Genomic DNA, 57,671 nt, shown 5'->3' with positions numbered 1-57,671 from the left:
ATCGAGGAGTCTTCGCTGGCTAGGATGAGGAGATGCTGTGCCTCCTCTAGATCGACCGCATTCCGCTGGTCAGAGAGCAGGACATAGGCTAGGGCTAAGTCCCTCTGTGCTGCCTCTCGAGGCGAGAGGGAAGAGGACTTCACCTTATCAAGCTGGGTGCGAGCCAGAGGCAGAAGGCCTTGGTCTACATACACCAGAGCTAGGAGGAGCTCCGCAGAGGGACGCTCGAGAGCTCGGGGATGCTCCTTGAGGAAGCGTGTGATGACTTCATCAGGAGCCGTCTGTCCTGCCATCAGCTCTACGATCGCCTTACGATAGGGGAGATGCTCCGCCAGCAAAGGCAGCACCCTCAGTCTCGGCAGATCGTGCTGGTAGCCGATATAGTTACCGCTAGCGAAGTCCTCCTGAAGCTGCGTGAGGAATACCCGACTTGGGCGAACCTCCATCGTCTGAGCGGAGAGCCCAGCGAGCGTAAGCGAAGCGCAGCCGAGGGTCAAGATGAGCCGCTTGATTGTCTTCTTTGTCGTCATGTAGTATGTTGGGATTGGGATCTCCTTGAGGGCAAGCCCCAGAGATACGTTCAGAGATCTATGATCATCCCTTCGTCAGAGGCTAAGGTCTCGGGGAAGACCTCCTGAGCCTCACGAAGGAGAGGAGTAGCATCAATGTAGCGTGCCGAATAGTGGCCGATCAAGAGACGACCTACACCAGCTTCTTGGGCGATGAGGGCCGCTTGCTCTGCTGTACTATGTGCCGTCACCTTAGCTCGCTCAGAGCGCTCACGGGAGAAGGTAGCTTCGTGATACAGCAGGTCTACGCCTTGGATCAGGGGTACGAGCGAGGGGGCATAGGCCGTATCCGAGCAGTAGGCATAGCTACGAGCCTTGCGTCCCAGCCGAGTGAGGCGGTGATTGGGGATCACCCGCCCGTCCTCAGTCGTGAAGTCTGCTCCCTCACGTAGCGCTACATAGTACGAACGAGGGACTTCGTAGAAATCACATGAAGGTCGGTCAATATGTCGCTCCGTCACCTTCTCACGGAAGAGATAGCCGACACAGGGTGCACGATGCTCCAGCGGTAGCGAGGTGATCTCGACCGACCGATCCTCGTAGACGAGACCACTCTTGCGATCGTCGATGACATGCACCTCGATCTCATAGCCGAGGTAGGAGCGACTCTCTTCGATGAAGGGAGCGAGGAAGGTATCTATCCCTCGAGGGCCGTAGATGGGCAGAGCCCTTCTCCTGCCAAGCATCCCCATCGTGGAGAGGAAGCCATAGAGGCCGTAGCAGTGATCACCATGCAGATGAGAGATGAAGACTCCGATGATGCGACCGAAGTCCAGTCGCTGCAGACGGAACTGCCGCTGAGCCCCTTCCCCACAGTCCACGAGGAAGAGCTTATCCCTAAGCTCTACGACCTGAGAGGTGGGGTAATGGACTGCTGTGGGCAGAGCTGAACCACAGCCTAAGATATGTACACGGAAGTCTCCCATGCCTTGGTGAAGGGGTCAGTTACCGCCCGAAGAAGGAGCGGTAGATATCGTTGCCGTTAGCGTAGAGCATCAAGAGGAGCAGCAGGACAAGACCCACGGTCTGGATCGTCGTCATAGCTCGGTCACTCAGTGGCTTGCGGCGGATCATCTCGAGGAGGATGAAGAGGATGTGCCCCCCATCAAGCGCAGGGATAGGCAGGATATTCATCACGGCTAAGATGATCGAGAGGAAGGCGGTGATCGCCCAGAAGCTCTGCCAGTCGAAGCTCGTAGGGAAGAGCTTGCCCATCGTGCCAAGCCCCCCCATCTGCTTAGCACCTTCCTTGGTGAAGATGTACTTCAGTCCACGCACATAGCCCGAGATCGTCTGGCCTGCTCGGTCGATACCAGCAGGCACGGCAGAGAGGAGACCATAGCTCACGTGCTCGATGGGATAGATCTCCTCTACTCCACGCAGGATGATACCGATATGACCAGCCGTATCGACGGGGAGCGTCTGGGAGAGGATCTCTCCCGATCGGTCGATGGAGAGCGTGACGCTTCCCCCCTTCTTCTCCTGAAGTGCGCTGATGACTTCATTGATGTCGGAGCAGGCTGTGCTATCGACAGCGACGACACGGTCACCCGAAGCCAGCAGGCCATGAGCGGGGCTCGTCGAGGAGACAGAGTCCACGACGAAAGGCAGACGGAGCGAGCCAAAGCCCTCCTCAGCCTTGAGGAGCTGATGCATCATATCCTGAGGCATGTGGATCGTCTTCTCCTCTTGCCCTCGACGGACGACGATCTCACGGGCATTGATGAGCGAAGAGATGAAGCGGGAGTCCAGCACATTGGGCGAGACCTTGTCATCGACCTTGAGGATCACGTCGCCATCTACGAAGCCCACAGACTGAGCCGTCTTGGAGAAGGTCATCCCCGAAGTAACTTGATCGCTGTGGAGCACCTTAGTGCCCCAGACCAGCGTGATGCCTGTATAGATGATGAAGGCCAGCAGGACATTGAAGATCACTCCCCCTGCCATGATCATCAGACGAGGGAAGGGCTTCTTGCTCCTGAACTCATCGGGCTTCGGTTCACTCTTGATCGCATCGGTATCGAGCGATTCGTCGATCATGCCAGCGATCTTGCAGTAGCCCCCGAGAGGAAGCCAGCCGACACCATAGGTCGTACCACTACGCTTGCTCGTCCACTTGAAGAGGGAGAACCAGGGGTTGAAGAAGAGGTAGAACTTCTCTACACGTGCTCCGAAGAAGCGAGCCATCGAGTAGTGCCCGAGCTCATGGATGAAGACGAGGATGGAGAGGGAGAAGAGAAGCTGAAATACACGAATTGCTATATCCACTTGTATATGATTGTCTAAGGAAGAATCTAGGATTATTTACGGGAGCCGATCCACTGACGGCACTGCTGCCGCACCTCTCGGTCAAGTTCGACGAGGAGGTCAAGATCATAGCTGGGGACGGGGCGATGTGCCTCTAGCGCCCGCTCGATCAGCGAGCTCATAGCTCGGAAGCCCAGCTGTCCACCGAGGAAGGCTTCGACAGCTACCTCATTGGCGGCATTGAGTACGCAGGGAGCGGTACCTCCCAGCTCAAGGGCTCGATAGGCTAAGGCTAGGTTGGGGAAAAGCTCGAGGTTGGGTCGCTCGAAGGTAAAGCTATAGTCCATGAAGTTGAGGCGGGGATAGTCATTGGCTATTCGCTCAGTGAGTCCTAGGGCATAGCTTATGGGCAGGCGCATATCGGGTAGGCCTAGCTGGGCCTTGACAGACCCGTCGGCGAACTCCACCATCGAGTGGATGATACTCTGAGGATGTACGATGACCTCGATCGACTCGGCAGGTGTATCGAAGAGCCAGCGTGCCTCGATCATCTCCAGCCCCTTATTCATCAGCGAGGCGGAGTCGATGGTGACCTTAGCACCCATCGACCAGTTGGGATGCGCTAGAGCTTGCTCTACCGTCACCCCTTCGAGTTCCTCGATCGTCCGATAGGTGCGGAAGGGACCTCCCGAGGCTGTGAGCAGGATGCGCTCCAGAGGGTTAGCCTCTTCGCCTACGAGGCACTGATAGATAGCCGAATGCTCCGAGTCCACGGGGAGGATGCGTGCTCCGTGCTGCTTAGCGAGCGACATGATCAGCTCACCAGCGACGACGAGCGTCTCCTTGTTCGACAGAGCGATGGTCTTGCCCGCCTCTATGGCGGAGAGCGTAGGAGCGAGGCCTGAGAAGCCCACCATCGCCGTCAGGACAATATCGACATCGGGGCGCTGGACAGCCTCTAGGATGGAGTCTGCGCCCGTCTGTACCTCGGTGGAGGTAGCGGAGAGTGCCGAACGCACCTCTTCGTAGCAGGTCTCATCAGTGATCACGACCAGCCGAGGCTCGAACTCGAGCGCTTGGCGGATCAGGAGCTCCGTGCTCCTGCGTGCTACGAGCACAGAGACCTCCAGCTCCTCTCGATGGTCACGTACGACCTCGAGGGCTTGTGTCCCGATGGAGCCCGTAGAGCCAAGGATGGCGATCCTCTTCTTTGGTGTCATCTATATCAATTAGCCTTCGGTGGGTGCTTCGGTGAGGAGATAGACGAGTGTCTCTACGGAGCGACACATCGTATCGAGCGAAGCATACTCATACTTACCGTGGAAGTTCGCTCCACCGGTGAAGAGGTTGGGACAAGGAAGCCCCATATAGGAGAGTCGGGCACCATCTGTACCGCCTCGTATGGGCGAGGTACGAGGGGTGACACCTGCACGTAGCATCGCAGCCCGAGCACGCTCGAGGTACTCCTCATGTGGAGCGACTTGGTCATACATATTGTAGTAGGTATCCTCGATGGTCACCTCGATGACAGGGCGCTTGTAAGCGACGTTGATTTCGGCTGCGACACGCTCCATGAGCTGCTTCTTCTCCTCGAAGAGGGCTCGGTCATGATCACGTATGATGTATTCGGCTTCGGCGTGCTCTACGCCCCCCGAGAAGTGCATCATGTGGTAGAAGCCCTCGTAGCCCTCGGTGAATTCTGGGCGGGCATAGTGAGGCAGGGCTGCATGGAGCAGGTAGATCGCCTCTAGGGCATTGATCATCTTCCCCTTGGCGGAGCCAGGGTGGATGCTTCGTCCGTGTGCTACGACTCGGGCGGAGGCAGCGTTGAAGTTCTCATACTCCAGTTCTCCCTCCCGACTGCCGTCTACAGTGAAGGCAAAGTCGGCACCAAAGGCTTTGACATCGAAGAAGTCCACGCCCTTCCCGATCTCTTCGTCGGGGGTGAATCCGATGCAGATCTTCCCGTGAGGGAGTTCGGGGTGTGCTAGGATATAGCGGACAGCCTCCATGATCTCGGCCACCCCTGCCTTGTCGTCCGCCCCGAGGAGCGTCGTGCCATCGGTGGTGATGAGGGTATGCCCGAGGACCTCCATGAGCTCGGGGAACTCCCGAGCGGTCAGTTCGGCTACCTCTCCAAGGGCGATAGGCGAGCCGTCGTAGTCCTCGATGACCTGCGGGCGGACACCCTGCCCTGTGAAGTCAGGGCTGGTATCGACGTGAGCGATCAGCCCTAGAGCTGGGCGATCTTCGTAGCCAGGAGTAGCGGGGATCTGTGCCATGACATAGCCCTTCTCCAGCAAGCGCACCTCGGGGACACCTAGCTCGGTGAGCTCATCATGAAGGAGGCGAAGCAGGTCCAGCTGCTTCTCTGTCGAGGGATAGGTCGTGCTCGTAGGGTCGCTCTCGGTATCGATCTGCACGTAGCGAAGGAAGCGAGCTAGGAGAGCCTCCCGCACGCTGGTGGCTATAGAGGGTGAGTTCATTACTTAGTGGAGTTTGGGGTGTATAGTGCTTCGTACTTCTTCTCTAGGCCCAGTCGGTAGTAGACATTGCCAAGCAGGTCACGCACCTGATCGGGAGCCATCTTGTAGGCAGCCTCCAGATGAGGGAGCGACTGACGGAAGTATTCTTTAGCCTTCTTCTCGTCGAGCTTGGTACTCAGTGGGTTAGCCAGTATCGAGACGGCATTGTTGTAGTAGACTTGACCGAGGTTGAAGAGAGCATCATAGTTGTCGGGGCTGAGGCGAAGGACCTGTCGGTAGATCTCGATAGCTCGATCCCAGTCCTGAGCGAAGAAGTAGACATTGCCTCGTAGGACGAGGAGGTTGGGATTATCGGGTGTGATCTTGAGGGCACGGTCGATGAGCTCTACCGCTTCCTTGTACTTCCCCTGTGCTTGGTAGATGGAGATCATTGATCCGAAGTAGAAGGAAGTCTCTGGATAGAGCCTTGCTCCCTCCTCGAGGAGAGGCATAGCGCCTACCGTATCTTGCTGTGCTAAGTGCGCTCGGGCGACGAACTGATAGACTTCATTCTTATTCGCTGCCACATCCTTGTATTCCTTGCCGAGGCGGATGACTTCGGGATAGAGCTCACCCGTATAGGCTGAGACAAGGGCATAGTAGGCGAGGTTGGAAATGGTAGAGTCTACGGGGAGCTTCGTCTGACCGACGGGCAGTAGGATCCGATGAGCATCTAGCGCACCAGTAAAGGCCTTCACCGCCTCTCCATACTTCTTGTGATCAAGCCAGAAGAGTCCTGCTTCATACATCTTCGGGGCATCCTCCTTCAGGTAATCCTGGATCTTCTTCTGATACCTCAGTACGATGCGGCCCGTAGCGGGCTCGGGGCGACGCTCTAGGGAGTCAGCCACACGCCATCCGATGAGTTCATCGACGACGCAGCGGAACATCCGAGCCGTATCCCCTGCGCTTCTCGGCGTGGTGATCTTACGGTATTCAGTACGGTAGAGGTTACGCTCCACCAGCCCCTTGACATAGTAGGTGTAGGAGTCATTCTTCGTCTCCTCGTGCTCTTCGGCGAGCTTGATGAGTCGACGGATCTCGGTGTAGTTAGGTTTATCGCTCTGTAGTAGGCGATCAGCAGCACGTACATTGGTGTGCTGTGCTACCCCACTCAGAGGCGTGAGGAGGCAGAGCGCAGCGATGTACCCTAGGTAACTTTTCATTATGATCGTCGTGTACGGTTTAGTAGCTTGTCGGTGAGTCTTTGTTTTCACTCATCCTTATAACCACCAAGGTCAAGGAATAGATATGCTCACCACACATCAGACAAAGATACGATTATTGGCACGGATAGGGACTACAGCCCCAGAGGCTCGCCCTTCGCTCCAAAGTCTACCCCCTCGGAGGCTGGATGGAGCGCCCCGTTGTATCCTCGCCGAGCTAGGCTCTTACCTCGGATGGATTTACTAGGGGATTTACCTATCAAATCCCTATATTTGCTCCATCAAGTCACGCTTAATGATCAGCATTATGAATATCCGTTGCATCCTCTTCGGGGGGCTTCTCGCCTCCCTCTCCTCGCTTAGCTGGCAAGCTCAGGCGCAAGAACCTCAGCGCGTCGAAGCTCACCCTGGTGTCAGCCTCTCCAGACCTCAGCAGACCCGAGGCCTCAAGTGGAAGGTCGCCGTCGGACGCTTCTCCAATGAGACCCAGTACGGCAAAGGCATCTTCTATGATCGGGACAACGATCCCATGGCTAAGCAAGCCCTTGATCTCCTCATGGCGAAGCTAGGCGCTTCGGAGAAGTTCATCCTCCTAGAGCGCAGCGATGCGGACAAGGTAGCCGCTGAAGTAAAGGCCGGCTCTAGCCAACGTATCCCTGCCGACTACCTCATCCTCGGCTCCATCACCGCCTTCGGACGCAAGACAACGGGCTCGGAAGGGGTCTTCACCTCGGAGAAGCGTCAGACTGTCGAGGCTGGTGTCAGCATACGTATCATAGAAGTCTCGACGGGGCAGGTCATCTTCTCTGACGAAGCTAAGGGGCAGGCAGAGACCACGAGCAAGAGCACCCTCGGCTTCGGCGGTAAGGCTGGCTATGATGCGACACTGAGTGACAAGGCTATCTCTGGTGCTATAGACCAGCTCATCGAAGGCATTATCAATAAGTGCAGCGACAAACCTTGGCGCACCTACCTCCTCAGTGCCGACGACGAGGGGATCATCATCGCAGGGGGAGCGAGCCAAGGGATACGCCCCGGGGATGTCTTCACCGTCTACAAGCAGGGCAAGCAGGTGACCAATCCACAGACGGGGGCTACCTTCCGTCTCGCAGGCAAGGCCGTAGCTCAGGTACGAGTAGAGCAGGTGGCAGGAGAGAGCATCGACTCCGAATATGCCATCGCCAGCCTCACCTCTGGCTCATTTGATACGAAGAAGCTCAGCGACTATTACCTCCAGCCCTAATCCCTTCCCTCCCCGCTTACTCATCTCTTAGTCCTACCTCATCATCATGAAGAAGTTCCTCTTCCTCCTCATCGTCCCCCTTCTGCTACTGGGAGTCAGCTCCTGTGGCACCACCGCCTCCGTCACTGGGGGGCTCAATGACGAATCCTATATAGTCATCGCCTCCTCGGGCAAGTATCTTGGGCAGAAGGTCGAAGTGCTCATCGACGAAGTCTCAGCCGTGTCGATCGTCCCCGTCAAGCCCGAGCACGTGACCCGAAGCGCTAAGCGCATCACCATCACACCAGGCAGACATCAGATCGTCGTGCGTGACCGTGCAGGCAATATCCTCTTCGCTAAAGAGATCTTCGTCTCCACACGCACGGCCAAGACCATCACCCTGCGCTAAGGGCTAGGTCTTCCCCTGACATCTCACCTCCCCTAACTTCTCTCTATGACACACCCCTACCTCTTTCGTGGAGTACTGGCCTCTGTGGTAGCAGTACTTCTGGCTAGCTGTGCCACGACTCCCAGCCTCTATGGCTGGGGCAACTATGAGGCTACGAGCTATGCTGTGGCCAAGACCCCGAGTAAGCAGAACCTTCAGCGCCTCATCGAGGTCTACGAAGAGCTCATCACCCATCCCAAGGGCACACGCCAGCTCCCTCCCCCAGGTATCTGTGCCGAGTATGGCTACCTACTCATCAAGCAGGGCAAGCCCGAAGAGGGACGCAAACTCCTCGAGCAGGAGATCGCCCTCTACCCAGAAAGCTCCATCTTCATCCAGACCCTCCTCAAGCGCTTATTCTGATGGCTCTATTACGACGACTACTTAGCCCCGTAGCCATCTCTGCGGCGCTATCTTTACTCCTCCTCTCCTCCTGCGGAGTCACCAAGGGCGATCTGACCCGTGAATCGGCCTATGCCAAAGTATATACCGAGTCCCCTCGCTCCATCCTCCTCATGCCCCCCATCAATGAGACCAATCAGGTGGAGCTGAAGGAGAACTTCTATGCCACCCTGCTTACCCCTCTGGCCGAGCGAGGCTACTATGTCTTCTCGCCCTTCTTGACGCAGGAGCTCTTCCAGCAGGAAGGGGTGAACAACGCAGAGGAACTACTGGAAGCCAACCTCGCCCCCTTCCAGCGGATCTTCGGCGCTGATGCCGCCCTCTTCACCGTGATACATCGCTGGGAGAAGCAGGCTCTGAATGCCCGCATCCTCTTCGATATCTCCTACCACCTGCGCTCGCTGAAGACGGGAGAGAGCCTCTTCGATCGCCGAGTCTCTGGCGAACTAGATACTTCCTCCTACAACTCGGGTGGAGGCCTCTGGGGTGGGCTTGCTCAGCTCGTGACTGACATGCTCGTGACAGCGCTGACGGACAAGGTCGTCGCTGCTCGCCTCGCTAATAGGGAGATCCTCGTAGACCTACCTGCTGGTCCGTATCGTCCCAACTACCACCAAGATCAGAAGACCCTCGTAGACTCCCCCACGAAGAGCGGGGTGCGCCTGAACAGACGCTAGAGTCTCCACGAGCGAACAAACGACTCATCCCCCCAAGCCCCCAGCGACAGCTTCCCGAGCCCATTCGCTGGGGGCTTTCTCTATCTCCAAGCTGGGGAAGGAGCTTCCTCGAAAAGCGCATCCTCGAGGCAAGCTCCTTCCGCCCCACGTCCAAGGGCTCTGGAGCAAGGGCATTGGACTTCTAGTAGAAACTCCGAAGAGGCGCTACTGGTGCTTCCTCGGAGGGAGCAGTAGCGCCTCCTCGGCAGCAAACCTCCCTTCGTAAACGAGGGAAGAGTTTGTATCTTTGCCCCAAGCAACAACGGCGAAGACCTTCGCCCTACGGAAAGAGAAATTGTACAGATACAGAAGCATCCTAGAGGAAGGCAACGAGCTCCTCGACAAACTCCTTCGCTACATCCAGACCTACGAGGCTGGCAGCGAGGCACTCCCCAGCGAGGTACATTGCACCGAGATCTACCGAGGGCGCAATGTCCTCTACCGCCTAGAGAGCCCCGAGGGGGACTATACCATCAAGCACTTCGGGCACCTAGCCCGAGCCCGCCAGATCTACTACGGCTGGACCAATAGTAGCAAGGCGAGACGCTCCTACCTCCACGCACTCCAGCTCCAGAGCCTCGATATCCTCACCCCCGAGCCCATAGGCTACATCGAGCGGTACGACCATCTAGGCGCACTCACCGATAGCTACTACATCACCCGCTACCTAGAGGTGACGGGGAACTCCCTGCACCCTCAGGCTCGTGAGGGATCTGTCAATGAGCACCTCACCCGAGATCTAGCTTTCTTCCTCGCTCAGCTCCACCTCTCTGGAGTTGTCCACGAAGATCTCTCTCCAGGCAACCTCCCCTACATCTACCATCCCAAGAGCGATAGCTACGCCTTCGCCCTTGTGGATCTCAATCGCATGCACTTCTCGGTAAGCGCCCTCGACGAAGCTACGAGCATCAAGAACATGGATCGCCTCTTCGCTCACCCTCGAGCCACCGAGGCCCTTGCCCAAGCCTATGCTGAAGCCCGAGGATGGGACCCCGAGCTCGTCAAGCAGCGACTCAGTCGTGTCTGCGATCGATTCTGGCTCAGTCGCCTGCCGAAGCTCGCCCTACGCTTTGCTGTGAATCATCGGGGTGTCTCCTCCGCCCACTTCCTTCATCTCTATGGGCAGTACCTTCGCTGGCGCCGTCTGCGTCACCTCTGCCCCATCACCTCCCTTCGCTCCCGTCTCCTAGAGCGAGAGCAACGCTTCTACAGCCACTACCTCGAGCCCGAGGATGTGCGTCGTGCCCTAGCCCGTCGTGAGGGCTATACCCACTCCCCTATTCTCTAAAGCCATGGATCTAAAGACCTCGCTCGTCTACCAACTCGCCAAGCTCCGCCTGCGTCGTATCGAGGAGTACTCTAGCCGTCTGGAGGATCTCCAGCAGGAGCAACTCCGCCATATCCTCACACGTGCTGCCCGCACGGACTTCGGTCGCCGACATGGGCTCAGCCGTAGCTCTTCCTACAGCTCCTACAAGGAGGCCGTACCCATCATCGACTACGAAGGCGCTAAGGCCGACATCGAGCGCATGGTGCAGGGCGAACGAGATGTGCTCATCCCTGGTGCTTGTCGCTGGTTCGCCAAATCCAGCGGGACGACGAGTGACCGCAGTAAGTACATCCCCGTACCTTACCTGCATCTACAGGACTGTCACTACCGAGGGGGGAGCGATGCACTATGGCTCTATCTGAGGAACTATCCCGACTCCCGCTTCTTCTCCACCAAGGGGCTTGTCCTCGGGGGAAGCCACAGCCCTATGCCCCTGAGTGGGGGGAAGGCTCAGACAGGCGACCTCAGTTCGATCCTCGTCGAGCACATGCCCCTGCTGGGCAATCTCCTACGTGTCCCCTCCCGAGAGACCCTCCTCATGAGCGAATGGACAGCGAAGATGAAGGCGATCGTCGAAGAGGTGAAGGGGGCTCGTGTGGGTAGTCTCTCTGGTGTCCCCTCATGGATGCTCGTCCTACTGAAGGAGGTCCTCTCCGCCACAGGTCGAGACAATATCTCCGAGGTCTGGCCCGACCTAGAAGTCTTCTTCCACGGCGGGATTAGCTTCTCTCCCTACCGTAGTACCTACGCCGAACTGATCCCCTCGGAGCGGATGCGCTACGAGGAGACGTACAACGCTAGCGAAGGCTTCTTCGCTATCCAGGACGACCCTGCGGAGTCGGGCATGCTCTTGATGCTTGACTACGGGGTCTTCTACGAGTTCATCCCCATGGACGAATTCCCCTCCTCCTCGAGCGACTACAGTAGCGTGCGGGCACGTAGGATACATGAGGTAGAGCTGGGGCGTGACTATGCTCTGGTCATCTCTACCCTCGGCGGTCTCTACCGCTATATCCTAGGCGATACGGTCCGCTTCACCTCGCTCTACCCCCATCGTATCGTGATCACGGGACGGACGAAGCACTTCATCAATGCCTTCGGCGAAGAGGTCATGGTCGCCAATGCCGACGGGGCGCTGGCCGAAGCTTGTAGGCGAGATGGGAAGGCACGAGTAAGCGAATACACAGCCGCTCCATGCTTCTTCCTCGACGAAGGCAAGGGTCGCCATGACTGGCTCATAGAGTTCGAGACCGAGCCCCGTGACCTCGCTACCTTCAGCCGAGATCTAGATGACGCTCTCCGCCAGCTGAACTCCGACTACGATGCCAAGCGCTACGAGGATATGACCCTTCTTCCTCTATCGGTAGAGGTCGCTCCATCGGGGCTCTTCCATCGCTGGCTCGAGGCTGAGGGCAAGCTGGGAGGCCAGCACAAGGTCCCCCGCCTAGCTAATAGCCGCCATTACCTCGATGCGCTCCTTCGCCTCAGAGATGGCGCACCCGATCCCCTCCTTCATCCCTAGCCCTATGAGACGGATATACACACGCATCCTCCTCCTGCTCCTCTACGTCGTCGTCCTCGGCTACGTGCTCTATCCTCGGGGAGCAAACTTCGGCGAAGGCGAAGGCCTTCGCTGGCTACTCGTCATGGGCGGTAGTCTTCTACTCGTCGTCCTACTCTTCCTCCTCCTTCGCTATCGAGAGAAGAAGCGGGAGAGCTACGACTATGGCTATTACCCCAAGGATGAAGAAAAGAAGGAGCCTTAGCTCCACAGCCTCCTACCTAGCAAAAAGGCTGAGCCCCCCGACGGGGACTCAGCCTTTATTCTTCTTAGACACTAGGGCTAACTGAGGAGCCTCCAGACTCCTGCCACGAGGATCGTCGTGAGGATCCCAAGCCCGAGGGGAAGGAGCACCGAGAGGAGCGTCCAGCGTAGGCTGTGCGTCTCCTTGTAGATGGTGTAGATAGTCGTGCTACACGGATGGTGCAGGAGACAGAAGAGCATCAGACAGACGGCAGTCATGAGCGTCCAGCCACCTTGCTGCAGGATGGCAAAGGTCTCCGCATCCCCGCCTTCCATGAGGACACCAGCTTCACCCCCTGCACCTCCGAGCACGAGGGTCGTCAGCATGAGCACCGTGGGCATGACGACCTCATTCGCTGGGATCGCTAGGACATAGGCCAGTAGGATCACCCCGTTGAGTCCCATGAGCCATCCTGGGTAGTCTAGTAGCTGGATCAGATGCTCTGCGATGCTTGCCCCAGCGATGTGGACATTGCACGTCAGCCAGATCAGCGCACCCGCAGGAGCGGCGAAGACGAGGGCTCGCCACAGGACGATCAGTGTTCGGTCGATGAGGGAAGTATAGAGCGTGCGCCAGAACTGCGGGGGGCGGTACGGAGGGAGCTCCAAGTGGAAGGTCGAGACTTCCCCTCTAAGCACCGTATGGGAGAGCACCCACGAAGAGCCAAACATCACCACCACCCCGAGCAAGACGATCCCAAGCACCGAGCCAATACTTGCCAAGCCTCGGTAGGCTGGCGGTACAGCAGCGCCGATAAAGAGCGAAGCTAGCAGGATCTGCGTAGGCCAGCGTCCATTGCAGAGGGAGAAGTTGTTCGTGATGATCGCTATGAGACGCTCTCGCTCGCTATCAATGATACGTGTAGAGACGACCCCAGCAGCGTTGCACCCGAAGCCCATGCTCATCGTCAGAGCCTGCTTGCCATGCGCACCACTGCGACGGAAGAGCTCATCGAGATTGAAAGCCACTCGTGGTAGATACCCAAAGTCCTCCAGCAGGGTGAAGAGCGGGAAGAAGATCGCCATCGGAGGGAGCATCACCGACACCACCCAAGCGGTAGAGAGATAGACCCCATCGACGAGGAAGCCCGTCACCCACCAGGGACTACCCAGTGCCGTGAGCGACTCCTTAAAGAGGGGATGGAGCTTCCCTACCAGTAGATCGCTGAGGAAGGCAGACGGGTAATTAGAGCCTATGATCGTAAGCCAAAAGACTCCCCCCAGCAGTAGAAGCATGATGGGGAAGCCCCACAAGCGACTGGTGAGGATGCGGTCAAGACGCACATCCAGTGGCAAGCGCCCTTCGGCATGAGCCTGCACGATGACTTCGGAGCAGATCCTATAGGCATCGGCATAGATCGCTTCGGTAAGCTGGTCGTGGAAGTTCTCGCCGATCTCGAGGTGGACACGACGGGCGAGCTCTAGGAGCTCTGCTTGGTCGAAGCGCTCGACGATCGAGGGGTCATCCTCGATCAAGCGGTAGGCGATCCATCCACTATTAGGTACATCGGGGTAGAGGGCTTCTACCTTGGCCTGCAGGGCAGCGACTTGCCTAGCGGTATGCTCGGGGAGACTGCTCTGTCGGTAGGGTGTGCAGGTGATCTTCCCTAGAGCTACCGAGTGCATGGCCTCGAGGAGTCTATCCATGCCTTCCCCCGAGCGAGCACTAGCCCCGACGACGGGGATGCCTAGGCGGCGCGAGAGGGCATTCAGGTTGATCTCGATCTTGTTGCGCCTTGCTTCGTCGAGGAGGTTGACGCAGAGCACGGCCTTATCAGTAATCTGAAGTACCTGCAGGAGCAAGTTCATGTTCCGCTCCAGACGTGTAGCATCCGCCACGACGACAGTGACATCGGGGCGGGAGAAGAGGATGAAGTCTCGGGCGATCTCTTCATCCTCTGAAGTCGAGGAGAGGGAGTAAGTCCCAGGGAGGTCTACTATAGTATAGATATCACCTGCGTAGGCGAAGGAGCCTTCGGCCTTTCCCACGGTCTTGCCGGGCCAATTCCCCGTATGCTGTTTGAGTCCCGTCAAGGCATTGAAGACGGTACTCTTCCCCGTATTTGGATTCCCAGCTAAAGCGACGGTGAAGCGGGCATCCTCGGTATGCTCTCCTCGGCGCTGGAGGCTAGCTGCTGGGCACGAAGCACGGGAGCCACAGGTGGGGTTATTCTTCTGATCGGTCATGGGTAGGTCGTTGGATGAGGATATAGCGGGCTTGGTCTTGGCGTAGGGCGATCACGGCACCTCGGACGATGTAGGCCGTAGGGTTACCTAGAGGGCTACGCATATCGATGCTGATGGAGCTTCCCCGCACGAAGCCTAGATCCATCAGGCGGCGGCGCATCGGGCCACGACACGAAGGGGAGAGGCCGACTACCTGAGCCACCTCACCATCCTCAAGGCGCACCAGCCGCTGGATCTGCTCGTGATGCCCCTCCTCCACTTCCTCAGCGAGGGCAGGACGAAGAGAGAGGGCGGTAAGGCTGAAGGTCGGGAGCTCGATCTTCTCTCCTTCGTAGAAGAGCTGGGAGCGAGCACTCTCCAGTCGGTCAAGGCAGAATACCGAGTCACGAGTAAGCCCCACCGCAACAAGGGGGAGGTAGCTCTCGGGCTCGTCATCCTCGATATGTAGGACACGGTACCACTGCCCTACGCTAAGTTCCTCGATCGAAAGACTGTGGGGCAGGCTGGCTTCTGTCCCATGGCTCGTCGGGATCGGGTCGCCATGAGGGTCATAGAGTGGATTACCGAGAAGGATGGCGATGCGCTCGTGCTCCTTCTCAGAGAGCTTGTGCTCTTCGCTATGGGCTAGACGGTGCCAGTCCTCGGGCGAATACCCCGAGTGCTCCGCCAGATACAGCTCATAGAGTCGGTGGGCACGCGTGAGCTCAAGGGCTCGCCGCCGACCGCGCTCTGTGAGATCTAGCGAGCGTGGCTCAATGAAGCCCTCCCGCTCCAGCTCGCTCTGCAGGCACTCGAGCGTATCGGGGCTGAGCCCTAGATCCTTAGAGGTCAAGCGACGGGGAGCCCGATCCTTAGCCTTCTCTAGGTCGTAGAGCTGCTTCAATAGGTCTTCGGCCTCCGTCCTCTGCCGCATGCGGTGAGGGACGAGGTGTAGGCGCTGTAGCCAGCCTAATATATCCAAGGGGCGACGTCGCTTCATAGTCAGTGGGGTTAGTTCGTAGGGACGGGATGGGGCGAAAAGTAAAGATGGCTATACACGCCCCCGTGCATAGCCATCTTATCATGGGTAGCTCCGCGATCGAGCCTCAAAAAGTAAAGGCGCACTTCGCAAGAGTTAAATATGGGGAAGGATCAGCCGAGATAAGGCTTGAGCGTAGCGCAGTGATCACTCTGACGGAGACGACGGATGGCTTTCTCCTTGATCTGGCGGACGCGCTCACGGGTGAGGTTGAACTTCAGGCCGATCTCTTCGAGTGTCATCTCCTGACCGCCGCCGATCCCGAAGAAGAGCTTCACGATCTCCGCTTCACGCTCAGAGAGCTTCGCTAGGACGTGGTCGATCTCCTTGGAGAGCGATTCGTTCATGAGCGTGCGGTCGGCATTGGGAGCATCCTCATTGACGAGGACATCTAGGAGGCTATTGTCTTCGCCCTCGACGAAGGGGGCATCGACAGAGATATGACGGCCCGAGACCTTGAGGGTATCGGTGATCTTGTCTTCGGGGATATTCAGCTCCTTGGCTAGTTCTTCGCTGGAGGGCTTACGCTCGTTCTCCTGCTCGAACTTAGAGAGAGCCTTGGTGATCTTGTTCAGCGTACCGACCTGATTGAGGGGAAGGCGCACGATACGAGCCTGCTCAGCCAGAGCCTGCAGGATCGACTGACGGATCCACCATACAGCGTAAGAGATGAACTTGAAGCCTCGGGTCTCATCGAACTTCTCAGCGGCCTTGATCAAGCCCAGATTACCCTCGTTGATCAAGTCAGGTAGGCTCAAGCCTTGGTTTTGGTACTGCTTAGCCACTGAGACGACGAAGCGGAGGTTAGCACGGGTCATCTTGTCTAGAGCTCGGCGGTCACCACGCTTAATGGCCTGGGCAAGCTCTACCTCTTCCTCGATCGTAATCAGTTCTTCTCGGCCGATCTCTTGTAGATAGCGGTCTAGGGAGGCGCTCTCTCTATTGGTGATCGACTTCGAAATCTTTAGCTGTCTCATTCTTCTTGCTTCCTAAAATTTTCTTGCTCTGCCTCCACTTCCTCTAGGCTCTAGGAGCCCACAGCACAAGGCAAGCGGTCGCACGTGACTTCACCCAATCGGTAGGTCACACACGACGGTTTACTAAATCCTAACTTCAAAAACTACGAATCCTCGAGTGCGTGTAGTGTCTCGACTGCCCTCTTCTCTTTATTGGTGCTCCCTCTTCTGTTACTTATAGGGGCACACCGACCATACGAGTCCCGTGTCGCAGGGCAGGATAGTACAGCATATCAGGGTATGCGTATATGATCCCTTTTGGGTACCATACACCTAGTTAACTGCAAAGATACCACAATTGTTTGGCTTTACCCTCTTTAGGCATTCGCCTTGGGCAGAAATTTGCAGAGCAACGCGAAGAGGTAAAAAGGGACCCACGGTAGGTCGCCGAAAAAACCTACTGTGGGTCGGTCGACCGACCTACCGTAGGTCGTCAAGGCGACCCATAGTGGGTTTGTTTGGGGGTGCTCTAAGGGGAAGCTTTCTTCACTGTCGGTGAGGGGTTCTATTGTCCTTGGAATGAGCCTCTTGTGATGAGTGATTAGGCGTGGGCTTTCCCCGCTACTTGATCTGGCTCTGTTGTGCTTCGATAAGGAGTGCGGATGCTCGGGTCGTCGCACGATGAAGGAGTAGCTCTCGGTGGAGCGAGCTCTGAAGGCGAAGTAAAAAGGTTGCCCTTACTTCTAGATAGGGGCAACCTTGCTGCATGAGAGTGGGATACTATTCAGCGAAGTCTGATGAGTATATCCGTCATCTTCGCCGATCTCCTCTATGCTTAGAGGAGGCTAGCGCTTGTGTCGAGCGAAGAAGCGACGGGCGAAGTCCTTGCAGACGAAGGGCAGGCGTACGAGCTTCTCACCCGAGATGACGGAGCGACAGCGCAGATAGTAGGTGCGCTCGAGCTCGGCTTCTTTGACATGAAAGTCTAGGGTCTGCTCAAAGAGGCTGTTGAGTTCCTCGGCTGTCAGCGTCTTGTCCTTGCGGTGGAAGCGTGCGGCGAGATCCTTCGAGCCCATCCATAGGGAGAAGCGCTTATCGTCCAGTTCGTTGAGGATCGTCATGAGCGCATCGATCTCCGTCGTCGATAGGTCTAGCTCCTTGATGAGGAAGGCTCTCTTCTCCTGACGAACCTTCTCACGCATGGCATGCTTCGCCTGCTCTGTCATAGGCTTCTTCTTCTGAGGGCTAGCTGCCTCTGCTGAGACAAAGAAGGTCAGGGTAAGTAGGAGGTATAGGAATCGCTTCATTGTAGACTCGGATGTTAGTAAGAAGTCAAGGTGGCGGTGGGAGCAGAGAGCGTGCCCTCCAGCTCGCTGTAGTAGGTTGAGTAGCCTTCGGATGCGGTCATGCGCTCTCCGTAGTCGGCATAGTACTCGGCATATTCATCGTCTGTGCTCTGGATCGCCTCAGTCTTAGCTACCTGCTTGGACTCTATGTTGGGGCGGAAAGCACGGAAGATGAGGTTCATCGAGACGAACATCGCCGCAAGGTAGACGATGGGGCGCAAGCGTATCCATAGCGTAGGCTTAGCCTGAGGAAGAGCTTCCTCGGGTTGGCCTTCGGGGATCTGTGCCATGATCCGATCCTCCAGAGTATCGAAGTACCCTGAGGGGACGCTGTAGTGCGCTTGGCTCTCTTCGGCTGATGGGAGATTCGGTTGCTTATTCATACATCAATCAAGAAGTCCGAGTTCGGGACTTCATCTCTGTGACAATTGATAGAAGCGAAGGTTTATTTATCCTCTTGGAGGAAGTCAGTTACTTTCTTCACTGCGTGGTGGTAGGAGGCCTTGAGTGCCCCCTCTGAAGTCCCCGTGAGTGCTGCCATCTGATCGTAGGGGAGCTCGTCGTAGTATCTCAGACGGAAGACTAACTGCTGCTTGGGAGGGAGGCTGAGGATCGCCTTCTGCAGACGTAGCTCTGCTGCATCGGCATCGAAGTATTCGTCTGCGGTGAGTCGATCGAGGAGGTAGAGGGAGTCCCCTTCGTCCGAAGGGGTGAGGATGTGCTCCTCTTCGTGACGGCGCTTCTTCAGGAAGTTCAAAGCTTCGTAGAGGGCGATGCGGTAGAGCCAAGTCGAGACCTTCGCTTCGCCACGGAAACCCTCGATGGCTTCCCAAGCCTTGATGAAGACATTCTGCACGAGATCGTCCGCATCCTCATGGACATAGACCATCCGTCGGATCTGCCAGTAGATCTGCTGAGAATAGAGGCGTACGACTGTGGCGAAGGCTTCTCTTCGACGCTTGGGATCGGCAAGGGCTTCTTGGAGCTCTTCTTCGGTGATCACGGGGCGAGTCATGAGCGGCTCTTCTTGGGCTTAGAGGGTGCGGGTACCTCGGGAGCAAGGATGGTATAGGCTAGTTCTCCTCGGAGCGAAAGGCTGACTTCAAGCGTCCCGCCAGAGAGGAGCTGTCCGTCGAGGATGAGCTCGACGCACTTGTCCTCGACGAGCTGTTGTAGACGGCGACGCAGAGGACGAGCACCCATCGTGCGGTGGCTTTCGTCAAGAGCTAAGTAGCGCTTAGCCTCATCCGAGAGGGTGAGCTTGTAGCCCGAGGCCAAGAGGCGCTGAGCGATCGGAGCAAGTTCCAGCTCCGTGATCTTAGAGAGCGACTCATCGCTGAGGCTGTCGAAGGCAACGATCTCATCCAGACGACCGAGGAACTCAGGGCTGAAGGTGCGCTCCAGCGCCTTGCGGACGATACCATTCCTTCTACTGCTCTCATCACGCTCCGTAGAGAATCCGATCCCTCGAGCGAAGGCCTTAGCCTCACGGGAGCCGACGTTGCTGGTCATGATGATGATCGTATTGCGGAAGTCTACCGTGCGCCCTTCGGTGTCAGTCAGACGACCATCATCGAGGACTTGTAGCAGGATGTTGTAGATGTCGGGATGGGCCTTCTCGATCTCATCCAGGAGGACAAGACGATGAGGCTTGGTGCGAACGGGCTCGGTCAGCTCTCCTCCTTCGCCGAAACCGATATAGCCCGGAGGTGCTCCGATCAGGCGAGAGACGGCAAAGCGCTCGGAGAATTCGCTCATGTCGATGCGTACCATCGCCTCTTCACTACCGAAGAGTTCCTTGGCAAGAGCCTTAGCGAGATAAGTCTTCCCTACCCCCGTAGGCCCGAGGAAGAGGAAGGAAGCGATGGGTCGCTGTCCATCTCTTAGTCCAAGGCGAGCACGCTGGATAGCACGGCTGACGGTACCCACGGCATGATCCTGACCGATGATGCGGAGCTTGAGAGCGGAGGGGAGCTCACGCAGACGCTCCAGCTCGGTCTTGTCTTCGATCTGATCTAGGGGGACATTGATGAGGCGGGATAGCCCTCTGAGGGTGTCGGCTGGGGTGACTTGCATACGAGCACCGAGGTTCTTGCCGTAGAAGAGTCGTCCGTTGCGGCGGCGTGCTTCGCCTCCTGCCGCATCGAGAAGCTCAGAGAGGGCAAAGAGGCGGGGTAAATGTGTCAGGTAGCGCTCGGCGAGTGCTTGGTGTTCGGAGAAGTCCTGCTGGAAGTTGACTCGGTAGAAGTCTGCGATCTGTCCCCTACGCTTCTGATAGGCTTGTCTGAGTCGCTCTCCAGAGAGGGGCTCTAGCGAATACTTCACGACCGAGCGAGCTATGCCCTCACTACGTTCGACAGACTGAGTGTAGCCCGATGGGGTCGTCGTACAGATGCACTGCAGACCACGCTGTGTAAGGCCGAGGAGTAGCAGCTCAAGGAGATCAATACCTCCCCCTCGGCTCGAGCTCTTGAGGATCTGTATATCCTCGAGGTAGAGCAGGGTGGTGGGGTGTGCTTCCAGTTGCTCGAAGAGGGAGTGTAGGAATTGCTCCGCTCCACCCATCATCTGTCCTGTGATGAGGAGGCGGGAGAGGTTGAGCTGGAGGATACTTGTGTAGCGGAAGCCCTGAGGAGGATAGACTTGATTGGAGTCTCGGGAGCCTCGTGTCTCATCGGTCGAGAGGCGTTCACGCTCAAGGGACCGAGCAAGGGCTAGGATCAGCTCCCTCTTCCCTGAGTGTGGCTCTCCGACGATGACGGGCGAGCAGCGACGTTCACGAGCAAGGATCTGGAAGATGGAGCCGATCTCCTCTTCATAGATATTGTCGGACACTGCTTCTTGGCTGTAGAGCCCTCGGTCATCGATGAGCTCTTGCCCAAACTCCTCATAGGGGAAGCCCGCCTTGCGCTTTCCCTTCGAAGGGATCCCCTCCAGCATCTTGTCTACCTGAGCACCGATGGAGTCGGCGAGCTGATTGAGTAGCTCTTCGTCGGGAATATAGCGTCCATCCTTCCCTTGAGAGAAGGCGGCGATGGGGATGAAGTCTCTATTGAGTTGGACGGCTGCTCTGCGTACTTGGAGTTCTTTGCGAGGAGAGGAGCCTGAGGGAGCCTGCTCTCGGAGTCGATCCATCTGAAGGAGCTGTCCCACGTACTTGATCTCATCGTCCTGCTCTTCGGTGATCCCATGTCGGGAGAGGAAAGCAGAGAGCAGAGAGAAGGAGGGACTAAAGATCAAGCTATAGAGAATGTATAGTGGGCTGATAGCAGGCGCACCAACGAAGGCTGAGATACGAGCTGCACGAGCTAGGACCTCATGCGCATCAAGGCTATAAGGCAGATGTCCCTCTGTCCGACCCAGAGAGGGACCCAGATGATCCTCTAGATCCTGTAGTAGCTCGGAGATGGAGAGCTGTCTATTGGTGAGGAAGGTGACCGCTCTATTCGTGCCCTCCTTGAGGATGCCCCACAAGAGAAGGTCTGGGGTGAGCTCGGCTCGTCCCAGCTCTTGAGCATGCTCGGTAGCTAGCTCTAGGGCACTTCGGAAGGTGTCAGTATAGTTGTATTTCATGCCTTGTCTGTCGTGGCTTGCTTGACGAGAGTAGGGAGGGGAGAGCTTCTCTACTAGGCCTTCATCTGGATAGCATGAAGCTTGGCATAGTGTCCGTCGAGAGCGAGGAGCTCTTCATGAGTGCCCTGCTCGACGATGCGTCCACCATCGACGACGCAGATCACGTCGGCATGGATGATCGTAGAGAGCCGGTGAGCGATGACGATGGTCGTGCGCCCAGACATGAGGCGGTCAAGGGCATTCTGTACGAGTCGTTCGCTCTTGGTGTCTAGAGCCGAGGTTGCTTCGTCGAGGATAAGGATCGGAGGATTCTTGAAGACGGCACGAGCGATCGATAGGCGCTGGCGCTGACCTCCGGAGAGTTTACCGCCTCGGTCGCCGATGTTCGACTGGTAGCCCTGGGGCATCTCTTGGATGAACTCATCGGCATGAGCTACTTCGGCAGCACGACGAACTGCCTCCTCTTGAGCCCCATCGACCCCGAAGGCGATGTTGTCGAAGACCGAGGCGTTGAAGAGGATGGGCTCTTGGTTCACATTGCCCATGAGTCGGCGTAGATCGGAGACCGATACTTCACGGATATCTGTCCCGTCGATGCAGATGCGCCCCTCGACGACATCGTAGAAGCGAGGGATGAGGTCTACAAGGGTGGTCTTCCCCGAGCCCGAGTGTCCGACCAGAGCAACGGTCTGCCCCTTACGGATCTTGAGATTGACATCCCTCAGTACCCACTCTTCGGCATAGCGGAAGGAGACATGCTCCAGCTCGATGGAGTCTTCGAAGGTCACGGGCTTGGGCTGCACGGGATCGACGATGGAGCTCTCAGCCTTGAGGATGCGGTCGACACGCTCCATCGATCCCATCCCCTTGCGGATGGCATAGGCTCCCTTGCTGAGGTCCTTGAGCGGGTTGATCAAGCTGTAGAAGATCACCAGATAGTAGATGAAGGTCGAAGCCGTGATGCTACTCTCTTGATTGAGGATGAGCGATCCGCCGTACCAGAGGACGATGGCGATGGTGATGGTGCCAAGGAGCTCGCTCACGGGGTGGGCAAGGAGCTGTCGGCGACTTACCCCCATGACGGTGTGGCGGTACTCCTCATTGGAGCGAACGAAGCGTCCTTCGACGAACTCTTCGGCGGTGAAGGCCTTGACGATGCGAAGTCCACCGAGGGTTTCCTCTACTTGGCTGATGAGCTGCCCCCACTGGTTCTGTGCCTCTAGGCTGGTGCGCTTGAGGCTCTTGCCCACACGTCCCATGATGAAGCCCGCCAGCGGAAGGACAAGAAGGACGAAGAGTGTGAGCTGCCAGCTGATCAAGAGCATTGAGCCGAGGTAGACGAAGATGAGGATGGGGTTCTTCAGTAGGAGGTCGAGCGAACTCATCACGGAGTTCTCCACCTCCCCGACATCCCCCGTGATGCGTGCTAGTACATCGCCCTTGCGCTCTTCGCTGAAGAAGGCCAGAGGGAGGTCAAGGATCTTGCGGTTCAGCTGATTGCGTAGGTCTCGTACGACCCCCGTGCGGATGGGGATGAGGAAGAAGCCTCCGAGATAGGTAGCCCCTACCTTCAGTAGGGTCATCAAGATCAAGTAGATCCCGAGGATCACCAGCGTGTAGGAAGCTCCCTTCGTCTCGATCATATTGGAGATGAAGTAGCCGAAGTTATTGGTCACGACATGTGTCAGTTCGGACCAGCCCGCCCGTGTGGTGAGGTCGAGGGAGCTAAAAGGGATGTAAGTCGTGACCCGTTCCTCGATCTGGAAGAGGATGTTTAGGATCGGCATCACTAGGGAGAAGGCCACCAGATTGAGGAGGGCGCTAAGGATGTTGAAGGCGACCGCAAGGCTCAGATAGCCCTTGTAATAGGGGGCTATGAAGCGGCGGATCAACATGAATATATCTTTCATCTACTTGTCTAGTTGCCTTGCTCTTCCCCCTAGCGGTCTTCGCATCAGAGGGCTCTAAGGCAAATTCGTCTATTACAATTATTATACCAAAGATACGACATTACCTCGACCTCAGACTCTGAGCTATAGAGCAAGGCTTATTTGACGCATCAGAGCAAGGGGCGGGTGATCCCGATTTGTATTGCCGAGCTCCCCTCAGGTGCTGGGCGAAGATCCAGCCCTAAAGTGGGGGAATGGGGCATCGCTCCAGAGTGTGCTCTTGGGAGAGCCTCCAGAGTGACCCACGGTAGGTCGCTTCGACGACCTACCGTGGGTCGTCCCTGCGACCTACTGTGGGTCGTCTCACCGACCTACCGTAGGTTTTTCTTGCGACCTACGGTAGGGTTCATTTGGTGCTCTTCTTAGGTGGCGGGTTTGTCTCGTCTAGTCCGTGAAGAGAGAGGTGCTTACAAAAGAGAGAGAGACCCTCATAAGTCTCCTTATGGGGGCCTCTCTTAGGATAGCTAGGAGTAAGGGCGTGTGCCTTACTTCGTGTTCTTAGCGAGGATCTCCTTGACGGTGTCGATCTCAAGCGTGTGAGCTGCACCAGTCTGGCCGATCGTACCGCTCATGTAAGCAGCCTGAGTCTCAAGAGAGAGCAGACCATCCTTGATGAAGCTTTCGATACCAGCTGCAAGGCGGCTCTTGGCGCAAGAAGCATCTTCTGCGTAGTGAGCAGTGACACCGTAGCTCAGAGCGAGACGGCGAGCCAGCGTAGCATCGTAGCAGATAGCGCAGACGGGGACCGTAGCACGGAAGGAAGAGAGGTAGCGAGCCGTACGACCCGTGAAGCTATCGGTGATGATGGCTTCGGTGTCGATCTGGTCTACGCTGCGGACAGCCTGCTTGGAGAGGAAGGCGGTCGTGGTGCTGACTTCCTTGGAGTAAGGAACTTCGGTAGAGAATTCGCGTTCGAGGGTCGTCTCAGCTTCGCGGATGATGCTAGCCATGGTCTGGACAGCCTCCAGAGGATACTTACCGTTAGCCGTTTCACCCGAGAGCATCACAGCGTCGGTGCGGTAGTAGACAGCGTTAGCGATGTCACTTACTTCAGCACGGGTAGGCAGTGGGTTGTCGATCATGGTGTGTAGCATCTGCGTAGCGACGATGACAGGACGCTTAGCAGCGATACACTTCTTGATGATCATGCGCTGGATAGAGGGGACCTTCTCAGCGGGGACTTCGATAGCGAGGTCACCACGAGCGATCATGATCCCGTAGCAAGAGTCGATGATCTCGTCGATGTTGTCTACACCTTCCTGATTTTCGATCTTAGCGATGATCTTGATATCGCTGTTGTGCTCATCGAGGATAGTCTGGATCTCTTCGATGTCCTTCTTGTTACGGACGAAAGAGTGAGCGATGAACTCGATCTTCTGAGGGATAGAGTGCAGGATGTTGTTGCGGTCCTTCTCGGTGAGTGAAGGCAGATCGATGCGTACGCCAGGGACGTTCACGCTCTTGCGGCTACCGAGCTTACCGTTGTTCTGGCAGACGGTGTGGAGCTTGTCGCCTTCCTTCTCTACTACGTCGAATGCAAGAGCACCGTCGTCGAGGAGGATACGAGCACCGACGGGTACGTCGTGGACGAAGTTGACATAGTTGACATTGATCACTTCGTTGTTCGTCTTCGCTTCGGGGTTAGCTTGGAAGATGACCTTATCGCCCGCATGGAATTCGCGCTTTACTTCAGCGTCGCCTTCGAGGACGGTCGTACGTACTTCTGGGCCCTTGGTATCCAGGAGGACAGCGACATTAGGAGAGACAGCACGGGTGTTGTTGATGACCGTGGTGATCCCTTCCTTGGTCATGTGGGCGGTGTTCATACGGACGACATTGACACCTGCCTCTACGAGCGGACGGATGAAATCTACGTCGCAACGTAGATCCGAGATAGTAGCTACAATCTTTGTTTTCTTCATAATTCCTATTTGGGTAATAAACTATCTGTTTGGATGGGGGGTAGTACTCCCGAGTATGGCCTCGATGGCTAGACGATAGCCATCCATCCCGAAGCCTACGATGACTCCCTGACAAGCACTCGAGAGGAGCGAACGCTGGCGGAGCTCTTCACGCTGATAGACGTTGGAGATATGGACTTCGATGGTGGGGGGAGTGATGGCTCTCAGAGCATCTGCTAGAGCCAGAGAAGTATGGGTGTAGGCACCTGCATTGAGGATGAAGGCATCTACGCCGGCATCATGGCTCTCATAGAGCCGATCGATAAGTGCCCCCTCGTGGTTCGACTGGAAGTAGGTCAGTCTCAGGCGATCATCGTAGAGCTGGTGCAGCGTCTCCAGATAGGCCTCCATCGACACGGTGCCGTAGATCCCTGGCTCACGCTCCCCTAGCCTATTTAGGTTGGGGCCGTTGATGATCTCTATCCACATTTGTTCCTTGCTGGGGGGTATTCTTTTTGTCTGCTTATCTTACCTTTGCAAAGATAATTTAAAATTCTCACTTTCGTGATGTTGCCCTCCGATATCCGCACCCAATTCCTCTCCTATCTTCGCTTCGAACTCAACCTCTCTGCCAACACCTGTGAGGCCTACCTCTCCGATGTTGATAAACTCTTGAGTTACCTCGATTCTGAAGGGATCGAGATGGCAGAGGTCGACTATCCTCGGCTGCAACATTTCATTGCGACCCTGCATGATCTGGGCATCAGTCCCACATCCGTCTCCCGTATCATCTCGGGGATCCGCTCCTTTGGGCGCTATCTGCTGCTGGAGGGCTATATCGAGACGGATCCCACGGCACTGCTGGAGGTGCCACGCAAGGGGCGCTACCTACCTACGGTACTTACCACCGAAGAGATCGATCGGATCATCGAAGCGGCAGGGAGCAAAGGCGGGGTCGAAGGCCAGCGCAATCGTGCCATCATCGAGGTGCTCTTCAGCTGTGGCCTACGGGTGAGCGAACTGTGTCACCTGACCTTCCCTGACCTCTTCCTTGACGAAGGTTATCTGCGTGTACAGGGTAAGGGGAGCAAGCAACGCCTTGTCCCGCTGAGCGCAGCTGCCGTCCAAGAGATCTCACGCTACCTAAGTGATCCCGACCGAGCGACCCCTCGCCGAGGACAAGAGGATTATGTCTTCCTCAGCCGTCTGGGCAAGGCAATATCTCGTATCACCGTCTTCGTCCTCATCCGTGAAGCTGCTCAGTCGGCAGGCATCACGAAGACGATCAGCCCCCATACCTTCCGCCACAGCTTCGCCACGGCGCTGCTCGAAGGCGGTGCTAACCTCCAAGCGATCCAACTGATGCTGGGCCATGAAGACATCGCCACGACCGAGATCTATACCCACATCGACCGCTCGAAGCTCCGAGAGCAGATCGAGAACTTCCATCCACGCAATCGCAAGTAGCGATTTTCCAATTTTTTCCACGCCTACCCCCTACACTTCCGTCTCACGATCCAGTGGCACTCCCGAGAAATTAGCTCCACGGTCGGGACTCATCTATTAGGGGGCACTCCTCTCTACATCAGCTCCTGCGCTGACAGTCAAAGGTTCGAGCTTTTGGTGGCTTCCCTTCGGCTCTTTTTGAAGCGAAGATTTTGCTCTGAAGAAGGAGGTGCAACCACCCGCATAGAATGGGCTCTTGGGAGGGGTGAAAAAACGATCCACGGTAGGTCGCTCTAAAAACCTACTGTGGGTCGCCTCACCGACCTACGGTAGGTCGTCGATGCGACCCACCGTAGGCTTCTCTAGAGTGTCTTCTCTTCTCCCTCCTATATACTTGGCCTTTCAGCCTCCCTATGTTCCGGAAGTATGATGCTCTCCCTTGTCTGAGCTACCTAGAAAAGACTGCTCCCCTCCGAACTCTATACCTAGAGACCAGGGGGGAGCTTATAAGTGCTATGTCCTACTTGAGTAGAGCTTCTCGCATCAATACAAATACTCTATTTGAGACGTGTCGTTATCTTGTCTCGGAAGACACGCAGTGCTAACAGAGCAAAGAGATAAGCCTTGGCACACCTAGCGTAAAGCGGTCGATTAGGAGTCGTAATGATAGGGGTATAGGCTTTGTTGTAGTTGGCCTTGAGCACCTTTTTGTGCCCGTAGACTCCAGCTGTATCATAGATGGAGTAGCGCAGACCGACTTCCTGAGGCTTGTTGAGTAGGCGGTAGTCTTGCCCTTCGACCAGAGTGGAGCGCATGGACTCGATGGTCTTGGTGTACATGACGGGACCAGTAGTGCGCAGTACACCCCAAAGCCCTGCTCCGTGCTTGAAGGGGCTGTACTCATCGATATTGCGAAGCATCTGTAAGATAACGGCTCTGAGGAAGGGGTGACCAGCGACAGAGGCGATGCACCACTGGATGTATTCGCCACGAGGGAGAAAATTCAGTTCGGGGAAGATCCCGATACCCTCGTACTGCCCTCCTGGGAGGTTGTCCCAATGGGTGAGGATGAACTTATCCTCGGGGCGGAGTACTTCCTTGAGCGGTCGGTCAAGAGAAGACTTTATGTCAATATATACTCCTCCTAGTTCATAGACGAGGAGATAGCGAAAGAAGTCGGCACGTGCCGCACCATAATCTGGAGCAATGCGCTGATAATAGCTCCAAATGACCTCTCCGTAGTGCTCAAGGATGAAGGCTTTGATGTCTTCGTCGTCAAAGAGGTGGTACTGATATTCGGGATTAGAGCGCTTGAGGTACTCAATGTTCTGCTCTATCTCGTGAGGTAGTCCACTCTTTGTTCGATAAGTTTGGAAGATGTGATGACTTATTTCCTTTCCTAATGTCTTTTGAGGTACTAATTCTTGATAATTTATGCTCATTGCCTTATGCCTAACTTTATCTCTATCAATGGGATCATAGCCTATGCTGTTGGCTAGTTCACAAAGATAATGAAAAGGGTCAGTAGTATCGAGCCATCTATCCCTTCAGGGAGGGTGGCATAGCTGCACGGACAGAGCCCCAAGAGGGGGTGAAAAAACGACCCACGGTAGGTCGCTCTAAAAACCTACTGTGGGTCGTCTCACCGACCTACCGTAGGTCGTCGATGCGACCTACAGTGGGTTTCTCCAGAGGGCTTTCGAAGAGCATGTTTATCTATGATCTAAGTGGCTATATGCTCCAGCTTCTAGAGCAGTCTGGGGCATAGCTGCTTACCTCCCCTTAGAGATAAAAGACGTATCCCCTAGAGACTTCCAGAACGAGTCTCTAGGGATACGAGTATATGCGGGTAAGGGGATGGGCTGCGAAGGCCTAGCGTCGTCGCTCACGCCAACTCTTGACGATCGGGTAGAAGACGATCACACCCGAGAGCAAAAGGGTCAAGAGTGTGGGGCCATCGAGTCGAGCTCCACCGAAGAGGATCCAGAGGACGAGGGCAAGCCAGAGGGCAGAGATGATGACCATCTGCACCGGAGTCAAGGGACGACGATAAGCCATGAGCGTAGCAGGAGAAGTAGAGGAATTAGCGACGAAGCAGTTCGGCAGCTTCTCGAGCGAAGTAGGTGAGGATGAGGTCTGCCCCAGCACGCTTGATCGAGAGAAGGCTCTCCATCATGATGCGCTCACGGTCGATCCAGCCATTGAGCCCTGCAGCTTGGATCATCGCATATTCTCCGCTGACCTGATAGGCTGCCAGAGGAAGATCGAAGCGGTCACGAGCCCAGCGCAAGACATCTAGATAAGGCAGGGCGGGCTTGACCATGACGATGTCAGCACCTTCGGCGATATCTCCCTCGATCTCACGCATGGCTTCACGGATGTTCGCAGGATCCATCTGGTAGCTGCGACGGTCGCCGAAGCTGGGGGCAGAGTCTGCTGCGTCACGGAAAGGACCGTAGAAGGCCGAACTGAATTTCGCTGCATACGACATGATCGGTAGCTGTTCGTAGCCAGCTTCGTCTAGTGCCTTACGCATGGCGGCAATACGGCCGTCCATCATGTCCGAAGGTGCAACGATATCGGCTCCCGCTTGGGCGAAGGAGACGGCTTGGCGACAGAGATAGGGCAGCGTAGCATCATTGTCTACGGTGTAGTGATCGTGGAGGATCCCGCAGTGCCCGTGGTCGGTGTACTCGCACATGCAGATGTCTGCGATGACGATGAGTTCGGGGAGAGCTGCCTTCAGAGCCCGTATGCCTTGCTGTACGATACCCTCCTTAGCGTAGGCTTCGCTCCCAGTCTTATCCTTGTGGGCTGGGATGCCGAAGAGCATGACGGAGAGGACACCTACTTCATAGAGCGCTTGGCACTCCTTGACGAGCTCATCGACAGAGAGGCGGTACTGCCCAGGCATGGTCTTGATCTCCTCACGGATGGAGGTGCCGTGGACGACGAAGAGGGGAGCGATGAAGTCCGAGGGCTCAAGGGAAGTCTCACGGACAAGGGCGCGGAGGTTGGGGGTCATGCGCATACGGCGCAGGCGAGTTGTAGGATACATTGTTTAGGGTTGGTTTAGGATCGTGTCGGAGTGGGTAGAGGAAGTCTCTGTCGTCCTTGGTCCATTGACGAAGTAGGGGCAGAGGCGGATGCTGTCTTCCCGGGAGAAGTGCCCTTCGGCACGGAGGACGCTCCACGAGAGCCGAGCGCCGTGTCGGAGAATGAGCTTCCTCAGCGCATTGCTCTGCTCCCGAGAGAGGTAGGGATGCCAAGGGAGTGAGTCAGCTCTGAGGTGGGTGAGGGGATGTCGCTTCGGGGGTGTCTTGATGACAAACCACGGACGAAGGGAGAGGAACTTGTCTTCGTCCATGCCGTAGACCTCCTGAAGCTGTAGGACGGTGTAGTAGCCACCGAGGCGGGTACGAAGAGCGAGGATGCGATGGGCAAAGGCAGGGCCAATCCCTGGGACACGGAGTAGCGTCAGCGAGTCGACCCCATTCAGATCAAGGGAGACATAGCGCTTGTACTTCTCTATGGTCTTGCCCTGCCCCATAGGAGGCCCGACATAGTGGGGGTTCTTGATGAGGGAGTCTTGCTTGCCTAGAGAAGGCTCTTGTGCGAGCTGCCCGTCTAGTGCGTTTTGTCCAGAGTGGGAAATGGGGCTGTGTGGTGCGAAGGCATAGAGCGCCAGCCCTGAGAGGGTGATCAGGGCTAGGATGAAGAGGAACATTCGTTCGCTTCGGCTGGTCGTCATCTTCCTCTGGCGCATGGATGGGGTTAGAGCTGGGGTGTAGTCGTCGGGTCTTGGCGCACGTGGATTGATTCGATCAAGCCATCCTTGAGACTGATCATGCGGTCAGCCTCGGCGGCGAAGGCGGGGTCATGGGTGACGATGACGAAGGTTTGCCCTAGTTCGGCTCTTAGGTCGAAGAAGAGTTGGTGCAGGCTTTCCTTGTTGGCGGTATCGAGGCTCCCTGAAGGTTCGTCGGCGAAGATCACCGCTGGCTCATTGATCAGAGCTCGGGCAACGGCTACACGCTGACTTTCTCCACCCGATAGTTCAGAAGGCTTGTGGGTCATACGTGCTTCGAGCCCAAGACGACAGAGGAGGGCACGGGCTCTGTCCTTGGCTCGGCTTCGTCGATCTCCACGGAGAAGGGCGGGGAGCATCACGTTCTCAAGGGCGGTGAACTCGGGGAGTAATTGATGAGCTTGGAAGATGAAGCCGATCTGTTCGTTTCGTAGTTCAGCTTGCTTGCGAGCGCTGAGGGTTGTCACTTCTTGACCACAGATCTTCAGCGAAGCTCCTGGGCTAGGAGCCTCAAGTGTGCCGAGGATCTGAAGGAGTGTGGTCTTACCTGCTCCACTGGCTCCGACGATCGAGATGACTTCCCGAGCATCAACGCTAAGGTCAATGCCCTTGAGGACTTCAAGCGAGCCGAAGCTCTTATGGATGTTGGTCGCTTCTATGATCATAGGGCTGATGTCGTCTCTGTAGAAGGTGTAGCCTTTTGTAGGTGCTGTATGACGTAGGCAGCGAGGTGGCAACCGAAGAGGGCGGGCATGTAGGAGACAGTACCTGCTGTGGAGCGCTTGCATTGTTCGCCTTGGATCTCCTTCACTGCATTCGGATCGGGAAGCTCGGAGGAGAAGACGACGGGGAGTCCCTTGTGTACACCAAGTTTGCGTAGACGCTTGCGTAGGACTCGAGCTAGCGTACAGCTATTACTGCGACTGAGATCCGCTAGCTGGATCTTGAAGGGATCGCTCTTAGCCCCAGCACCCATCGAACTGATGATCGGCAGACCTCGCTGAAGGGCTTGAGCGATCAGATGGGTCTTGGGGGTAAGGGAGTCAATGGCATCGACGATATAGTCGTAGCGATGACGATCAAGGAGCTCAGTGAGCGATTCATCCTTGAGGAAGGCTTGGATCACCTCAAGCTGGAGGTCGGGATTGATCGAGAGAAGGCGCTCGGCAAGAGCGGAAGACTTCGGCTGTCCGATGGTCTTGGTCGTCGCTATGAGCTGGCGGTTGATATTGGAGGGCTGGACGGTGTCTGCATCGACGATCGTCATGCGCCCAATACCTGCACGAGCGATGAGTTCGGCTGCATAGCCACCCACACCACCCAAGCCAACGACCAGCACATGGCACGCTGCTAGCTCCTTGACACGTTCCTCTCCGAAGAGGAGCTGTGTGCGCTCCGTCCAAGCTGGACTCTCTGGTGGAAGGGTCATCGGATGCCTCGCTGATTAAGGGTCTGCTGATAGCGGTTGGCATTAGCCAGATGCTCAGCGAAGGTAGAGGCGAAGTTGTGATAGCCAGAGAAGTCTTCCCTAGCGCACATATAAAGGAAGTCGTGCTGCTCAGCTGCAAGCACGCTATCGATCGTCAAGGTGCGAGGTAGGACGATGGGCGAAGGAGGAAGCCCCTTCACTTGATAGGTGTTGTAGGGGGAGACGACACGCAGATGCTCTCCACGGATCCGCTTGAGGGAGAAGTCCCCTACGGCATACTTCACCGTGGGGTCAGACTGCAGACGGATGTCCTTCTTGAGTCGATTGAGGTAAAGTCCTGCGATACGTCTGTACTCTTCGGGCTTGGCTGATTCGCTCTCGACGATGGAGGCGAGGGTCGTCACCTCAAGAGGGGAGAGCCCTAGACGAGCTGCTTCTTCGGTGCGCTTCCCCTGCCAGAAGCGGAGGTAACCACTATGGATGCTGTCGAGGACAGCCTTTGCAGAAGCATCCCAAGCAAGAGTCATCGGTTGGCGGATGGCTTGAGCATAGAAGTTCACGCTGGAAGCCCCATAGCTTCTCATGAGATCTGAGTCTTGGAGTAGAGCTTGTAGACTGTCGGCCTTGACCCAAAGGTGCTGGGCGAAGAAGTCCACCAGCTCCTTATTGGTGCGTAGCGCAAGAGGGGTCAGTGTCAGAGGAGACTGCTCTCCATGCTGGAGGAGCTCAATGACTTCGAGCATCGTGTAGTCACGGGGCACGGCATAGCGACCCGAACGTAGAGGATGCTGAGCGTCGCTAAGCCCCTTCCAAGAAGCTAGACGATTGAAGATGCGGGGGAAGCGTAGCCAGAGCTTCTTCTGGAGCTGGGCATTGAGGTCTTGATAGCTACTTCCAGGAGCGACGAAGATATAGGTCGTGTCAGTAGCGGGGCGACCTGCGGGTGTCATATAGAGGTAGCCGCCCGTGAGCCCGACCCCGACGAGGAGTACTAGGAGGAGTATGACGAAGACTCGAGTCCACCTACGCCCATGGTGATGACCTCGATGATGCCCTCGTGAGGCGAAGGCGCGCCGTCCGTTGAGGCGCTGGTAGTAGGCTACAGAGTGCTTGCTCATACGCTGGAGGAGAGATTGGGTTTAATGAAGGATGTCGGCAGGCTCGTCAAGACGGCGAAGCTCTGTACCACGGATGGAGAAGAACGAGGGGAGCGACTGTACATTGTAGTCGACTGCTGCCTCACGGCTCAGATCCTGCATGCAGATCCAAGGGAGGGAACGAGAGGCATTCTTCCAAAGATAGGCATCTTGGTCGAGTGAGACCTCGAAGATCAAGAGATCGGGGTGTGCACTCTGCAGGCGACGGAGCTCTGCGACGAGTGCTGGCGACCAAGCCGCTGCATAGCTAGTGAAGGAGACGAGCACGGGGCGACCCTTCGCCACTTCGGCACGGAGGGAGCGTAGCTGCCCCTGCTGATCCTTGAGTTGGATCTCGGGGAAGGCCACGGCTTCGACGTTGCGTGCCGAGAGACTGTCGGGCTGCGCTGCCTGTCGTCTTGCCCGAGCAAGAGCTACGGAGTGTAGGGCAGCTTGCTTCAGAAGCGGGGTGTAAGGTGCCGTGGGGTAGAAGGCTTCGTAGGCGGTGCCGACGGCAGCGAAAGCACGGTCATCCCCTGGAGTGTCGACGGAGAAGTATGTGCCGCCATTGTAGCTCTGGAAGAGGGCGAAGTAGGCCGCTGGGCTCTTAGGATCGCTGTAGATGTAGCGAGCGGTGAGCTCTTCCTTGAGCTTGGAGGAGAGGGAGTCTATGGAGCTGAGGGCAGAGGCATGCGAGATGGTCCCAGCCTGAAGGGCGGTGAGGATACCTTCGATCTTCTTGTCGGTAGCCGAGCGCAGGAGGGCGATCTCACGGATCTGCTCGTTGGCCTTGTCTGCCGACTTGATCTTGTAGGAGGAGAAGAGGTCCTTACCCGAAGCAGAGAGGGATAGTCTCGTCGTAGAGTCTGCGGTGAAGGGGACGAAGCTCTCACCTAGGCGTAGACGGAAGAAGGCCGGATAGCTGTGTCCTTCTCCTCGGAAGGTGAAGTGTCCACCCTCGTCGAGGGTCACTGAGTCTAGTACTGTGGGTTCGTCGGTGTCGGTGGACTCAAGGTAGAGCACTTGGCCTGAGGCATCGGTGATCGTCCCTTCGGCGACAAATTCGCTTGAGCTACCTCCTGAGCAGGAGGTTAGGATGAAGGGAAGGAGGAGGACTAGGCGGAGTGTCTTTGTATTCATGATCTGCCGTATGATGGGGATAGGAATGGGTATTCTGTGAGAAGGGGGGCTTAATTCTGGGGAGCCCAGTATTCGCCCGTAGCAAGGAGAAGCTCCTCTGCGTGTGCGATCTCGGCGAAGAGCTCTTCGCGTGTCGTAGCACGGAGCATGGCGATGCGTACGGGACGGAAGTGGTCGATCCCCTTGAAGATGGGGCTCGCTGCGATATGTCGGCGGCTGTGCAGGATGCCTCGCCGCTCATCGAGCTTGCGGATATTGTTGTCTACGAGTTGGCGAAGGATATCGACGTAGAAGGCTTTGGCACGTAGGGGAAGCTGCTCTCCCGCCTGGAGGAAGTGCTTCATCTGCTCGAAGATCCAAGGCTGCCCAATGGTGGCACGTCCGACCATCACCCCATCGACACCGTAGCGATCGAAGGCGAGCTTGGCCTCTTCAGCCGAGGTGATATCCCCGTTGCCGATGATGGGGATGTGCATGCGGGGGTTGTCCTTGACAGCACCGATGAGTGTCCAGTCAGCCTGACCCGTGTACATCTGAGCACGGGTGCGTCCATGGATGGTGAGGGCTTGGATGCCTACATCCTGCAGGGCTTCGGCTAGGGTAACGATGATCTTGCTATCGTTATCCCAGCCAAGGCGGGTCTTCACTGTGACGGGGATTTTGACGGCCTTGACGATCTCCTCGACGATGCGGAGCATCTGGTCGGGACAGCGAAGCATACCGCTCCCTGCTCCCTTGCCAGCCACCCGCTTGACGGGGCAACCAAAATTGAGGTCCAGCACCTCGGGTCCAGCAGCCTCGGCGATACGAGCCGCCTCGACCATGGGCTCTACCTCACGGCCGTAGATCTGGATGGCTACGGGACGCTCCTCGGGGTCAATCTCGAGCTTGCGCGTCGTACCTGCTACTTGGCGAATGAGGGCGTCGGCACTGAGGAACTCCGTGTACACCATATCTGCTCCGAAGCGCTTACAGAGGAGGCGGAATGCTACATCCGTCACATCCTCCATAGGGGCAAGGAGTAGGGGGCGCTCCCCGAGATCGACTTTACCTATCTTCATTCGTCTGCTGTGCTAAGTATTGGTTGGCTGTGTCTAGAGCCTCGTGAATATTCGAACAAATATACGGCTCTCCTATGAGATCCGCTATCCCAGTAGCTTGGAGCGTCGTATGTACAGAGGGGCGCACGCCAGAGAGGACAAGACGGATGCCTTCGCTCTGTGAAGTCTCGATGAGGATGCGGAGGTTGCGTACGGCAGTCGAGTCCATGAAGGGCACCTGACGCATACGCAGGATGCGCACCTGAGGACGGGCCTTCGTGGCTAGGACGATCTCTTCGAAGCGGTTCGCAATACCGAAGAAGAACGGTCCTTCGATCTCGTAGACCTCGATCCCCTTTGGGAGGTGAAGCGTCTCTTCTCCGCCTTGGTGCTGACTGTCATCCTCCTCGGAGTGGAGCTGGAGCTTGTCTCGGGAGACGACGATACGTGTTGATTCGATCACTCGGCGCATGAAGAGGAGCATCGCGAGAAGTAGCCCAAGCTCGATGGCGATGGTGAGGTCGAAGAGTACGGTCAGCAGGAAGGTCACCAGAAGCACAGCCGCATCGCTACGAGGCCCACGGAGGGACGCACGTACGGAGCGCCAGCCACTCATGTTATAAGAGATGACCACGAGCACCCCCGAGAGGCAGGCCATGGGGATGTAGGCCATCAGAGGCATGAGGAAGAGGAAGATGAGGAGCAGGACGATGGCATGGGTGATCCCAGCGACGGGCGTGCGACCTCCGTTGTTGATGTTGGTCATGGTGCGAGCGATCGCTCCCGTGACGGGGATCCCTCCGAAGAAGGGGACGATGATGTTCGCTACCCCTTGAGCCATCAGTTCGGTGTTGGAGCGATGGCGCTCACCGATGACCCCGTCGGCTACACTTGCCGAGAGGAGGGACTCGATAGCCCCGAGGATGGCGATGGTGAAGGCGGGGCCGATGAGGCGCTCTAGGGTTGCCCAGCTTAGCTCGGGAGCGACGAGGTCGGGGATACGGGCCGAGATGGTGTAGCGGTCCCCGATGGTGTCAAGACCCGTGACGCCAGCATACTCCTTGAGCAGATAGCAGGCGATGGTCATCACGACGATGGCGACGAGCGAGCCGGGGATGACCTTCGTCAGCCGAGGGGTTAGCTGGATGATGAGGATGCTCCCGAGGCCGATCAGTAGGGTAGGCAGGTGCGTCAAGCCCAGAGAGGAGAGGAGGACACCCCACTTAGGCACAAACTCCTTCGGCAGACCTGTCAGGCCGAGACCGAAGAGATCATTGACCTGTGTGGTGAAGATCGTCACGGCGATCCCCGCCGTGAAGCCTAGGATGATGGGGTAGGGGATGAACTTGATCAGCGACCCCAGCCTCAGTGCACCCATCAGCAGGAGTAAGATCCCTGCCATGAGCGTGGCTATCAAGAGTCCACTCTGCCCGTACTCCCCGATGATCCCTAGGACGATGATGATGAAGGCACCCGTAGGCCCTCCGATCTGGACGGAGCTTCCCCCGAGGGCGGAGACGATGAGCCCCCCGAGGACGGCCGTGATGAGCCCTACTTCGGGCGACACTCCGCTGGCGATAGCGAAGGCGATGGCCATGGGGAGGGCGACGATACCGACGATGAGTCCTGCCATCAGGTCTCGGGTAAGCGCCTGCTTCGTATAGCCTCGGAGGCTATCGACGATCATGGGGCGAAAGTTCAATTTGTTCATCATTAAGCTTACTTCTAGCCAACTGGTGTTTTGGGCATACAAAGATAAGGAAAAGCCCCCGTGCCTCTGGGGGGGCTGGCCCCGAGGACAGGGCTTTCGTATCGAAATCCTCCGGTGCAATTGGCTCCCCCATACGTAGCATCGTCTCTACGTGTACTCCTCGTTGCACATCGAGACCGCTACATATCCTATTGCCCGTCCAGCGAGGGTAGAGCCGGAAACAAGACAGGAGAAGGCACCTGCCTTCTCCTGCTAGTTTGTCCAAGGTAGCCCCTATGCAAAGGCGAGCTTCAGTATGCTTTGCCCGAAGCTATCCACGCATCATACAAAGGAGCTTTCCCTACTTCTTTACCCGTCGTAGCGTACAGATTTCTGCCAGATAGCCCCTAGGAGGGATATAATCAGGGATATTCGGAATCTCATCAATTGCAATAATAAATCCCCGGCGTAGCACGATCGTGTCTTGATCAGCATTTATATAGAGAAATACATCGACTGCCGCCTTATAGGGCTTGTCATCTTCCCCATAAGAGAAGAGGACCATATAGCTATTAGGGTCTACAGCCTTTTTCTCCTTATCCCATCGAAAGTCAATGCCTCGGATGAAAGAAGTCCCAGGGATTAGGTTCCTGGTCGGCGTGGTAGCTGGCTTACCATCCTTAGTGATTGATAGGTCCAAGCCCAGGGCATCAAACCAATAGTCTCCGAAGTGATCTACTTTCTTTTGTACCGCGATACGGACACGCCACTGGTAGTTCCCAACGCCAACGCCTTCCCATTCACCAGCGAACTTATCAAGGTCGTGGTGTAGGTCTATAAAGTAGTAGCCTCGAGGATTGTCTTGATTTTCTCTTGACACTCGTCGGTAGTCGCGCAAGGCTGCTACTCGCGTCTGAGCATAGCAGGCTTCTGAACGGACGAGTAAGACTGGTAATAAGAGTAAGGCGAGCCTAAAGGTAGAGGTGATAAATCGGAGCATAGTATGTCGTTTGTGTGATGTGATCTCCCTACTTCTTTACCCGTCGTAGCGTACAGATTTCTGCCAGAAGGCCCCTAGGAGGGATATAATCAGGGATGTTCGGAATCTCATCAATCGCAATAATAGCTCCCCGACGTAGCACGATCGTATCTTGATCAGCATTCATATAGAGGTACACTTGGACTGCCGCCTGATAGGGCTTGTCAGCTTCCCCATAGGAGAAGAGAACCGTATAGATATTAGGGTCTACAGACTTTTTCTCCCTATCCCATAGAAGGTTAGTGCCTCGGATGAGAGAAGTCCCAGGGATTAGGTCCATGGTCGGCGTGATAGCTGCCTTACCATCCTTAGTGATTGATAGTCCCAATCCCAGGGCATCAGACCAATAGTCTCCGAAGTAGTCTACTTTCTTTTGCACCGCGATACGGACACGCCAGTGATAGTCCGCAACGCCAACGCCTTCCCACTCACCTGCGAACTTATCAAGGTCGTGGTGTTGATCCTCAAAGTAGTAGCCTCGAGGAAAGTTTCGATTCTCCTCTGATATCCTTTTTTTGTCGCGTAGGGAAGCTACTTGTGTCTGAGCATGAGAGGGCTCTGAAAGGGCGAGTAAGGCTGGTAATAAGAGTAAGGCGAGCCTAACGGTAGAGGTGACAAATCGGAGCATAGGTATAAAGGTGTATGTCATTTATGTGATCTATCTATTTCTTTACCCGTCGTAGCGTGCAGATTTCTGCCAGAAGGCCCCCAGCAATGACATAATCAGGGATATTCGGAATCTCATCAATCGCAATAATAACTCCCTGACGTAGCACGATCGTATCTTGATCAGTATTCATGTAGAGATACACGACGATTGCCGCCTTATAGGGCTTGTCAGCTTCCCCATAAGAGAAGAGGACCATATAGGTATTAGGGTCTACTGACTGTTTCTCCCGATCCCATCGAAAGTCAGTGCCTCGGATGAAAGAAGTCCCAGGGATTAGCCTTCTGGTCGGCGTGATAGCTGGCTTACCATCCTTAGTGATTGATAGGTCCAAGCCCAGAGCGTCAGACCAATAGTCTCCGAAGTAGTCTACTTTCTTTTGCACCGCGATACGGACACGCCAGTGATAGTCCGCAACGCCAACGCCTTCCCACTCACCTGCGAACTTATCAAGGTCGTGGTGTTGATCCTCAAAGTAGTAGCCTCGAGGAAAGTTTCGATTCTCCTCTGGTATCCTTTCTTTGTCGCGCAAGGCCACTACTTGCGTCTGAGCAGAGATCCTCGCTCCAGAGAGAAGGAGTAGAGAGTAGAAGAGTAAGGCTGAGACTACCCTTACAACAAACATTCCCCGTCGCCTTTTGGTCTCATCTGCAATCATGGGGCAAAAGTTTAGTTTGTTCATCATTAAGCTGCTTGTCACTTCTAGCCAGTAGGTGTTTTAGCCATATAAAGATAGCGAAAAGCCCCCCGAGTCGTAGGGGAGGGAAACCAGGGGTGAAGGGTCGGGCTTCGTAGGGAGAAAAAAGGAGGGCAAGACTACCCGCTCCCAGAGCGACTTCTCGGAGGGTCAAAAAGGACCCTACGGTAGGTCGTCGAAAAAACCTACTGTAGGTCGTCACTGCGACCCACTGTGGGTCGTCTCGACGACCTACCGTAGGTTTTTTTGAGGTCCTCTAAGCAGGTGCTCCGCCTCCCCTAGAGAGTCGTCCGCCGTTATACCCCGTATCGGCTTGCAAATGTGGCAGAAAATAGCGAAAATTGTAGTCCCAAAAGACTTGTCTGAAGGTGGGGCGGAGACCGAGGTCTTCTCCCCTCCTTCAGCGTGCATCAAAGAGAGCAACATTATGATAGAAGAGAAGTACAAGGCCGTAGTCCTTGGCGCTGGCGAGAGTGGTATCGGCGCAGCCCTGTTATACCAAAGCCGTGGAATATCCGTCTTCGTCTCCGACTACGGACACATTGCCCCCAAGTACAAGGCTGAGCTCGAGGAGCAAGGCATCCCCTACGAAGAAGGGACGCACAGCACCGAACTGATCCTCCGTGCCGAGGAGATCGTCAAGAGCCCAGGGATCCCCGAGAAGGCACCCATCATGCAGGCCATCCGTGGGGCAGGTATCCCCGTGATCTCTGAGATCGAACTGGCAGGTCGCTACCTCAAGGGCAAGGTGATCGGGATCACAGGTAGTAATGGTAAGACGACTACGACCATGTGGCTACACCACATCCTCTCCGAGGCAGGGATGAAGCCTGGTCTGGCAGGGAACGTCGGCTTCAGCCTTGCTCGCCAAGTCATCCCAGAGGAGCAGCCCGAGTACTTCGTCGTCGAGCTGAGTAGCTTCCAGCTGGATGATATGTACAGCTTCCGTGTGCATATCGCCCTACTGATGAATATCACGCCCGACCACCTCGATCGCTACCACTACAACTTCGAAGAGTATGCTCTGGCGAAGATGCGCATCCTGCAGAATCAGACCGCAGAGGATGCCTTCATCTACTGGGGTGAAGACGACTTCACCTCCCGCTATGTCATGGCGCACCAGCCTATGCCCATGCAGACGCTTCCCTTCCTGACCTATCCTCAGGTAGGCTCAGCGGCGGACAAGTCGGATGACAATATGATGCGCCTGCACTTCGACGATCATCACTTCGAGTTCCCTATCGATCAGCTTGCTCTCCAGGGACCGCACAACCTGCAGAACGCTATGGCGGCTTCCATCGCAGCCCTGCGCCTAGGTGTCTCGACAGAGGTGCTTACTAAGGCGCTCAAGGACTTCGTCAATGTGCCTCACCGCCTAGAGAAGGTCGGTGTCCTCGATGGTGTACGCTATATCAATGACTCCAAGGCAACCAACGTCAGCTCCACCTACTATGCACTTAGGACGATGACCACTCCCTATGTGCTCATCCTCGGGGGCGAAGACAAGGGGAATGACTACATGGATATCACCGACCTCATCACAGCTGGTGCTCGTGGTCTGGTCTTCCTTACCACCGATGTGCTCAAGCTCTACAAGAGCTTCCACGGCAAGGTGCCTCAGATCGCTTCGGCACTCTCCATGGAGGAGGCTATAGCACATGCCCGCCAGATGGCTCAGCCGGGGGATACGGTCCTGCTCTCGCCAGCCTGTGCGAGCTTCGACCTCTTCCAGAGCTATATCCATCGAGGCGATTGCTTCCGTGAAGTCGTACAGTCTCTGATCCAAGACGAGGAGAAGCATGGCTAGTGCTGCGCTCGACCATGCCAAGAGTCGCTCTTGGTATCAGCGGATCTTCGCAGGGAATGGACTTCTGTGGTTCCTCTACTTCGTCCTCATCCTTGCCTCGCTGATCACCGTCTCGAGTGCAATTAGTTCGGAGTACTACAAGAGTATCTCCCGTGGAGGGCTCAACCCCATCCTCAAGCATTCGCTGATGCTGGTCATCGGCGTGGCTTCGGCCATCGTCATGAGTATGCTCTCGGGCAAGGCTTACCGCTATGTCTTGCCTCGAGTGAGTACGCTCGTGATGGTGCTTCTCTTCATTGCCCAGATCGTCCTCGGGCATAGCGCCAATGGGGCAGAGCGATGGATCAACCTCGGCTTCATCACCATCCAGCCTGCCGAATTCCTCCGTGTCTATATGGTCATCTGGGGAGCTTTCGTAGCAGGGAAGGACCAAGAAGAGGATCCCCGCAAGGTGAAGAACTATGCCCTCTACTGGCTTAGGATATTGATCTTCTCCGTCTTCGTGATGCTGGGCAACCTATCGACCTTCTTGATCTTCTTGGCCTTCCTTTACCTCTATTCATGGGTCTTGAAGGCACCGAAGCGCTTCATGTACTGGGTGTCGGGGATCGGAGGGATCTTGGCAGCTCTCTTTGCGCTCTATATCCTCTTCGCTCCTGAGAGTCTGCTCGTCGGGCGTACGCTCACTTGGCACAACCGTATCCATGGTGCTCTCACGGAGCAGACGGATCGCTTCGCTATCACCGATGCCAACCGTCAGGAGCAGATGGGGCGTATGGCCATTGCTAATTCGCAACTCATAGGGCGAGGTCCTGGGAAGAGTAAGATGCGAGACTCCCTTTCGCTCGCCTATTCCGACTACCTCTATGCCATCATCATCGAGGAGTATGGCATCCTCGGGCTGCTCTTCATCCCCAGCCTCTACTTCTGCTGGATGTTCTTCGCTTATCGGGAGGCCCGAAAGCAAACCAATGTCTACCGAAGCAACCTCATCAAGGGCTTCGGTATCCTCTACCCACTACAGGCTTTGGTCAATATGATCGTAGCCTCGGGGGTCATCACCACGGGGCAGACCCTCCCGCTGATCAGCTACGGGGGCTCCTCGATCATCGCTACCAGCATGGCCTTCGGGATCATGATCGGCGCATCGCGTGTCGATAAGCCCAAGCGTGTAGAAGCTCCTATCGAAGAAGCGGTCGCAGAGGAAGTCCCTCTAGAGGCCGAAGAGGTAGAGCCTAACGAAGACGAACAAATAGATACACTATGATACAGCGAGCCATCATTAGCGGTGGAGGAACGGGCGGTCATATCTTCCCCGCCGTCTCCATCGCCGAAGCTCTCCGCCGTCGCTACCCCGATATCGACATCCTCTTCATCGGGGCAGAGGGACGTATGGAGATGCAGCGTGTGCCCCAAGCGGGCTTCCCCATCCGAGGACTGAAGATCCGTGGCCTTGACCGAAAGCATCTGTGGCGCAATGTGGGGGTCGTACGTGACTTCCTGCGTGCACTCATCACTGCTCGTGATATCATCCGGCAGTTCAAGCCCCAGATCGTCATCGGTGTCGGAGGCTATGCCAGCGCCCCGACGCTCAAGGCCGCTCAGAGCTTAGGTATCCCCACGCTTATTCAGGAGCAGAACTCTTACGCAGGGGTGACGAATAAGTTCCTCGCTCGGCGAGCGGACAAGATCTGTGTCGCTTATCCCGACATGGAGCGCTTCTTCCCTAAGGATAAGATCGTCATGACGGGCAATCCCATTCGTCCTGCCATTGAGCACCTCAATGCAGAGCGACAGGAAGCCTTGGAGCACTTCGGCCTCCCTCTGGATACAGAGCGGGTGGTGGTCGTCGTGGGCGGTAGCTTAGGTGCTCGTAGTATCAATGAGAGTATTGGCTCTCGTCTCAAGGAATGGGCGGACTCAGGTGTTGCGCTTATCTGGCAGACGGGGGTAGGCTTCGAAGAGAAGGCGAAGGAGCTTCTAGCAGGTTACCACTTCCCCGTTTATTCGTCTGCCTTCATCCAGCGTATGGATCTAGCCTATACGATCGCCGATGTCGTGGTCTCTCGTGCTGGAGCAAGTGCTATCTCGGAGCTCTGTCTCCTAGGTAAGCCGACGATCCTCGTTCCCTCCCCTAATGTGGCTGAAGACCATCAGACGAAGAATGCCTTGGCTCTCTCGATGCGTTCGGCTGCGATCCTCATCCCCGACAAGGAGGCAAGAGAGGAACTGACCCCTCGGGCTATTGCGCTGGTGAAGGACGCTACGCAGTGTGCTTCGCTCTCGGAGGAGATCCGTAAGCTCGCCCTTACCTCCGCTGCCGACAAGATCGTCGATGAGGTAGAGCTCCTGCTCTCTTCACCTAAGGCCTAGTTGATAGATCCTAAGACAAAAAAAGCCACTCTACTTGCCGTCCTCGATCGAGGCGGACAAGTAGGGTGGCTCTTTTATTATGGAGTGCTTCTTCTCGCTACTGAGGGCGAAGCCTTAGAGGAAGCGTAGGTATTGAGCGATCGTCGGAGCGAAGAAGCGGTGCTCGAGCTCATGGACTCGGTTCGCTAGGGTCTCCAGCGTGTCCCCTTCTCGCACGGGGCAGGTCGCCTGCAGAAGGTGATGCCCATGGTCGTAGTCTTCATCCACGAGGTGGATGGTGATCCCGCTGTGGCTTCTCCCCGCTTCGAGTACGGCTCGGTGGACGTGTGCTCCGTACATCCCCTTCCCTCCGAAGTCTGGGAGTAGGGCGGGGTGGATGTTGATGATGCGCTGGGGATACTCCTCTATATATATAGGAGTGACAAGGCAGAGGTAGCCTGCTAGGACGATGAGATCAATCGACTTCTCACGCATGAGCGCTAGAGGGCTTGTCCCTTCACGTAGCTCCTTGTTCGTGAAGTAATGGCAGGGAATGCCTAGGCGCTCCGCCCGCTCGATGACCCCAGCTTCTCGCTTATTGGTGAGGATGAGAGCGACCTCAGCCTCCCTAGTAGAGCGGAAATAGTGCACGATGGCTTCGGCGTTGGATCCGTTGCCAGAAGCGAGTATTGCTATTTGTTTCATAAATAGTTGTATCTTTGTGCACAGATGAAGCCTATCTGTGCAGTGTCTGCTCAGTGCCTAAGAGGTGAGGCTTCGGATGCATCAGCCCTGAGTGCTCTATGGGTACAAAGGTAACCGAATGCAAGTAAAGTAAGAATATTATAAACAAGTAAGAAACAGAATCATGTCACAGATCAACGACAAGGTAGTAGAAATCATCGTCGAAAAGCTTAACTGCGAAGCTAGCGAAGTAACTCCAGAAGCAAACTTCTCCAGCGACCTCGGTGCTGACTCTCTTGACACCGTAGAGCTCATCATGGAGTTCGAAAAGGCTTTCGATATCCAGATCCCCGACCAGGACGCTCAGGGTATCAAGACCGTCGGTGACGCTATCAGCTACATCGAAAGCAAGAAGGCTTAATCAGCCCGCTTGTCAGATAAAAGGAATTCGCTGATGGAACTCAAAAGAGTCGTCATCACGGGAATAGGCGCTATCTCACCTCTCGGAGCTACGGCTCGCGAGACGTGGGAGGCTGTCATAGCTGGTAAGAGTGGGGCAGGGCCCATCACGCTCTTCGATGCCTCTAAGTTCAAGACCACGTTTGCTTGTGAGGTCAAGGATTTTGATGTCGCTAAGTATATCGATAAGAAGGAGGCTCGCCGCTTAGATCGCTATGCTCAATTTGCCATGGTGGCAGCTGAAGAGAGTATCGCCGATTCCAAGCTTGACGTAGAGAAGACTGATAAAAACCGTGTCGGGGTCATCATCGCCTCCGGTATCGGTGGGCTGGGTACCTTCGAAGAGGAGGTGCGTGGCTACAACGCTGAGTCAGGACCTCGCTTCAACCCCTTCTTCATCCCTAAGATGATCTCTGATATCTCAGCAGGTCATGTCTCGATGAAGTATGGCTTCCATGGTCCTAACTATTCGACAGCTTCGGCTTGTGCTTCGTCGACGAACGCACTGATCGATGCTTGTCACCTCATCCGTCTAGGTAAGGCAGATGTGATCATCACTGGGGGGGCTGAAGCCTCCATCTGTGCTGCTGGTGTCGGTGGATTCAACGCAATGAATGCACTCTCCACGCGCAATGATGATCCTCAGGGTGCTTCACGTCCCTTCAGCGCATCGCGTGATGGCTTTGTCATGGGCGAAGGTGCTGCTTGCCTTGTGGTCGAGGAGCTAGAGCATGCTCTGGCTCGTGGTGCGCATATCTATGCAGAGCTCGTCGGTACGGGTCTCTCTGCAGATGCTTACCACCTGACAGCTACCCACCCCGAAGGGCTGGGAGCCAAGCTCGTCATGCAGAATGCTCTAGAGGACGCTGGTCTCGCTCCTGAAGACATTGACTACATCAATGTGCACGGGACATCTACGCCTGTCGGAGATATCTCCGAGTCTAAGGCAATCAAGGAAGTCTTCGGTGATGCAGCATACAAGCTGAACATCAGCTCTACGAAGTCCATGACGGGTCACCTCCTCGGGGCTGCTGGAGCTATCGAAGCTGTCTTTGCTCTGAAGTCTGTAGAAGAGGATATCGTACCTCCTACGATCAACCACGCTGCAGATGATGAGGATCCAGAGATCGACTATACGCTGAACTTCACCTTTAATAAGGCTCAGCATCGTACTGTCCGCGCTGCTCTCTCGAACACCTTCGGGTTCGGTGGGCACAATGCGAGCGTGATCTTCAAGAAGTACGTTAAGTAATTCGCTCCACGAAGCGTATCATCAAAGATCTGGACATAGCTCTATGATTATACGTATTCTGCGAGATGGACTTATGAGGCTCTTTGGGCGAAAGCCCAAGGAGCCTCTGTTCCTACTCGTCGAACTCCTCGGTTTTGAGCCTAGGGATCCAGAGCTCTACGATCTAGCATTCCGGCACAGCTCCATGAGTAAGCTCGATGCAGAGGGCTTTAAGGTAAATAATGAGCGCCTAGAGTTCCTTGGCGACTCTGTCCTTGCCACTGCGATGAGCCACTACCTCTATCGCCAGCATCCACACTGGGATGAGGGTGAGATGAGCAAGCGCCGAGGTGCGATTGTTAAGCGTGCTGTGAATAATGCGGTGGCTCAACAGATGGGGCTCGATCGACTCCTCCAGATTCGTCGAGAGGCTCGTCAGGGGAGCGCCGATATCTATGGGAATGCTCTTGAGGCTCTCATTGGGGCTATCTTCCTCGATCATGGCTATGCACGAGCCGAGTCGTTTGTCTTGACGAAGGTGCTCCCCCTCTTCCTCGAGCTTGAGGTAAGTCTCCGAGAGCAAACGACGAACTATAAGTCCCTCCTTCTGGAGTGGACGCAGAAGCATCATCTGATCCTAGACTTCAGGATGCTTCAAGAACCCAAACGCAGTGGCGCTCCTTTTGTCTGTGCTGTCTATGTAGATGGACGCAAGGTCGGAGTTGGGAGTGGCCCGAATAAGAAGGTTGCACATCAAGATGCCGCCCATCGAGCACTCCTGGCTTTGTGCCAAGCTGATGCCTCTGTTGCGACAGAGCTGGGGCGAGATTCGGCAGAGCTCGCCGGAGGTACCCTCTCCCGAGGTTAGCCTAATCCCCCTCTTCTGAGCCTGAATTGTGGGGGCTAGGTGTTGCTTCGGATTCATTCTTGATGATGAGTCTCGATGGGATTGTCTGCCTGGGAATGCGGTGGCAATGAGGATCTGTCTAGAGTTGTGAGTATTTGTAATTACATTTAAAAGCTATATCTTTGCCACGTGTATAGGTATCCTCTTTTGTGAGGAACTTGCGCGGGTCCCACTGTTGTGGCGTAGCCTTGAAGTTTTGGCGGATGGGCTTTCTTCTCCCCAGATCCTCTCCTTCCCTAGATTAACTGTGTGTGGTGTGTGAGGGTCGGTCTTCTGCTCTCTGGTCGGTTGTGCCCGCCTGTAGAGCCTAGTGTTAATTACGATTACAGATCAAAAAACGTAATATATTTAAGTTGAACATGATGTTTAAAAAGAGTTTAGTTGCAGCGGTCGCTTGCCTTGCTATGGCCCCAGCACTGCGCGCACAGCAGACGACTGACTCCGTCTATACGGTGGAAGTCAGAGATGCAGACAAGTACAGAGTCGAAACGAATAGATTTGGTGCAAACTGGTTCATCGGTATCGGTGCTGGTGCCCAGATGTATTTCGGTGACCACGACAAGCAGATGCGCTTCGTCGATCGTCTCACCCCTAACTTCGAAGTTTACTTTGGTAAGTGGTTTACGCCAGGTCTTGGGATTCGTCTTGGGGCTAATGGTTACAAGATCAAGGGTGTGTCCGGTTGGACTGGTCACTCGCTTGCTCACCCCAATGTGAACTATAAGAACTATGCAGGCTACATCGTAGACTGGAATCCTGCTACTCAGAAGGGTAAGCTCTATCAGCATACTCCTGCTAGCGTTGGTTACCCTCTCTACGAAACGGAACAGGAGTATATCCACGCTCATGCTGATGTGCTCTTCAACCTTACTCAGCTCGTCTGTGGGTACAATGAAGATCGCGTTTACTCGCTGATCCCTTACGCTGGCCTTGGTTTTGCTACCAGCCTCAAGAGAGCTTCCGTCTCTGGTGAGCACTCTCACGAAGTCTCAGCTAACATCGGTATCCTCAATCGCTTCCGTATCAACCGTGCTTGGGATATCAACTTCGATGTTCGTGGTGCTTTCTTCAATGACCACTTCGACCAGGAAGATGCTTCGCTCACGCCTCAGGGTAAGATCGCTCTCACCGCTGGCCGCTGGGGTGAAGGTCTTCTGACCGCTACCCTTGGTGTTAGCTACAACATCCCCCGTCGTGGTTGGGATCGTAGCACCATCACGACCATTCGTGTCAATGAGAATGTCCTCAACGATCTTCGTAACCGCCTTGGCGACCTCGAAAATCAGAACAACGACCTTCGTCGTCAGCTAGAGGAAGCTCTCAACCGCGAAGTTACGCCTGAGAATGTCGTTTCAGCTATTCCTCTCCTCGTAACCTTCCCAATCAACCGTTGGACGCTCAGCAACAAGGACCGCGTCAACCTCGGCTTCCTTGCAGATGCGCTTAAGGCTAACCCCAAGCTCGTCTACCAGATTACTGGGTTCGCTGATAAGGGTACGGGTAGCAAGAAGCGTAACATCTTCCTTGCTCGGAAGCGTGCTGAAGTTGTCTACAACTGCCTCGTGAAGGAATTCGGTGTATCTGAATCTCAGCTCCAGAAGGATTCTAAGGGTGGTGTAGCTAATATGTACTACAACGACCCACGTTGCAGCCGCTCTGTACTGAGCAAGATGGCTGAATAAGAGTATCTCGCTATTTCTTAGCCATCCCTCGCCGTGCTCGTCACGTCGAGGGGTGTGCGCTAAAGAATGATCTCCCTCTAGAAGCCTAAATAGCGTTTCTTGGGGGAGATCATTCCTCTTTAGTGCCGATATCCTCATCATGAAGCTCTGCCGAGAAGGATTGCTTCCTTTTATTCATGATGAGGGATGATTGTGTACGAGTCTTCGTGCACAATTCTTAGCAAATGCCCTTCGGTGCAGATCTCCGAAGAGATCTGTTTATGCGGAGCTCCATGAGATAAGAGTCCTTGTGACCCAATTGTACACCTCTTCTGTGATCTCATGTATTTTGGCTCCTTTGGATCCCTCTTCCTATGACGCCCCTTGTTTCGATTATTATCCCCGTCTACAAGGCCGAGCAGACCCTGCCTGCTTGCCTTGCTCAGCTAAGAGCCCAGACCTATCGTCACCTGCAGATCATCTTCGTCGATGACTGTAGTCCTGATGGTGGGCTTGCCTATTTAGAGACGCAGAAGCCTCTTCTCGAGGAACTGGGGATGGAGGTGGATCTCCTCCATCATGAAGTCAATCGAGGGGTGGCATCAGCAAGAAACACGGGTATCCCTGCCGTCCGAGGGGAGTATATCTATTCTGTAGATGCTGATGATATGCTTGATCCCCGTGCTATCCAGCTCTTTGTTGATCGAGCTCAAGAGACGGGAGCCGATATTATCGGTTGTGAATACCTCTTGTCTCAAGGTGATAGCCTTCGTCGTATCAGTCAGCCAGAGGTGAAGACGGGAATAGAAGCTCTGCATCAGATCTTCGCAGGGAAGATGAAGTGGAATCTATGGCTCTTCATGATCCGTCGCTCCCTGCTGGATACAGCTGGTCCTTCTCCATTCCTCCCTGGGGTGAATATGGGCGAGGACTTGATGCTTCTGGGGAAGCTCCTTCATCGTGCATCTTCAGTCTCGATCATCCACGAACCTCTTTATACTTATGTTCGCTCTGATCAGCAGATCACGAGTGTGTATCGCCCAGAGCATTGGCAGCAGGTGGAGACAAATGTTCGAGAGCTGGAGTCCTATCTTAAGGAACACGCTAGTGCTCGAGAGCTAGAGCTCCTTCACCAATTGAAGCTAAACCTTAAGCTTCCTCTCTTGATTTCGACTCAGCGTGAAGATTTTGATCGCTGGAGTACAATGTATCCGGAGAGTAATGCGTATATCTTGAAGAATAGCAGTCTTCCTTTCCGCACAAAACTTCTGCAGTATATGGCGGCGAAGAAGCAATTTTGGTTTGTCGTACTATACAATAAGGTCATCATGCGGTGGCTGTATAAAATCTTATATAAGTAGCCCTAAGCACCACTATCTATGAGGAAGCTCCTCCTAATGATCGCCATAGGGGTACTAATCTCCTGCTCATATTACTCCTTTGACCTAGCAGCTTTTCCTAATGGCCCCAATACGAAGATGATTGTGGCCGTCATAGGACTATTGTGGTTTGCCTACGATAGTCTCTTGCGTCGCAATAGCCGTACAGTACAGTTGCCTCAGGTGATGGTGATAGGTCTGATTTTTGCAGGCCTCTACTCCATCATCAATATTTTTGCCATTGAATTCAATGCGACGGATGACTATAGTTACGCCAACTATGTCACCACTTTCCTCGTTTGGATTTTCAGCGTCTATCCGACCATAGCCTTAATTCGGATCACACACGGTACGGCCACCCTTCCCATTCTTACATATTATCTGGTTGCTGCAACACTTTTCCAGTGCGTCACAGGGCTTATCATGGATAATAGTCCAGAGTTTGATGAGTTCAATGCTAAGATTGTGCTCTGGGAAAGAGATTTCTTTGACAGAATTGATCGCATTCGTTGTTTTAGTACATCGTTGGACTTAGCGGGGGTACGCTTTGCGCTTGTTTTAATCCTTATCTTAGCCATATTGGGAGTAGATAAGTCTGTTCGCAGTAATAAGTCAGGGGCACTTTATTTGCTGTTCTCCTTCTTCTTAATCACGGGGATTGGGAATATGGTCTCTCGTACTACATTTACAGGAACAGCGATAGGGCTACTCTTGGTGTTTTTACAGAAGTTGACCAAACGAGGGGGGGGGGCTCAAGGAGGAAGTTATCTTGTGTGGGCTTTCATTTTATTTTCTATCTTGATGACAAGTGTTGGGGTTTATCTATACAATACAGATGAATATTATTATGACTTGTTGCGCTTTGCTTTCGAGGGGTTCTTTAATCTTGTAGAGCAGGGAGAATTCACTACTGGGTCAACAGAGGTCCTAGAGACCATGTGGATATGGCCTACGGATACCAAGACTTGGATCATCGGGAATGGGATCTATGGATCCTGGGCCTATCATACGGATATTGGTTATTGTCGCTTAATCCTCTATTCTGGGCTTACGGGGTTTGTGGTCTTTGCGATGAGCTTTGTCTACTATGCCTACTACTTTGCTCGCAAGTATCCCCGCTATGTTTGGCTCTTTATGGGTTTCCTTGCGATGACGTTCATTGTATGGATAAAGGTCTCTACGGATATCCTGATGATCTACGCATTCTTCTTCTGGTTCAACAACGAAGAGAGCGATCGCATCAATGGAATAACCCCAGCTGAATCTATTGCCTCATGAGAATCGCCTATTGTATTCCAGCTACCTCCAACTCTGGGGGGATGGAGCGAGTCCTAACACGTAAGGTGAACTACCTCGTGTCTCTTGGGCATGAGCTCATCATCATCACGACAGACCAACGTGGGGCTAAGCCCTTCTTCCCTCTGGAAGAGCCTGTCAAGCAGTATGACCTTGGGATCAACTATGATGAGAATAATGGTCAGGGCATCCTATCTAAGCTCTTAGCTTACCCACGAAAGAAGCGCTTGCATAAGGAGCGTCTTCGTGCTTTGCTCTTGGAGCTTCGTGCTGATATAGTGATCTCTATGTTTGGAGATGATGCCTCCTTCCTCCCCCAGATCAAGGATGGGAGTAAGAAGGTCTTGGAGTATCACTTCTCTAAGCTTAAGCGTCTGCAGTATGGGCGCACTGGTCTCTGGAGGCTTGTTGATATCCTGCGCACCAAGCTGGATGAGCGGACGGTGATGCCTTTTGATCGCTTCGTCGTCTTGACGGCTGAGGATCAAAGCTATTGGGGTGCCCTTCCCCATATCCGAGTGATCCCCAATCCTCTTCCCTTTACTTCCGAGGAGACCTCTTCCTGCACAGCTACTAAGGTTGTTGCAGTCGGGCGCTATGACTTTCAGAAGAACTTCTCCAAGCTGCTTCAGCTGTGGGCTCGTCTAGTGCCAGACTTCCCTGAATGGCAACTTGAGATCTATGGAGATGGGATTCAGAGGGGACAATTAGAGCAAGAAGTGAAAGAGCTTGGAGTATCTAGCTCAGTGACGCTAGCCCAGCCAACCCACCAGATGAAGGAGGTCTATCTCAGTGCCTCGATCTATGCGATGACCTCTCGCTACGAAGGGCTACCCATGGTCTTGATCGAAGCGCAGCAGATGGGTCTTCCTATCGTCTCCTTTGCTTGTCCCTGTGGTCCTCGTGATGTGATCCATGATGGAGAGGATGGCTTCCTCGTGCCGATGGGGCAGGATGCTCTCTTCCTCAAGGCCATGCGCTCCCTAATGTCTTCCGAAGAAGAGCGTATCCACATGGGCCAGCGGGCTCGAGAGGCTTCTAGTCGCTACGAAGTAGATGCTGTGATGGAGAAGTGGCTTAAGCTCTTCTCTGAACTTGTCCCCGCTAAGTCTTCGTCTGTGCTATGAAGAAGCTAGTCATCTCTGCTGTCAATCTCCGGAAGGGGGGGACACTCACCATCCTTCGGAAGTGCCTTTCCTTCCTCTCCGAGTGGGCTCCTCGTATGGGGTATGAGGTGGTTGCACTGGTGCATAAGCGTGAGCTCGCAGACTACCCCAACATTTGCTATATCGAGCTGCCTTGGGCTATCGAAGGGTGGGGAAAGCGCCTCTGGTGTGAATATGTCACGATGGGGCAGATCTCACGGGAGCTTGGCGAGATTGACCTCTGGCTCTCCCTCCATGATACGACCCCACGGGTGAAGGCTCGCCGTCAGGCGGTGTATTGCCAGACTTCATTCCCCTTCCTACGCTGGCGATGGAGCGACTTCCGCTTTGATAAGAAGATCCCACTGTTTGCGATGTTCACTCGCTTTGCCTATCGGATCGGTATCCATAAAAATCGCTATCTTGTTGTCCAGCAGCAGTGGCTTAGAGAGGGTTTTAGTCGGATGTTTGGGCTTCCCGAAGATCGCTTCGTCGTAGCTCCTCCGCAGCGAGAGGTTCTCCCGACTCAAGCTTCATTAGGGGAGGATGTCAAGCAACCCTTCACCTTCCTCTATGCTGCTACAGCAGATGTCCATAAGAACTTTGAACTCCTCTGTGAGGCTACTCAGCATCTGGAGGAGCGGGTGGGTAAGGGAGTCTTCCGTGTGATCCTGACGATCGACGGCTCGGAGAATAAGTATGCCTCTTGGCTTCGCAAGACTTGGGGGCATGTCTCGAGTCTACATTTCTCAGGCTTCATGACTAAGGAGCAACTTCAAGCCACCTATGCAAGCACAAATTGTCTAGTCTTCCCGTCGCGTGTCGAGACATGGGGCTTGCCGATCTCGGAATTCCTTCCTTATGATCGGCCGATGCTCCTCTCTGATCTTCCCTTTGCACACGAGACGGCAGCGGGTGCTCGTGAGGTAGGGTTCTTTGATCCTACGTCAGCAGAATCACTCGCCCATGCTATGGAGCGTGTCCTTGCTGGGGATCATGGGGCTCTGGAGCCCGTCCCTCATCACCCGCTACAGCAGCCCAAGGCAAGCTCTTGGGCCGAGCTCTTTGAGCTTCTTCTCTCCGAGGATTGATGCCTCTCTGATGGGAGGTATTATCCTTTGCTTGAGTACCCCATGTATGGGGTGCTTTCGGACCCCATGAATGGGTCACCCTAGTCCCCCATGAATGGGTTCTTTTCTTTCTCTAATTTAGCTAAGGTTTCATGGTCTCAGCCCTTCTGAAGTCTTTGATGTGATGGATGAAGCAGAGGAGCGGATTACTTGAGCTGGTTTCTTACACTATCTTCGAGGTGTAGTGATATTAAGGCTTCTCGCAGCCTACACATACACCCTCGTTGAACAAAGGCACAACAATAATGAAAGTATTACAACTTGGTAAGTTCTATCCCATCAAGGGTGGGGTGGAGAAGGTCATGGAGATTTTTACCCAGGGCTTAGCTGAGCGAGGCTTTCCCTCTGATATGCTCTGTGTCTCTAAGAACGGCAATACGGAGAATGTCATACTCTCCGAGAATGCACGAGTCCTGCGCACCCAGAAGCTAGCAGAGATCGCAGCGACGATGATCTCTCCGCAGCTGATCTGGCGCCTTCGGTGTATCTGTCGTAGGTACGATATCATCCATGTGCATCACCCTGACCCCATGGCTGCTCTAGCTCTTTTCTTCTCGGGGTATCGAGGCAAGGTGGTCTTGCATTGGCATAGTGATATCCTCAAGCAGAAGTTCCTCCTCCGCTTCTTCAAGCCGTTGCAGAATTGGTTGATACGTCGAGCAGATCTTATCCTCGGAACTACTCCCATCTACGTACAGGAGTCTCCCTTCCTCAAGGATGTGCAGCACAAGACTGCCTATCTACCTATCGGGGTTGATCCTTATCCCTGGCTATCTGATGAGATCAAAGATATCCGAGCTCAGTATCCAGGCAAGAAGATCATCTTCAGCATGGGCCGTCTCGTGGGCTACAAGGGGTATGAGTACCTTGTCTCTGCGATGACCCACCTACCTGATGAGTATGTCCTATTGATCGGTAGCGATGGCCCTCTGAAGGAGGAACTTCAGCAACAGATTGAACAGCTGGGGCTCCAGGATCGAGTAACCCTTCTCGGGGGGATTAAGGAGAAGGAGAAGCCTGCTTACTTCGGAGCTTGTGACGTGTTCTGTCTGAGCTCGACGATGAAGACCGAAGCCTATGCGATTGTGCTCATCGAAGCTATGTCGCTGAGCCGTCCTGTCGTGGCGACTCAGATCCCAGAGTCAGGCGTATCTTGGGTCAATGCTCATGATGTCTCTGGGCTCAATGTGCCGATTCGAGATCCAGAAGCTATGGCTGGAGCTATCCAGAAGATCTGCGCAGATCCCGAGCTGTGGAAGCGCTACAGCCAGGGGGCTCGACAGCGCTTCGATGATACCTTCACTAAGGACGAAATGATCAATAGTTTGATCGAGACTTATACCCAACTACTCAATAAATAATTATAAGGTTTATGAATGCATTTGAACGCGTAATTAAGAGAGCATGTGACTTTGTCTTTGCTCTTGTCTCCCTCCTGATCTTCTCTCCCGTGATGGCTGTGATCGCCCTCATGATCAAGCGTGAGGATCCGTCGGGAGATGTCATCTTTCGTCAAGTCCGTATAGGCTACAAGGGGAAGCCATTCACGCTTTATAAGTTCCGCTCCATGCGTATGGATGCAGAGAAGGATAATTGCCCCCAGCTCTATAGCGATGGCGATAGTCGTCTGACGCGCGTCGGAGCATTCATCCGAGCTCACCATCTCGATGAGTTCCCTCAGCTCTGGAATGTGCTCAAGGGGGAGATGTCGTTCGTAGGCCCTCGCCCTGAGCGCCAGTTCTTCATCGACCAGATCATGGAGCGCAACCCAGACTACGTGCGACTCTATGCGGTGCGCCCAGGCCTTTTCTCCTATGCTACCCTGTATAATGGTTATACAGACACGATTGAGAAGATGCTTGAGCGTCTCCGACTAGACTTGGAGTATCTTGATAATTACTCGCTCTTTACCGATATCAAGATTATCTTCCTTACCGCTATTTCCATTATATTTGGCAAGAAATTCTAAGCATAAACATTTTTTCACGATAATGACCAAGAGATTATTCCGGATATGGGGGATAGCCGTCGCTACCCTCTCACTCCTCACACTCTCGTCGTGTGATTCAGCTAAGCGTACTAACTACCTCCAAGATATCGAGGTCGCTAAGGCCTATGGAGTCAAGCATGATGTGGGGATCATCGTCCAGAAGGGCGACAAGCTACGTATCACGGTGACGAGCCTAGCTTCTCCCGAGCTAGCTCTGCCCTTCAACTCAAGACTCGCTGCTCCTCAGAGCACTGCTACCAGCGTGCGTGCCGAAGCGCTCCTAAAGAATGGCCCGACGGTAGCTGCTGCAGACACGCTCAAGTCTTATCTTGTCGATGTCGATGGGCAGATCCAATTCCCCGTCCTCGGCAATATCTCCGTCGCAGGGCTTAGCCTTGAGCAAGTGAGTGAGCACATTAAGAACCTGCTCATCGGAGGCAATTATCTCAAGGATGCTCATGTCGTGACCTCCTTCGACAACCTCAGAGTATATCTCCTCGGAGCTTTCGAAGTCAACCGTACCCTGTCGGGGGGAAATCAAACTCGACTTGTAGATCGCGGTTCTTTCCATCTGGATAATGCTCAGACCAATATCCTAGAGCTACTTTCTCGAGCAGGAGGTCTATCCGATCAGGCTGACTACTCTAGGCTGAGTGTCATCCGCCGTGTAGGGCGTGAGTATGTCTACTACCGCCTTGATATGCTCTCAAAGAGTATCTTTGATTCGCCAGCCTTCTATCTGCAGCAGAATGATATCATCTATGCAGAGTACAAATACCGTACGCGCGACACCGACCAGAAGGTCAGCACGGCCATCGGTTATATCTCGACAGCTGCCTCTGCTATCCTCTCTGCCCTAGCAATTATTTCGGTCCTCAAGCGATAGACGCATCATTATGCCAGAACAGCTAACCTCTAATCGACCGAGCGACAAGACCTCAGAACTGAACCTCGTCGATATCTTCATGTACCTCTATCGGTACAAGTTCATCTACATCCTCTGTGTCGGGATCGTTGTTGCCCTTGCCCTCTATCGCAATGCTCGTCAGCCCTTCGCTTACGAAGGGGAGGTGAAGATCTTCATTCGTGATGCTTCGCAGCGTACGATGGTGGATGACAACATGCTCCGCTATATGCGTAGCTCTCGCCTCAATGTCTCCAACGAACGTATCCAGCTCGCTTCACGCCGTGTCATGCAGCGTGCCGTGAGACTCTCTGGTGCTAATGTCTACTACAATGTCAAGAGTGGGCTGCGCACCCTAGAGCTCTATGAGGAGTCTCCCTTCACGGTGACGTTCTTGGACACGCTGGATGTCTCCAATACCTTCCGTGTCTCCTATCAGGATGCGGGTCATGTGTCGATCAAGTTCCCCGAGACTGGACGCACTCAGGTGATCCCTCTCGGGATGCCCGTCAGTCTTGGTCATACACGCTTCGTCGTCGAACCAAAAAGTGGGTTCAACTCACCATGGGCTTACTCTGAGATCGAAGTTAATCGTATCCCCTTCGTAGATGCTGTACGCTTCTATCAGCACTCGGTCATAATCTCCCAGCCCGAGAAGCAGGCTTCTACGCTTACGCTTACGCTCCGCGACAAGACTCTCAAAAGAGCTCTTGACATCCTCTCTGCTCAGGTGATGGCATACAATCAGGAGGAAGTAGAGATGCGTAACCAGGTCTCTAGGAATACGGCAGAGTTTGTCAACGAACGACTGGAAGCCCTAGGTCGAGAACTCGGTATTGTCGAGCAAGATATGGCTCGCTTCTCTACTCGCAATAAGACGCTTGACTTCTCCTCCAAGGTCGGGAGCTACAATGCTCGTTCCCTCGAAGAGGAAGACGCTTCCATCAAGATCGAGAAGGAACTCAAGCTCGTCTCCTACATGCTTTCTCAGCTGAATAGCCCCAGCAAGCGTGGTGGGCTCATGCCTCTGAATATCGGCATGCCAGACCAAGAGCTGGATAGCCATATCACGCAGTATAACCAGCTGAAGTTCCAGCGTGACAAGCTCGTAGAAAGCTCTGGTGGTAGCACGCAGAATCCCGTCATCGCTGAGTATGATGCCACGCTCGATCAGCTTCGCAAGGCTGCCATCGAGATCCTGAACCAGCAGGCAAATGCCCTAAGAGCTCGTCTCAAGAGCGTTGAGCGAGATCAGTCAGATCTCTTCTCTAAGCT

The 57,671-nt window shown here is 54.9% G+C and carries 52 protein-coding genes and 1 pseudogene (1 of these 53 running past the window's edge); 23 read left to right on the top strand and 30 right to left on the bottom strand.

Features of this window, described 5'->3' with window-relative positions; all coding sequences use genetic code 11:
- The 6 genes in view from Q0336_RS07540 to Q0336_RS07515 are tightly spaced (at most 50 nt apart) and all read right to left on the bottom strand, a layout consistent with a single transcriptional unit that may run on beyond the window.
- Positions 1-530, bottom strand: the 5' portion of a protein-coding gene (locus Q0336_RS07540) for a tetratricopeptide repeat protein (RefSeq protein ID WP_298527329.1). Its footprint begins 2,494 nt before the window's first position; only the first 530 of its 3,024 coding nucleotides appear in the window; it begins with the start codon at positions 528-530; its stop codon lies off the left edge, out of view.
- A gap of 50 nt (positions 531-580) precedes the next feature.
- Positions 581-1,495, bottom strand: coding sequence for a ribonuclease Z (locus Q0336_RS07535; protein ID WP_298527328.1), 915 nt, complete (start codon positions 1,493-1,495; stop codon positions 581-583).
- 19 nt (positions 1,496-1,514) lie between these two features.
- A complete protein-coding gene (gene rseP / locus Q0336_RS07530; protein WP_298527327.1) occupies positions 1,515-2,837 on the bottom strand; it encodes an RIP metalloprotease RseP in 1,323 nt (440 codons plus the stop codon).
- A gap of 32 nt (positions 2,838-2,869) precedes the next feature.
- Entirely contained in the window at positions 2,870-4,036 is a 1,167-nt protein-coding gene (locus Q0336_RS07525; RefSeq protein ID WP_298527326.1) for a 1-deoxy-D-xylulose-5-phosphate reductoisomerase, read from the bottom strand.
- 9 nt (positions 4,037-4,045) lie between these two features.
- Positions 4,046-5,302, bottom strand: coding sequence for a peptidase T (gene pepT / locus Q0336_RS07520; protein WP_298527325.1), 1,257 nt, complete (start codon positions 5,300-5,302; stop codon positions 4,046-4,048).
- Positions 5,302-6,507 carry a tetratricopeptide repeat protein gene (locus Q0336_RS07515; protein ID WP_298527324.1) on the bottom strand — a complete coding sequence of 402 codons (1,206 nt, stop codon included), beginning with the start codon at positions 6,505-6,507 and terminating at the stop codon, positions 5,302-5,304. Before Q0336_RS07515 ends, pepT begins: the two co-directional genes overlap by 1 nt.
- Before the next feature lie 307 nt (positions 6,508-6,814).
- On the opposite strand from Q0336_RS07515, the gene Q0336_RS07510 reads away from it, so the two are divergent.
- From Q0336_RS07510 to Q0336_RS07480, 7 genes are all read left to right on the top strand, one after another.
- The gene (locus Q0336_RS07510) at positions 6,815-7,750 is read left to right on the top strand and encodes a CsgG/HfaB family protein (protein WP_298527323.1); all 936 of its coding nucleotides are present in this window, start codon (positions 6,815-6,817) and stop codon (positions 7,748-7,750) included.
- 46 nt (positions 7,751-7,796) lie between these two features.
- A complete protein-coding gene (locus Q0336_RS07505) occupies positions 7,797-8,138 on the top strand; it encodes a hypothetical protein (protein ID WP_298527322.1) in 342 nt (113 codons plus the stop codon).
- Between the two features lie 45 nt (positions 8,139-8,183).
- On the top strand, positions 8,184-8,540 hold the full coding sequence (locus Q0336_RS07500; protein ID WP_298527305.1) for a DUF4810 domain-containing protein: 357 nt from the start codon (positions 8,184-8,186) through the stop codon (positions 8,538-8,540).
- On the top strand, positions 8,540-9,256 hold the full coding sequence (locus Q0336_RS07495) for a GNA1162 family protein (RefSeq protein WP_298527304.1): 717 nt from the start codon (positions 8,540-8,542) through the stop codon (positions 9,254-9,256). The genes Q0336_RS07500 and Q0336_RS07495 overlap by 1 nt, the downstream gene beginning before the upstream one ends.
- 334 nt (positions 9,257-9,590) lie before the next feature.
- Positions 9,591-10,583, top strand: a complete 993-nt coding sequence (locus Q0336_RS07490) for a lipopolysaccharide kinase InaA family protein (RefSeq protein WP_298527302.1) — start codon at positions 9,591-9,593, stop codon at positions 10,581-10,583.
- A 4-nt stretch (positions 10,584-10,587) separates the two neighbouring features.
- Positions 10,588-12,147, top strand: a complete 1,560-nt coding sequence (locus Q0336_RS07485; protein ID WP_298527299.1) for a GH3 auxin-responsive promoter family protein — start codon at positions 10,588-10,590, stop codon at positions 12,145-12,147.
- Positions 12,148-12,151: 4 nt separating this feature from the next.
- A complete protein-coding gene (locus Q0336_RS07480; RefSeq protein WP_298527296.1) occupies positions 12,152-12,391 on the top strand; it encodes a hypothetical protein in 240 nt (79 codons plus the stop codon).
- Between the two features lie 77 nt (positions 12,392-12,468).
- Here Q0336_RS07480 and feoB read toward each other — a convergent pair whose 3' ends face one another.
- The 10 genes from feoB to aroQ all read right to left on the bottom strand — a co-directional run bounded on the left by feoB (position 12,469) and on the right by aroQ (position 25,848).
- A complete protein-coding gene (gene feoB / locus Q0336_RS07475) occupies positions 12,469-14,616 on the bottom strand; it encodes a ferrous iron transport protein B (RefSeq protein WP_298527293.1) in 2,148 nt (715 codons plus the stop codon).
- Positions 14,597-15,595 carry a metal-dependent transcriptional regulator gene (locus Q0336_RS07470; RefSeq protein ID WP_298527290.1) on the bottom strand — a complete coding sequence of 333 codons (999 nt, stop codon included), beginning with the start codon at positions 15,593-15,595 and terminating at the stop codon, positions 14,597-14,599. Before Q0336_RS07470 ends, feoB begins: the two co-directional genes overlap by 20 nt.
- A 152-nt stretch (positions 15,596-15,747) precedes the next feature.
- Positions 15,748-16,611: an RNA polymerase sigma factor RpoD/SigA gene (locus Q0336_RS07465; protein ID WP_021667207.1), complete on the bottom strand. Its 864-nt coding sequence runs from the start codon at positions 16,609-16,611 to the stop codon at positions 15,748-15,750.
- 824 nt (positions 16,612-17,435) lie between these two features.
- Positions 17,436-17,897, bottom strand: a complete 462-nt coding sequence (locus tag Q0336_RS07460) for a hypothetical protein (protein WP_298527287.1) — start codon at positions 17,895-17,897, stop codon at positions 17,436-17,438.
- A gap of 14 nt (positions 17,898-17,911) precedes the next feature.
- Positions 17,912-18,319: a hypothetical protein gene (locus tag Q0336_RS07455; RefSeq protein WP_298527282.1), complete on the bottom strand. Its 408-nt coding sequence runs from the start codon at positions 18,317-18,319 to the stop codon at positions 17,912-17,914.
- Positions 18,320-18,381: 62 nt separating this feature from the next.
- Positions 18,382-18,951 (bottom strand): sigma-70 family RNA polymerase sigma factor, encoded by a 570-nt coding sequence (locus tag Q0336_RS07450; RefSeq protein ID WP_298527279.1) that lies wholly within the window; start codon positions 18,949-18,951, stop codon positions 18,382-18,384.
- A complete protein-coding gene (locus tag Q0336_RS07445; RefSeq protein ID WP_298527276.1) occupies positions 18,948-21,509 on the bottom strand; it encodes an ATP-dependent Clp protease ATP-binding subunit in 2,562 nt (853 codons plus the stop codon). Before Q0336_RS07445 ends, Q0336_RS07450 begins: the two co-directional genes overlap by 4 nt.
- A 53-nt stretch (positions 21,510-21,562) precedes the next feature.
- Entirely contained in the window at positions 21,563-23,419 is a 1,857-nt protein-coding gene (locus Q0336_RS07440) for an ABC transporter ATP-binding protein (protein WP_298527273.1), read from the bottom strand.
- A gap of 524 nt (positions 23,420-23,943) precedes the next feature.
- Entirely contained in the window at positions 23,944-25,380 is a 1,437-nt protein-coding gene (gene pyk / locus Q0336_RS07435) for a pyruvate kinase (RefSeq protein ID WP_298527270.1), read from the bottom strand.
- A gap of 21 nt (positions 25,381-25,401) precedes the next feature.
- Complete coding sequence (gene aroQ / locus Q0336_RS07430; RefSeq protein ID WP_298527267.1) at positions 25,402-25,848, bottom strand: type II 3-dehydroquinate dehydratase; 447 nt, start codon at positions 25,846-25,848, stop codon at positions 25,402-25,404.
- Between the two features lie 78 nt (positions 25,849-25,926).
- Here aroQ and Q0336_RS07425 point away from each other — a divergent pair, with 78 nt between their 5' ends.
- Positions 25,927-26,826: a site-specific tyrosine recombinase gene (locus tag Q0336_RS07425; protein WP_298527263.1), complete on the top strand. Its 900-nt coding sequence runs from the start codon at positions 25,927-25,929 to the stop codon at positions 26,824-26,826.
- A 536-nt stretch (positions 26,827-27,362) separates the two neighbouring features.
- Here the strand turns inward: Q0336_RS07425 and Q0336_RS07420 are convergent.
- The 13 genes from Q0336_RS07420 to Q0336_RS07360 form a co-directional block, all read right to left on the bottom strand.
- Complete coding sequence (locus Q0336_RS07420) at positions 27,363-28,247, bottom strand: glycosyltransferase (RefSeq protein ID WP_298527260.1); 885 nt, start codon at positions 28,245-28,247, stop codon at positions 27,363-27,365.
- A gap of 430 nt (positions 28,248-28,677) precedes the next feature.
- Positions 28,678-28,863 (bottom strand): hypothetical protein, encoded by a 186-nt coding sequence (locus tag Q0336_RS07415; RefSeq protein WP_298527258.1) that lies wholly within the window; start codon positions 28,861-28,863, stop codon positions 28,678-28,680.
- A 25-nt stretch (positions 28,864-28,888) separates the two neighbouring features.
- On the bottom strand, positions 28,889-29,863 hold the full coding sequence (gene hemB / locus Q0336_RS07410) for a porphobilinogen synthase (RefSeq protein ID WP_298527255.1): 975 nt from the start codon (positions 29,861-29,863) through the stop codon (positions 28,889-28,891).
- Positions 29,864-29,866: 3 nt separating this feature from the next.
- The gene (locus Q0336_RS07405) at positions 29,867-30,571 is read right to left on the bottom strand and encodes a helix-hairpin-helix domain-containing protein (RefSeq protein ID WP_298527252.1); all 705 of its coding nucleotides are present in this window, start codon (positions 30,569-30,571) and stop codon (positions 29,867-29,869) included.
- Positions 30,572-30,579: 8 nt separating this feature from the next.
- A complete protein-coding gene (locus Q0336_RS07400; RefSeq protein WP_298527250.1) occupies positions 30,580-31,278 on the bottom strand; it encodes an ABC transporter ATP-binding protein in 699 nt (232 codons plus the stop codon).
- A complete protein-coding gene (locus Q0336_RS07395; RefSeq protein WP_298527247.1) occupies positions 31,275-32,042 on the bottom strand; it encodes a tRNA threonylcarbamoyladenosine dehydratase in 768 nt (255 codons plus the stop codon). Before Q0336_RS07395 ends, Q0336_RS07400 begins: the two co-directional genes overlap by 4 nt.
- Positions 32,039-33,160: an endolytic transglycosylase MltG gene (gene mltG / locus Q0336_RS07390; protein ID WP_298527244.1), complete on the bottom strand. Its 1,122-nt coding sequence runs from the start codon at positions 33,158-33,160 to the stop codon at positions 32,039-32,041. The genes Q0336_RS07395 and mltG overlap by 4 nt, the downstream gene beginning before the upstream one ends.
- Before the next feature lie 21 nt (positions 33,161-33,181).
- A complete protein-coding gene (locus Q0336_RS07385) occupies positions 33,182-34,318 on the bottom strand; it encodes a DUF4369 domain-containing protein (protein WP_298527242.1) in 1,137 nt (378 codons plus the stop codon).
- Between the two features lie 50 nt (positions 34,319-34,368).
- Positions 34,369-35,379, bottom strand: a complete 1,011-nt coding sequence (gene dusB / locus Q0336_RS07380) for a tRNA dihydrouridine synthase DusB (RefSeq protein WP_298527240.1) — start codon at positions 35,377-35,379, stop codon at positions 34,369-34,371.
- Positions 35,366-37,069, bottom strand: a complete 1,704-nt coding sequence (locus Q0336_RS07375) for a SulP family inorganic anion transporter (RefSeq protein ID WP_298527333.1) — start codon at positions 37,067-37,069, stop codon at positions 35,366-35,368. The genes dusB and Q0336_RS07375 overlap by 14 nt, the downstream gene beginning before the upstream one ends.
- Positions 37,070-37,409: 340 nt before the next feature.
- Complete coding sequence (locus tag Q0336_RS07370) at positions 37,410-37,928, bottom strand: hypothetical protein (protein ID WP_298527238.1); 519 nt, start codon at positions 37,926-37,928, stop codon at positions 37,410-37,412.
- A 148-nt stretch (positions 37,929-38,076) separates the two neighbouring features.
- Positions 38,077-38,466 carry a hypothetical protein gene (locus Q0336_RS07365; RefSeq protein WP_298527236.1) on the bottom strand — a complete coding sequence of 130 codons (390 nt, stop codon included), beginning with the start codon at positions 38,464-38,466 and terminating at the stop codon, positions 38,077-38,079.
- Positions 38,467-38,749: 283 nt separating this feature from the next.
- Entirely contained in the window at positions 38,750-39,439 is a 690-nt protein-coding gene (locus Q0336_RS07360) for a hypothetical protein (protein ID WP_298527233.1), read from the bottom strand.
- Positions 39,440-39,878: 439 nt separating this feature from the next.
- Between Q0336_RS07360 and murD the strand changes: the two genes are divergently transcribed.
- From murD to murG, 3 genes are read left to right on the top strand one after another with little or no spacing between them, the layout of a single operon-like run.
- On the top strand, positions 39,879-41,258 hold the full coding sequence (gene murD / locus Q0336_RS07355; RefSeq protein WP_298527231.1) for a UDP-N-acetylmuramoyl-L-alanine--D-glutamate ligase: 1,380 nt from the start codon (positions 39,879-39,881) through the stop codon (positions 41,256-41,258).
- The gene (locus tag Q0336_RS07350; protein WP_298527228.1) at positions 41,251-42,525 is read left to right on the top strand and encodes an FtsW/RodA/SpoVE family cell cycle protein; all 1,275 of its coding nucleotides are present in this window, start codon (positions 41,251-41,253) and stop codon (positions 42,523-42,525) included. The genes murD and Q0336_RS07350 overlap by 8 nt, the downstream gene beginning before the upstream one ends.
- A complete protein-coding gene (murG, locus tag Q0336_RS07345; RefSeq protein WP_298527226.1) occupies positions 42,522-43,631 on the top strand; it encodes an undecaprenyldiphospho-muramoylpentapeptide beta-N-acetylglucosaminyltransferase in 1,110 nt (369 codons plus the stop codon). The genes Q0336_RS07350 and murG overlap by 4 nt, the downstream gene beginning before the upstream one ends.
- 114 nt (positions 43,632-43,745) lie before the next feature.
- Here the strand turns inward: murG and purN are convergent, their stop codons facing one another.
- Positions 43,746-44,315, bottom strand: a complete 570-nt coding sequence (purN, locus tag Q0336_RS07340) for a phosphoribosylglycinamide formyltransferase (protein WP_298527223.1) — start codon at positions 44,313-44,315, stop codon at positions 43,746-43,748.
- A 163-nt stretch (positions 44,316-44,478) separates the two neighbouring features.
- On the opposite strand from purN, the gene Q0336_RS07335 reads away from it, so the two are divergent.
- From Q0336_RS07335 to Q0336_RS07280, 12 genes and pseudogenes are all read left to right on the top strand, one after another.
- Complete coding sequence (locus tag Q0336_RS07335) at positions 44,479-44,715, top strand: acyl carrier protein (RefSeq protein WP_021667753.1); 237 nt, start codon at positions 44,479-44,481, stop codon at positions 44,713-44,715.
- Positions 44,716-44,748: 33 nt separating this feature from the next.
- The gene (gene fabF, locus Q0336_RS07330) at positions 44,749-46,005 is read left to right on the top strand and encodes a beta-ketoacyl-ACP synthase II (protein WP_298527220.1); all 1,257 of its coding nucleotides are present in this window, start codon (positions 44,749-44,751) and stop codon (positions 46,003-46,005) included.
- Positions 46,006-46,048: 43 nt separating this feature from the next.
- Entirely contained in the window at positions 46,049-46,852 is an 804-nt protein-coding gene (gene rnc, locus Q0336_RS07325) for a ribonuclease III (protein WP_298527217.1), read from the top strand.
- Positions 46,853-47,250: 398 nt separating this feature from the next.
- Entirely contained in the window at positions 47,251-48,573 is a 1,323-nt protein-coding gene (locus Q0336_RS07320; RefSeq protein WP_298527214.1) for an OmpA family protein, read from the top strand.
- A 353-nt stretch (positions 48,574-48,926) separates the two neighbouring features.
- Positions 48,927-49,913 carry a glycosyltransferase family 2 protein gene (locus Q0336_RS07315; protein WP_298527211.1) on the top strand — a complete coding sequence of 329 codons (987 nt, stop codon included), beginning with the start codon at positions 48,927-48,929 and terminating at the stop codon, positions 49,911-49,913.
- A gap of 18 nt (positions 49,914-49,931) precedes the next feature.
- Positions 49,932-51,209: a hypothetical protein gene (locus Q0336_RS07310; RefSeq protein WP_298527208.1), complete on the top strand. Its 1,278-nt coding sequence runs from the start codon at positions 49,932-49,934 to the stop codon at positions 51,207-51,209.
- A 41-nt stretch (positions 51,210-51,250) separates the two neighbouring features.
- Complete coding sequence (locus Q0336_RS07305; protein ID WP_298527206.1) at positions 51,251-52,354, top strand: glycosyltransferase family 4 protein; 1,104 nt, start codon at positions 51,251-51,253, stop codon at positions 52,352-52,354.
- Complete coding sequence (locus tag Q0336_RS07300; RefSeq protein ID WP_298527204.1) at positions 52,351-53,463, top strand: glycosyltransferase family 1 protein; 1,113 nt, start codon at positions 52,351-52,353, stop codon at positions 53,461-53,463. Before Q0336_RS07305 ends, Q0336_RS07300 begins: the two co-directional genes overlap by 4 nt.
- 284 nt (positions 53,464-53,747) lie before the next feature.
- Positions 53,748-54,863, top strand: coding sequence for a glycosyltransferase (locus Q0336_RS07295; RefSeq protein ID WP_298527201.1), 1,116 nt, complete (start codon positions 53,748-53,750; stop codon positions 54,861-54,863).
- Positions 54,864-54,874: 11 nt separating this feature from the next.
- On the top strand, positions 54,875-55,471 hold the full coding sequence (locus Q0336_RS07290) for a sugar transferase (RefSeq protein ID WP_298527199.1): 597 nt from the start codon (positions 54,875-54,877) through the stop codon (positions 55,469-55,471).
- Between the two features lie 22 nt (positions 55,472-55,493).
- Positions 55,494-56,378 (top strand): polysaccharide biosynthesis/export family protein, encoded by an 885-nt coding sequence (locus tag Q0336_RS07285; protein ID WP_298527197.1) that lies wholly within the window; start codon positions 55,494-55,496, stop codon positions 56,376-56,378.
- Positions 56,379-56,388: 10 nt separating this feature from the next.
- Positions 56,389-57,671: pseudogene (locus Q0336_RS07280) on the top strand (capsular exopolysaccharide family protein); the annotation flags it as partial.

This window comes from uncultured Porphyromonas sp., assembly GCF_938039215.1.
Taxonomy (GTDB): Bacteria; Bacteroidota; Bacteroidia; order Bacteroidales; family Porphyromonadaceae; genus Porphyromonas.
Note: the sequence above shows the minus strand (reverse complement) of the source record. Positions and strands in the feature narration are given on the sequence as shown.

Bases quoted from the DNA above. Each gene is read 5' to 3' on its own strand.
- Q0336_RS07535 (WP_298527328.1), bottom strand. From the start codon at position 1,495: ATGGGAGACTTCCGTGTACATATCTTAGGCTGTGGTTCAGCTCTGCCC.
- Q0336_RS07525 (WP_298527326.1), bottom strand. From the start codon at position 4,036: ATGACACCAAAGAAGAGGATCGCCATCCTTGGCTCTACGGGCTCCATC.
- pepT (WP_298527325.1), bottom strand. From the start codon at position 5,302: ATGAACTCACCCTCTATAGCCACCAGCGTGCGGGAGGCTCTCCTAGCT.
- Q0336_RS07515 (WP_298527324.1), bottom strand. From the start codon at position 6,507: ATGAAAAGTTACCTAGGGTACATCGCTGCGCTCTGCCTCCTCACGCCT.
- Q0336_RS07510 (WP_298527323.1), top strand. From the start codon at position 6,815: ATGAATATCCGTTGCATCCTCTTCGGGGGGCTTCTCGCCTCCCTCTCC.
- Q0336_RS07505 (WP_298527322.1), top strand. From the start codon at position 7,797: ATGAAGAAGTTCCTCTTCCTCCTCATCGTCCCCCTTCTGCTACTGGGA.
- Q0336_RS07500 (WP_298527305.1), top strand. From the start codon at position 8,184: ATGACACACCCCTACCTCTTTCGTGGAGTACTGGCCTCTGTGGTAGCA.
- Q0336_RS07495 (WP_298527304.1), top strand. From the start codon at position 8,540: ATGGCTCTATTACGACGACTACTTAGCCCCGTAGCCATCTCTGCGGCG.
- Q0336_RS07485 (WP_298527299.1), top strand. From the start codon at position 10,588: ATGGATCTAAAGACCTCGCTCGTCTACCAACTCGCCAAGCTCCGCCTG.
- Q0336_RS07480 (WP_298527296.1), top strand. From the start codon at position 12,152: ATGAGACGGATATACACACGCATCCTCCTCCTGCTCCTCTACGTCGTC.
- feoB (WP_298527293.1), bottom strand. From the start codon at position 14,616: ATGACCGATCAGAAGAATAACCCCACCTGTGGCTCCCGTGCTTCGTGC.
- Q0336_RS07470 (WP_298527290.1), bottom strand. From the start codon at position 15,595: ATGAAGCGACGTCGCCCCTTGGATATATTAGGCTGGCTACAGCGCCTA.
- Q0336_RS07465 (WP_021667207.1), bottom strand. From the start codon at position 16,611: ATGAGACAGCTAAAGATTTCGAAGTCGATCACCAATAGAGAGAGCGCC.
- Q0336_RS07460 (WP_298527287.1), bottom strand. From the start codon at position 17,897: ATGAAGCGATTCCTATACCTCCTACTTACCCTGACCTTCTTTGTCTCA.
- Q0336_RS07455 (WP_298527282.1), bottom strand. From the start codon at position 18,319: ATGAATAAGCAACCGAATCTCCCATCAGCCGAAGAGAGCCAAGCGCAC.
- Q0336_RS07450 (WP_298527279.1), bottom strand. From the start codon at position 18,951: ATGACTCGCCCCGTGATCACCGAAGAAGAGCTCCAAGAAGCCCTTGCC.
- Q0336_RS07445 (WP_298527276.1), bottom strand. From the start codon at position 21,509: ATGAAATACAACTATACTGACACCTTCCGAAGTGCCCTAGAGCTAGCT.
- Q0336_RS07440 (WP_298527273.1), bottom strand. From the start codon at position 23,419: ATGAAAGATATATTCATGTTGATCCGCCGCTTCATAGCCCCCTATTAC.
- pyk (WP_298527270.1), bottom strand. From the start codon at position 25,380: ATGAAGAAAACAAAGATTGTAGCTACTATCTCGGATCTACGTTGCGAC.
- aroQ (WP_298527267.1), bottom strand. From the start codon at position 25,848: ATGTGGATAGAGATCATCAACGGCCCCAACCTAAATAGGCTAGGGGAG.
- Q0336_RS07425 (WP_298527263.1), top strand. From the start codon at position 25,927: ATGTTGCCCTCCGATATCCGCACCCAATTCCTCTCCTATCTTCGCTTC.
- Q0336_RS07420 (WP_298527260.1), bottom strand. From the start codon at position 28,247: ATGAGCATAAATTATCAAGAATTAGTACCTCAAAAGACATTAGGAAAG.
- Q0336_RS07415 (WP_298527258.1), bottom strand. From the start codon at position 28,863: ATGGCTTATCGTCGTCCCTTGACTCCGGTGCAGATGGTCATCATCTCT.
- hemB (WP_298527255.1), bottom strand. From the start codon at position 29,863: ATGTATCCTACAACTCGCCTGCGCCGTATGCGCATGACCCCCAACCTC.
- Q0336_RS07405 (WP_298527252.1), bottom strand. From the start codon at position 30,571: ATGCGCCAGAGGAAGATGACGACCAGCCGAAGCGAACGAATGTTCCTC.
- Q0336_RS07400 (WP_298527250.1), bottom strand. From the start codon at position 31,278: ATGATCATAGAAGCGACCAACATCCATAAGAGCTTCGGCTCGCTTGAA.
- Q0336_RS07395 (WP_298527247.1), bottom strand. From the start codon at position 32,042: ATGACCCTTCCACCAGAGAGTCCAGCTTGGACGGAGCGCACACAGCTC.
- mltG (WP_298527244.1), bottom strand. From the start codon at position 33,160: ATGAGCAAGCACTCTGTAGCCTACTACCAGCGCCTCAACGGACGGCGC.
- Q0336_RS07385 (WP_298527242.1), bottom strand. From the start codon at position 34,318: ATGAATACAAAGACACTCCGCCTAGTCCTCCTCCTTCCCTTCATCCTA.
- dusB (WP_298527240.1), bottom strand. From the start codon at position 35,379: ATGAAGATAGGTAAAGTCGATCTCGGGGAGCGCCCCCTACTCCTTGCC.
- Q0336_RS07375 (WP_298527333.1), bottom strand. From the start codon at position 37,069: ATGAACAAATTGAACTTTCGCCCCATGATCGTCGATAGCCTCCGAGGC.
- Q0336_RS07360 (WP_298527233.1), bottom strand. From the start codon at position 39,439: ATGATGAACAAACTAAACTTTTGCCCCATGATTGCAGATGAGACCAAA.
- murD (WP_298527231.1), top strand. From the start codon at position 39,879: ATGATAGAAGAGAAGTACAAGGCCGTAGTCCTTGGCGCTGGCGAGAGT.
- Q0336_RS07350 (WP_298527228.1), top strand. From the start codon at position 41,251: ATGGCTAGTGCTGCGCTCGACCATGCCAAGAGTCGCTCTTGGTATCAG.
- murG (WP_298527226.1), top strand. From the start codon at position 42,522: ATGATACAGCGAGCCATCATTAGCGGTGGAGGAACGGGCGGTCATATC.
- purN (WP_298527223.1), bottom strand. From the start codon at position 44,315: ATGAAACAAATAGCAATACTCGCTTCTGGCAACGGATCCAACGCCGAA.
- Q0336_RS07335 (WP_021667753.1), top strand. From the start codon at position 44,479: ATGTCACAGATCAACGACAAGGTAGTAGAAATCATCGTCGAAAAGCTT.
- fabF (WP_298527220.1), top strand. From the start codon at position 44,749: ATGGAACTCAAAAGAGTCGTCATCACGGGAATAGGCGCTATCTCACCT.
- rnc (WP_298527217.1), top strand. From the start codon at position 46,049: ATGATTATACGTATTCTGCGAGATGGACTTATGAGGCTCTTTGGGCGA.
- Q0336_RS07320 (WP_298527214.1), top strand. From the start codon at position 47,251: ATGATGTTTAAAAAGAGTTTAGTTGCAGCGGTCGCTTGCCTTGCTATG.
- Q0336_RS07315 (WP_298527211.1), top strand. From the start codon at position 48,927: ATGACGCCCCTTGTTTCGATTATTATCCCCGTCTACAAGGCCGAGCAG.
- Q0336_RS07310 (WP_298527208.1), top strand. From the start codon at position 49,932: ATGAGGAAGCTCCTCCTAATGATCGCCATAGGGGTACTAATCTCCTGC.
- Q0336_RS07305 (WP_298527206.1), top strand. From the start codon at position 51,251: ATGGAGCGAGTCCTAACACGTAAGGTGAACTACCTCGTGTCTCTTGGG.
- Q0336_RS07300 (WP_298527204.1), top strand. From the start codon at position 52,351: ATGAAGAAGCTAGTCATCTCTGCTGTCAATCTCCGGAAGGGGGGGACA.
- Q0336_RS07295 (WP_298527201.1), top strand. From the start codon at position 53,748: ATGAAAGTATTACAACTTGGTAAGTTCTATCCCATCAAGGGTGGGGTG.
- Q0336_RS07290 (WP_298527199.1), top strand. From the start codon at position 54,875: ATGAATGCATTTGAACGCGTAATTAAGAGAGCATGTGACTTTGTCTTT.
- Q0336_RS07285 (WP_298527197.1), top strand. From the start codon at position 55,494: ATGACCAAGAGATTATTCCGGATATGGGGGATAGCCGTCGCTACCCTC.